Here is a 57671-nt window from a genome sequence, read left to right as displayed (position 1 = left end):
GGTTTCCGGGTTTTAAATCTAAGGCTTTTAGCAGGTTTTTTTCGGCTTGTAAATAATCTTTTAAGGCATCTTGATTTTTGCCCAATTCAAAATAAACTATCGCTTCTTCCGGTTTTAATTTTTTTGCTTTTTGTAATGCTAGAATAGCTTTTTCGTGATTTTCTATCGCTTTTTGTGCCAAGGCTTCAAAAAAAACTTCTTGAAAAGCATCTTCGTTATCGCCCAGACCATCTTCGTGTACAGGTTTTTTAAATGCGATAGAATCTTTTTGAGCATAAGAATGCCGCGGAAAAGCTAAAATTCCTATGCTCAAAAGTATATAACCTGCAATTTTTATCATCAGATTTATTCTAAAACAGAATAGTCGCCAATACTTATTTGGGTAAACTTGCCATCAAATTTAGCATGGTTTCCTATCATAGCATTGTCTAAACTGGCGTTTTTTATACTGGCGTTGGTTTGCACCAACGAGTTTTTTATAGTAGAATCTTTTACCACACATTGGTCACCAAGCGAAACATTGGGACCAATTGTTGCGTTTTCTAACACCACATTTTCACCGATATAACAAGGTTGTATAATTTTCGAGTCGGTTTGTTTTACGGTATCCGAAACCAAATTCTTCCCTTCGTCTTTTAAAAAGTTAAGCACTCTGCCGTTGGTTTCTACGGTTACGTTTTTGTTGCCGCAATCCATCCATTCTTCTACCTTTCCCGGGGTAAAAATAAAACCTTTTTGCTTCATTTTTTCTATACCATCGTTAATCTGGTATTCGCCTCCGCGGATTAGATTCTCGTCTAAAACTTCTTGTAATTGCTCTTTTAAAATGGCTACATCTTTAAAATAATAAATGCCAATAACCGCCAAATCAGAAACCTTATCTTTTGGCTTTTCTACTAAGTCTGTAATTTGGTTTTTATCGTTTATTTTAACCACGCCATAAGCTTCCGGGTTTTCTACTTGTTTTACCCAAATAACCCCGTCAGATTTGGTGTCTAAACTAAAATCTGCTTTAAACAAAGTATCTGCATAAGCAATAACAGCCGGCCCAGATAAAGATTCTTGCGCGCACATAATGGCGTGGCCGGTTCCTAAAGGTTTATCTTGTATATAAATACTGGCTTTTGCTCCCAAATTATCGGCAATAGCATTGAGGTCTTTTTCTACTTCTTCGCCAAAATCTTTCCCTATAATAAAAGCTACTTCGTCTATTTTTTCGTTTACCACGCCGGCAATATCTTCTACCAAACGTTGCACAATGGGTTTGCCCGCAATGGGTATTAAAGGTTTAGGAACAGTTAAAGTATGTGGTCGTAAACGGGAGCCTCTTCCCGCCATAGGAACAATTATTTTCATATCATTATCCGCGAAAGCGGTATTTTTTTATTAAACTTTTCTTTTATACTAGCTTTTATTTGTAAAACCTCAAATATCGCTATTTTCCAATTCTTGCCACAAAGAGGAGGCGTAAAAGATATTTTCTTAACGTTTTCTTTACGGAAAAGCTTGTTGCTGCATAACTTTTATACGCCCGTACTACCAAAACCGCCGGCTCCCCTATCGCTTTCTTCCAAGCTATCTACTTCTTGCCATTCTACGCGATCGTGCTTGGCCACGACCATTTGCGCAATGCGCTCACCGTCGTTTATAGTAAAAGCTTCTTTGGATAAATTGACTAAAATAACGCCAATTTCTCCTCGATAATCGGCATCTATAGTGCCGGGCGCATTGGCAACGGTAATTCCCTTTTTGGCTGCCAAACCGCTTCTGGGACGTATTTGTGCTTCGTAACCCACCGGAAGTTCTATAAATAAACCGGTTTTTACAATAACCCGCTCTAACGGACTTAAAATTATTTTGTCTTCTAGGTTAGCCCGAAGGTCCATTCCGGCCGAAGCTATAGTTGCATACGAAGGTAAATCGTGTTTGGATTTATTAATGATTTTTACTTCCATAAAGTGTTAAATTAAGATTGCAATATTTTTTTGATTTCGTTCTTTTCGGAAAAATAAATAATGACAAGAAATATAAGTAAAAACAAGACACCAATGCCATAATTTTCTCGGAAAACATAAAAAGATAAAGCCGAAAACCCAATTGCAAGTCCTAAATAACTCAGTATACTTTTTGTACTGTACGGAATAGGATAATATTTTTTTCCTAAGACATACGATAGCAACATCATTAAAAAATAGGCCGATAAAGTAGCAATGGCAGAAGCTATATAACCAATAAGCGGAATAAAAGCAACATTTAAAATAATAGTTAATGCCGCGCCAGCTATAGAAATATAACCGCCTATTTTGGTTTTGTCTGTAATTTTATACCATACAGAAAGGTTGTGATAAATCCCTAAAAAGAGATTGGCCAAAATGATTAAGGGCACAATATGCATAGCCTCCCAATAGGTTTCGTCTTGAATAAGCACAACTTTAAACAAGTCTATAAACACCACAATTACCAGCAAAATAACCGAGCCGAAAATGGTAAAGTATTTAGTTATACTGGCGTAGTTTTTTTTAGCGTTCTTAGCCGTGGCGTGACTAAAGAAAAAAGGTTCTATTCCTAACCTAAAGGCCGTAGCGAATAATGTCATAAAAACAGCCAGTTTATAACAAGCAGAATATGCTCCTATTTTTTCTTTTGCAATAGCTTCGGGAAGAAAATAATTTAGAAAAATACGGTCTGCTACTTCGTTTACCGAAAAGGCAATGCCGGCAATTAGAATTGGATAGGCATAAGACAACATTTGTTTCCAAAGTTTAGTGTTAAAACGTAGTTCTAACCTAAAATAGAAAGGCAGCATCAATAACAAAGTAAGTCCGCTGGCAATCAAGTTGGAAATAAATACATAGCTTATTTTAAAATCCGGTTTATAAATACTGTTAAAGAAAGTGTTGTTTTGACTAAGATCTTCCAAATAGAGCAGGAAAAAAACATTAAGACCCAGGTTTACAGCTACATTAAAAATCTTGATTATTGCATAGCGCATAGGTCTTTCTCGCGCCCGTAACCACGCAAAGGGAATGATTACCAAAGCGTCTAGAAACAGAATCCAAATGGCGAGTTTGATGTACTTTAGCGGAATGTCTATTAAAATACTCACCTGATTTTGCAGCAATAAAGCCAGCACCAAAAAAACACCGGAAGAAAAGAATAAAGACCAGCCGGAAGTATTTAAAACCGTTTGCTGGTTTTCTTTCTTATTGAAAAACCGAAAAAAGGCGGTTTCCATTCCGTAGGCCAAAATAACATTGAAAAGCACAAAATATGCAAAGATAACCGAGATCTCTCCGTACTCTCCGGTAGGCAGTACCGCGGTATAGAGCGGCATTAGCAAAAAGCTTAACATACGGGGTAAAACCGTTGCTAAACCATAGATAAAGGTTTGTTTGAAAAGTTTTTTGAATACGCTCAAGAAAATTCTTTTTAAGAAAGTTTAAAAGTATTGAATTCCGTTGGGCTATTCAATAATTTGCTTAAAAAGAGTTGAAAATGTAGTGAAAAATTATCGTAAAAATAAAAAACCTCGCAGGTTTTGAAAACCTACGAGGTTGGTATTTTTTATAAAATTTGCTCTTCAATCGCTAATTGACGCTTCCGCATTTTGAACATTTGCTCCTTTCGCTCGCTAATTGTTCAACGCTTCCGCTCCGCCAACAATTTCTAAGATTTCATTGGTGATGGATGCTTGACGTGCTTTGTTGTACGATAGTTTTAAATCGTCTCGTAACTCTGTTGCGTTGTCTGTTGCTTTATGCATCGCTGTCATACGTGCGCCGTGCTCTGAAGCAAAAGAGTCACGCAAGGCTTTAAAAAGCTGAATTTTTAAAGATTTTGGAATTAAATCTTTTATGATTTCCTCTTTTTTCGGCTCAAAAACATAATCTAAATTTATGTTTTCTTTTTCTTCCTCTTCTGTTTCTTGCGGAACGATTGGTAAGAATTGTTCGGTTTTTACAATTTGGGTTGCTGCGTTTTTAAAGCTGTTGTAAACCAATAAAACTTTGTCAAAATTGCCTTCTACAAACTCTTTCATGAGTTGTTCGGCAATTTCCGCGACAGCGTCAAATTCTAAATTATCAAAAATGGCATTGTTATTTTGATAAATCTCAAAATCTTTCTTTAAAATATCATCGGCTTTTTTACCTATGGTAAACAACTCCAATCCTTTATTGGTGTATGCCTTTTGCTTAGATAAACTTTTAACTCCTTTTATAATATTGGTGTTAAAAGCACCGGCCAAACCACGATTGGAAGAGATAGTTACCACCAAAACCTTTTCTACCGGGCGTTGGTCTGCATATTTACTTTCTGCGCCTTCTTCCATACTGGCACTAAGGCTTTGTAGCAACTCGGTAAGTTTTTCGGCATACGGCCGCATGGCAGTAATAGCATCCTGGGCTTTGCTCAATTTGGCAGCAGATACCATTTTCATGGCGCTGGTAATCTGCATGGTCGAGGAAACCGAGGTAATTCTACTACGTAATTCTTTTAAATTTGCCATATTAATAGTTATGAGTTAAGAGCGCGGACTTAAAATCATTTGTTTAAGCCCGTCACCCTTTATTCAGCATTTAAAATTTTACTTATTTCTTATACTTTGCCGAGATATCTTTGGCTGCATTTGTTAAAACATCCAAAGCATCATCAGTTAATTTTCCGGCTTTCAAGGTATCTAAAGTATCTCTGTGTTTTGCATCTAAAAATTCTAGATACTCTGTTTCAAACTCTTTTACTTCATTTACCGGTACATCGCGTAACAAGTTTTTAGATCCTGCATAAACAATTGCAATTTGATATTCTACCGGGTACGGATCGTTTTGCGCTTGCTTAAGTATTTCTACGTTACGTTTACCTTTTTCAATAGTGCTCAAAGTTGCAGCATCTAAATCTGAACCAAACTTAGCAAAAGCTTCTAATTCGCGGAATTGTGCCTGGTCTAATTTTAAAGTACCGGCAACTTTCTTCATCGATTTAATTTGGGCAGAACCACCAACACGCGATACCGAAATACCAACATTAATAGCGGGACGTACACCAGAGTTAAATAAATCTGAAGTTAAGAAAATCTGTCCGTCTGTAATAGAAATCACGTTGGTAGGAATATACGCCGAAACGTCTCCCGCCTGTGTTTCGATAATTGGTAGCGCGGTTAACGAGCCACCACCTTTTACTTTTTCTTTTAACGCCTCTGGTAAGTCGTTCATTTCTTTTGCAATACTATCGTCGTTAATTACTTTAGCAGAACGCTCTAGCAAACGCGAGTGCAAATAGAAAACGTCTCCGGGATATGCTTCACGCCCCGGTGGACGACGTAATAATAAAGAAACTTCACGGTAAGCTACCGCTTGTTTGGATAAATCGTCATAAATAATTAAAGCTGGTCTTCCTGTATCTCTAAAATACTCGCCAATTGCAGCACCTGCAAAAGGAGCATAAACCTGCATTGGAGCAGGATCTGAAGCGTTGGCAGCCACAATAGTGGTATAATCTAAAGCACCTTTATCTTCTAATGTTTTTGCAATTCCGGCAACGGTAGAAGCTTTTTGACCAATGGCTACATAAATACAGTAAACAGGCTCGCCTCTATCGTAAAATTCTTTTTGGTTAAGGATGGTGTCAATACAAACGGTTGTTTTACCGGTTTGACGGTCACCAATTACCAACTCACGTTGTCCTCTTCCTACAGGTACCAAAGCATCTATAGATTTAATTCCTGTTTGCAAAGGTTCTGCAACCGGTTCTCTGTAGATTACTCCAGGAGCTTTACGCTCTAATGGCATAGAAATGGTTTCGCCAGAAATTGGTCCTTTACCATCTATGGGTTTTCCTAAGGTGTCTACAACACGGCCAACAATACCTTCGCCTACATTAATTGCGGCAATTTTTTGTGTACGTTTTACGGTATCTCCTTCTTTAATTTCTTTTGATGGGCCTAAAAGTACTACCCCAACATTGTCTTCTTCGAGGTTAAGCACCATGCCTTGCAAACCAGAATCAAACTCTACCAGTTCGCCATACTCTGCATTAGAAAGACCGTATACACTTGCAATACCATCTCCTACGCTTAATACCGTACCAACTTCGTTTAGACTGGCATCTGCTTCAAAGCCCGATAATTGTTGTTTTAAAATTGCTGAAACTTCAGCAGGATTTACTTCTGCCATAATTATTTATTATAGTGGGCAGTTTGCTTGCCCGTTGTTTTTAAAGTTTAATTTCTGCATTTTCCGTAAATTGTTTACGGAGTTTATAGAGTTTTCCAGCCACACTGGCATCGTATTGGGTATCGTCTATACGCAATACAAATCCGCCCAAAATCTCTGGGTCTACCCTTTTTTCCATCGTAACTTTACTTCCGGTAAGGTCTTTTACTTTGCTTAAAAGCTTTTCTTCCATCTCTGGCGTCAAGGCTTCTGCGGTAGTAACTTTGGCAACTTTAATATTGTTTACCCGGTTGTATTGTTGCATAAAACTTTGTGCAACTTTATCTAGAATAGCTATACGCCCGTTGTCTATAAGAATATCAAATAGACTGCTTACACTTTTATCTACGTCTTTAAAAATAGCTTTTAAAGATTTACGTTTTACCGAAGGTTTTACCACCGGACTTCTTAAAATACTGCGAAGTTCCCGGCTGGCTTTTAATGTAGCCGCAACTTTTTTTACATCTGTTGCTATCGCGTGAGAATTTTTATTTTCTTGCGATAAATCCAGCAATGCTTTTGCATAACGTTGGGCTGCTCTTAAATTTGCCATGCTACTGTTTTATACTAGTTTAACTTAACGTCGTTAAGCATATTATCTACCAACTCCATTTGTTTTTGCTTGTTGTCCAATTCTTTTTTCACAACTTTCTCTGCAATTTCTATAGAAAGGTTGGCAACCTGCGCTTTAATTTCGGCCAAAGCAGCTTTCTTTTCTGTACGAATGCTTTCTTGGGCTTTTTCTATAATAGCGTTAGCTTTCTTATCTGCTTCATCCGATGCATCGCCAATCATTTTTTCTTTAATTTGACGCGCTTCTTTTAAGATAGCGTCACGCTCTTCTCTGGCTTCTTGTAACAACTTTTCGTTATCTGCCTGAAGATTTTCCATCTCCAAACGTGCCTTTTTAGCAGAGTCTAAAGCTTCGTTTATAGACTCTTCCCGCTTACGGATTGAGCCTAAAATTGGCCGCCAAGCAAATTTTGCCAACACGAACAACAATATTAGCAACACTACGGTTTGCCAAACAAATAATCCTATTTCCGGTTTTATTAAATCCATAATCCTTAACGGTTTATTCCTTAATTTTTAAAAGAACCCTCTTTGCAACCAACCGTTACAAAGTAGGGTTCATTTTCTAATTTCTAACGTAACACACCTAATAAAGCTGCTACTACACCAAAAAGTGCCACACCCTCAACAAGTGCTGCTGCAATAATCATTGCTGTTTGGATTTTACCTGATGCTTCTGGTTGACGTGCGATAGCTTCCATCGCAGACCCGCCAATTTTACCAACACCAATTGCCGCTCCAACAACTGCTAAACCAGCTCCTAAAGCTGCCAATCCTACATATAATAATTCCATAGTAAAAAAAATTAAAAATTAAAAATTAATGATGTTCATGTTCTTGCACTGCCATACCTATGAACAGCGCTGATAGCATAGTAAAAATAAATGCTTGAAGAAACGCTACCAGTAACTCCAATATCATTATAAAGAAAGCAAAAGGAACTGAAATTCCCGCTACTCCTACGTGTTCTAAAATAAATATTAAGCCCAACAAACTCAAGATAATAATATGACCCGCAGTTATGTTGGCAAACAAACGAATCATTAAAGCTACCGGCTTTATAATTAAGCCCAAAACTTCTACAACTGCCAAAATGGGTTTTACAAAAGTGGGAATGCCCGGCATCCAAAAGATATGCTTCCAGTAATCTCGGTTTCCGTTTACTACAATTAATATAAGCGTAAACATTCCTAAAGAAACGGTTACAGATATATTACCGGTTACGTTTGCCGCTCCGGGAAGCAAGCCTAATAAATTTGTAATCCAAATAAAGAAAAACACCGTTAGTAAAAATGGCATAAATTTCATGTACTTCTTTTCCCCAATTTGCGGTATAGCAATATCGTCTCGTACGAAAAGCACTAAGCTTTCTAAGGCATTGTTAAGCCCTCGTGGCGCTTTCTCGTTCTTTTTGTGGTGTTTTGCCAAGCTAAAAAAGAAAACCAACATTACTATTACCGTTAAAAACATAGCGGCTACGTTTTTGGTAATAGATAAATCTAAGGGACGTTCTGCGTTGGCAGGATAATGTTCTGCGTTAAACTCTACGGTTTCTTCGCCTTCGTTTAACTGATAAATTTTTTCGTGATAATTTACAAAGCGCTTACCATCTTTTTCTACTACATGCTTTGCTTCTACATCGTGATGAAACTCACTAGACATAAAGTTTACGAGACCATCGTCTGTATATAAAATAACAGGAAGTGGCAGTACTGCTGCATCTTCACCGCTACCAAAGAAATGCCAACTATGCGCATCGCTAATGTGATGCATAATCATTTCGGTAGCATTAAATGCTTCTCCTGACTCCAAATCATCTTCTTGTGCAAAAGAAGTAAAAGGATGCACGAATAAACCCAGGGTTAAAACCACTAAAAGTTTAAACGATAGGTAGGTTGTCCTCATATTTGCTCGACTTAATTTACGCTCTTCAAAAATTCGGTGCAAAGATAGTCTTTTAATGCATATCTAAAAACCCTAAATAAAAAAAATATTTTTTGTTGTATACGAGAAATAGTTCAATGTATATCAACTATTTAGCGCGAAGTAGCTTTACTGCAAAAAAGGTTTCTAAAATGAGGTATAAAAAATAGGGAATAAAAAAGTTAGCAATATTAAGTAAAAGGTGCGGAACCCGCTCTTGGTCTAACAATAAAGGAAGTAAGAAAAGTACGGCCAAAAACATTTTAAACAAACCCATTGCCATAAACGCATAACCTGTTTTATCCGGAAAGTTTTTAGAAATCCAAAGTAGCAAGGCATACATACCTAAGCTTATTAAGCCCAAAAATAGATATATTAAGTATAAAGGATAAAATAAATTAGCCCCAACAAAATACATAGCCACCCAATGTAATACGTATAATAGAATACTAAAAGGTAACAGATAAATAAGAAATTTTTTTAACAAAAGTAAGGGTATTAAGGGTTTAGGAGAAATTCTTTAAATTACTATAAACTTGGTATAAGCCAACAAAAACGCCTAATAACGAAAATATTATAGTAAAAGCAGCATATTTATTAGGAAACTTTTCGTCTAACCAAATACCTAAAAAAACGCCACCGGCAATGGCTACTGCCATCTGTATCGCAATACTGGTAAATACTGTCCAATTTTTTACCGGTTTATTAAGCTTGTTTTTTTTGTTTTCCTTCTTTTGCTTGTTCATGCTTTAGATTCTTCACATTTCCTTTCATTACACAGGTTGCGTTAAAATCTGCGCCGGGTTCTATTGCTAATTTACCTACATTAACTTCACCTTCTATTTGTGCAGAGGCTTTTAAAGAAAGTAAAGCGTTAACTTGCAGGGTACCGTCAAATTTACCTTCAAAATCGGCATTTTCGCAGATTAGCTCTCCTTCAAGAAATCCTGTCTTTCCTACCACCACTTTACCGGAGGTTTTTAAGGTGCCTATTAATTTTCCTTCAATACGAAAGCCGCCTTTAGCTTCTATATCGCCTTTTATAATAGTGCCTTGTGATATTTTATTTTGTTCGTTTACTCCTTCCGTAAAGGTTTTTTTTGCTTTTTTTTCTGAAAACATATTATTCTTGTGATTTAAACGCTAAGTATTCTTCTAAATTTTTATGAACCTGCAGGGTTTGATAATTAACGACAGAAATACCAAAATTCTCTCGCGCAGTTTTTATTTTTTTATCTTCTAAAAGCCGCTCGCCAAAACCTTCTGCGCCCATCTGACTTTTGAGCCCGTGTATAACCAAAAAGTTTTTTTCTGGTGTATAATTATCTATAGATGTTTTTATACCGGTAAGTCCTAAATCTACTATTGCTTGATCGATCTGCGCTTGCAAGTCGACTAGTTCTTCCTTATTATCTTTGGCAAAAGGAAAAACCAATTTATAGGAATCTGTTTGACCAGGTTTCGACTTGGTAAAGGTTTTATTTTTTAAAGCCGGTAACGATTTTTGTATTATCTCTTCGGCACGTTTTCCTTCTTCGCTTTGCGGATAGGTTAAGGCTACATAGTTCAAACCTTTTTTATAGGCTTCAAAACCATACAACCTGCCTTTTGCCGTAGCTTTTAAAAGTTCGAATTTGGGAACAATATCTGTACCCGTAAAACGCTCTATTTGCTTTTCGCTTTCGCTGATTACATATTGGTATTTCTCCTTTTTATAGGCTTTGTAAAGATTTTTATAAATAGCCTCCGGACTGTTTTTGTCGTCTTTTAATGCACCCGGATTTCTTAACACCTTAGCATAACGCGAATCTGGATGATTGGTTAAAATATCTTGTTTCCAGATTGCTGCTTTTTGTGTGTTGCCGGTAACTTCGTAGATTTTATATAAATTATATTTGGAAGGTAAAACTAAACGTTCTTCGGGATTTTGCTGTAAAAGTTTTTCGAATTTATCGGTAGCCAACGGATATTCTTGAAATTTCTCTTTATAGATAACGCCCAATTGGTAATAGGCAAAATTACGATCTGTTTTAATGCTGTCTATAACTTCTTTTTTCTGCGGAATTTTATCTATATAGGTTTGCGCTTGGTATTGCGGTTCAAGGTCTAACTCTGCAATTTGCAATGCAGTTTCGTCTATTTCTTTTGGTTTGCCCCCGCCGCTTGTAGAAGCTTTGTAGCGCCAATTATCTGCCAAATCTATATCGCCCCAAGTTCTAAAAAATTGTAACTCCCCGCGCGCCGCCCTAGAGGTGTTATAAAAGTAAAACTGCCCGGCATTTTCACGACTTGTTTGCCCCGAAGCACTTAATTTACCAAAATCTGCCGGTTTGCCGGCCGTAGATGTTTTACCCGCTTTTTCTGCCTCTTTTATGCTTTCTATGGCTACTTTTTTTAAACTGTCTGCATAGGTTTTAAAATAAACTTTGCGATTTTGCGGACTCATTGCTACCAAGTTTAAAACACTATCGGTTTCTTGGGCAATTTCTTCATATTTGATAACGTCTACCAGGTTTTCGCGTTTCTTTTTTATATCGCGGTACTTTCTGGTGTTTTCGGCCAAGTTGGTTAAAGTGCTGTCGTAATAAGCGCCCGCATCTTTATATTCTGCTTTATCAAAATAGATATTTCCTAAACGCAGGTAATCTTTAGATTTTAAAACCCTGTCTGGTGTATTGGTTCGCAGAGATTGATTATAAAAACTTACAGCAGCATCAATAGAGTCTATGGTTTTATAAAATTCTGCCATTCTATGATAAACACGATCTAAAAACGGTCGGTTTTCGCGATCTTCTGCCAATTCGTGCAAATGGGTTTCTAAAGCAATTTTATCTTTTTTGCTTAGGTCGTAATTTTTTGCTTTTTCGAGGTAAGCATTAATCATATAAACGCGCGGACCTTTACGGTTTAATTCAATAACCTCATCAAAAGCTACATTGGCACTATCTATTTTTTCTAAACGCTCGTAAAGTTGTCCTTTTATAAATAGGTAACGCGCTCTTTTTTCGTCAGAATTCTCGCTTGCTATAGCCAAATTTAATGGTTTTATAGCATTTTGCTGCTCTTCTAAGTTTAGGTAAGCTTGCGCCAAAGTAGCGTAAGTTTCTGCCATTACCTCCTCTTCTACTTCTACACCAGATTTTAGTAATTCGTGTAGGTTTTCTAAAGCCAACTCGTTATTGCCCAAACGCATATTGGTTTTTTCGCGCCAGACGCTAGCCTCAACCAATTGGTCGCTTTGGCGATAATTATTCAACACATAATTAAAAGCATCTAAAGCCGGCACGAAACGCTGATCGTAATACCGTGCTTTTCCTAAAAGAATAAAAGCTTTATCCATTTGCGGATTATACTCTCGCCCTTGAATATTCATATTATGTTTCTGAATAGCTTTATTGGCTTTTTCTTCGGCGCGCTCAAAATTTGGATTTTTAGACTCCCCGGGTTTGGTAACTTCTTCTTCTACCTGCATTCTTTCTATTGGTAAAACTTCCCAATAATTATCGCGGTAATTTTGCGCCAATTCTTCTTTACCTTGCTCTAAAGCCATTTGGCCATTATAAATGGTATTGTAATAAGCGCCCATAGCGTGAAAATTGCGGTTTACCCACTTGTTTTTCTTTCTAGAACAAGCAGCAAGGCTAACCACGGCAAAAACAACGCAAAGTATTTTAAGGGGCAGATATGGGTTATAGTTTTTCCAATTCATGTATTTAGAATAACTGTATATTGTCTATTTTAGTATGATAGGGCGTAAAAATACGCTTCTTTTAAGAAATCGGCTAAAGATGCGTCTATTTTTTGAATATTCTATAGATTCTATTTGTAATTATCTACTTACCGAAGTTTAACTTGAGGTATTTCAAGAAAACTCAAAACGCTATAAAAGCCTGATTACTTTTTTTGTATCCCGCTCTTTCGGTGTTGGTAAATAACAGTAATAATCAAGGGACTGAAGTCCCTTGTAAAATAAAAACTTTTTATTTTGCGAAATAAGTTTCCAACTCCTGCAAAGTTACCTCGTTGGTCATCATATCTTTTACCACTTTGCCTTTATCTAACAAAACAATGCGTTCGCAAACTTCTGTTACGTGGCTTAAATCATGGCTGGAAACCAAGACGGTTACGCCTTTGGTTTTTGCCAAATCTCTGATAATTTGCTTTAAGCGAATTTGCGTAGTTGGATCTAAATTGGCAAAAGGTTCGTCTAGGATTACCACTTCCGGATTACCGATAAAAGCAGCTACAATTCCGGCTTTTTTCTGGTTTCCTTTAGAAAGGTCGCGTAAATATTTTTTTTGCTGAAGAATTTCGCCGTGGAAAAAATCCGTAAAGCTTTCTAACAGCGCATCTACATCTGCTTTGCTTTGGTTGCGCAATTCGCCAATAAAATAAAAATATTCTTCTGCGGTAAGATAGCCAATCAAAAAAGATTCGTCTATAAAGGCAGAAGTAAAAGGTTTCCAATCTTCGCTTTTGTCTATGCGGATATCTTTACTGATGATGTGGCCGGCGCTGGGTTGAATCAAGTCTAAAAGCAAACTAAAAAAGGTGGTTTTTCCGGCCCCGTTATTTCCTACCAAACCAAAACTTTGGCCTTTGGGAATTTCCAGTTCTTCTATGTGTAAAACTTCGGTTTGGTTGTATTTTTTACTTAGTTGTTCTACTTTAATCATATTATTTTTTTTCGTCAAATGCTGCAATAGTTTTGTACTTTCCTTTTTGATAAACACCTTCTATTTTAGAGAGGAAAAATGCTTTAAAAACAAGTCCCAACAGGCCGCTAAGCGCTAAAGCAAGCAGACCGGCTTCAAAATTTATAAATTTGTATGGAATGTAAAAAATAAGCATTGGCCCAAGCATTTTGGGCAAAGCTATAAGCATCTGCGTTGGATTAAAACCTTGGGTGTTGCCAAAAGCTTTCGATTTTACATTCAATTCTACCGGTACGCGGTTTAACGCGCCGCCAAAAAGGGTGATAAACGAATTTAAACCTATATTAAACAAAGCGCCGGCGGCAATCATTCCGTAAATTTTCCAACCAAAATAAAGATAAGGCGTGCTCAAAATAAACGAAACTACCACCGCAACTACCATTAGCAACCATTTAGATTCTAAATATTGCCTGTACGGAATGTTCTGACTCATTAATAATTTGTAATATTCGCTATCCCAAGAAGGCACCAATTGCCCAAAGGTTAGTAAAAAACCGCCGGTTACAAAAATGGAGGCAAAAGCTAAAAACACCGGCATATCTTTATAAGTATCTTGGGTATAAAATATGAGGCCGTAAAATAAAAACAGAAAAGACATAAGCAATACTTGTTTTGGACGCGCATTGCGGACAATAAGTTTAACATCATTTTTTAAAAACGGCGCCAATTTGCCAAAACGGTTTAGAAAACTTAATTCTGTGGCAGTTGCTTCTTTGGTTTCTTTACGGATTGCATCATCTAGATAAAAACTTTTTCGCATAAATCTAAAATTCCTTCTGTATAAAAGAACAAGCAACAACAGCGGAATGCTAAAGGCATACCAAATACTATAAAACTTATTAAAAAATAGGCCGGCATCTTGGGTTATATCGTAAATCTCAAAATATTTTAGACCGAAAAAAATTGCTATCACCCCAAGTAAGGCATAAAAAACCGCATTGTTTTTATTGATTAAAAAATTAAGGAAGTTTAGCGAAAGACTAAAAAACAACATGGCCAAAAACCAAGCTATCACATTTATGGGCGTATAGCCCTGCACTAGCAAAACAATGCTAAAAGGCACAAAGAAAAACAACGGTAAAAAGGTAAAAAACGAAATAGTAGTTTTGGCAAGTAGGTAATGAATTACGGTTTTACGCCTTATGGGAATAAGCATATAAGGTTTAATATTCATAACCGGGAGTTGGTGCATAAAAAACCGAATGGCCAAATCTATCAAAAACCAGAAAACAAGGTAATTATTTACTACCACCAACGGATCTTTTTCCGGCTGCATTTCTTCTAGCATAAAATAAGAGAAAACGCCCAGGGCCAAAAATGAAACTATAAAATATAAGGCTGCAAAAGCCAGTAATATTTTAATAGCAATACCTTTTTGAAAATGCGCCGAACGCGAAAATTGTTTCCACTCAAAGTTTAAAAAACGGCTAAACATATATTGATTTCAATTTTGCGATAAAAGTAATAAAAAACGTTTATTATTTTTTATTATTTACAGAATTGCAAATAAAAAAATACTATTCGTAAAATTTCCACTCGGGGTAAGTTTCTTTTAATAGCTTTTCCCGCTTCCGCGGAAGCAAAACCAGCGCAGCGTATAACAACAAACAAAATGCAGTAAATACTAAGCTATAGACCAAGCCAAACCAAAAATTACCCAATAAACTATCTGGTAAAAAAACGAAAATTTGCACCGGTAAGTTTGCAAAAATGGCAAGATGCCCGGCTTGGGCTATTAAATTTTCTAACAAATAAGGTTTACGGTTTTGTTGCTTGGCAAGCAGCTTTTGTCTTTTTCGGGATTTAAAAATTTTTATAAAACTAAGAACTATCAGCGATACCAAAGTGCAAACCAAGATATAGCTACCGTATTGCCATTTAGTTAACTGCCTAAAACTAAGTAAAAATAAACCAACTAATACTACTATTCTTGGTAGGTTTAAAAATGCTTTTATCTCGCGCAAAATAATTTTATAATAGCGTTTTTCTATAGTTTTTTGTCTAGCTTCTACCACTTCTAAAAATCCGTAAACACCAAATTTTTTAAATTCTTCTTGTAAGGCAGTTTCAAAATCTTTGTTAGGGTTTATTTCCCATTGGGCTTCAATGGCGTTTGCTAAATGATCTACCAACTCGTTTTGCACTTCTTGGTATTCTACAAAATGCGCATCGGTAAAATTATATAAACGCTCTATTTGTTGCTTATTTAATTTTTTCATGCCAAAGCAGCTTGCTTGTAATATGTTTTTATGGTTTTATAAGCCGTAAAGGCAATGCTTATATTAATCCAAAATATTGCTAGAAGTACATAAAAGTTAGTAGTTTCTCCGCCCAAAGAATCTATAAAAATAAAATAAGTAAAGTAATTAACAATTACAGAAAACAAGCCCAAACGCTGTGTAAAAGAGAATTTAAATTTACGATAAATTACAGCCGGAACGCCCAAATAAAACAAAGGCGAAAGCACCAAAACAGAATACAACCAAGAAATATTTTGTACCGTACTAAAATACTTGATTGCTCCCAAAGCAAATAACAACAATAAACTTTTAGCCAAAAACAGGTTTTTACCAATCAAAAGCAGCAACTTTTTATCGAGACTCCAACGGTATTTTCCGCTGGTTTTTAAAAGTTCGTTTTTATTCTTAAGCATATAACTTTTAAAGGCGTCATAGAAATCTAGGTTTTCTTTTTGCATTTTTTCCTCTACCGCGCTGGCCACGTGATCGAGCATTTCCATACGGATGTCTAAAAAATCTACACCAGATTTGGTTAGATAATTATCTATAAATTTTATTTTTTGTTTATCCAACACCATTTTTAAGAGAATTTAGGTTTGGGAAAAAGCATGCTTTGCATGGTATGCATAAATTTTTCGAGTTCGGCTAGTTTTAAACTTGCTTCTTTCTTGCCGGTTTGGGTGAGTTTATAATATTTGCGCAAGCGGTTATCTACTTTTTTAACCTCAACCTCCAGCAAGCCGTCGGCTTCTAATTTGTGCAAAGCCGGATATAAAGCACCTTCGGTAATTTGCAGTTCTCCTTGGGTAATTTTTTTTACTTTTTGCGTAATTTCGTAACCATACATTTTGCCGCCATCGTCTAATAGTTTTAAGATAATAGTCGTTAAACTGCCTTTGTATAGTTTTGAGTTACTCATAATTAGCCGTCAAATAATAAAACAAATATAATTATTTTTTTATACCTAAGAATATTAGGTATAAATTTTTCAAGTAAGATTTTACGTTAAGCTAAATCATCTTTGTATTTTTGTAGAAAAAGAAGACAACGTGAAAAACTTTCATTCGTTACGGGTTAAAGAGATTATCCGCGAAACCCCAAAAGCTGTAAGCCTCGTTTTTGAAGTGCCACAAGATTTAAAGTCTATTTTTCAATTTACCGCCGGCCAATATCTTACTTTTAAACATAAGTTTGATGGCAAAGAAATAAGACGGTCATATTCTATTTGCTCTACTCCAGATAGCAGCGAATTAAAAGTAAGCGTTAAAGAAGTTATTGGCGGAAAGTTTTCTTCGTTTGTAAATAACCAATTGCAAGTAGGAGACGTGCTGGAAGTTTTTCCGCCGGAAGGCAAATTTACGTTTGAAGCTACGCACGCACCAGAATCACAAGCCAATTATGCGGCTTTTGCTGCCGGTAGCGGAATTACGCCCGTAATGTCTATCATAAAAACCGCACTTTCGCAAGAAGAACACAGCAAATTTGTTTTGGTTTACGGAAATAAATCTCCCGAGGAAACCATTTACTTTAAAGAATTATTAGCGCTGCAAGCAAAATATCCCGACAGGTTTTTTGTAGAGTTTGTTTACAGCCAAGCAAAAGATAAAGATTCTTTTTTTGGAAGAATTGAACGCAGCACGATAAACTATGTGCTTAAAAATAAATTTAAAGGTCACCGCTTTGAAGCATTTTACCTTTGCGGTCCCGAGGCAATGATAGATTTGGTTTCTGAAGTTTTACAAGAAAAAGACATCCCTAAAGAAGCCATCCATTTTGAGTTGTTTACCTCTACCGAAGAAGGCGAAGTAGAAGCTAGTCTTGAGGGAAAGACCAAAATTAAAGTTTTGGTAGATGACGAAGAATTTGAATTTGAAATGGATCAAAAATCCAGTGTTTTAGATGCCGTTTTAGACCAAGATATAGACGCGCCTTATTCGTGCCAAGGCGGTATTTGCTCCAGTTGCATTGCGCGCATAAAAGAAGGCAGCGCAGAAATGGCCAAAAATCAAATTCTAACCGATGAGGAAATAGAAGAAGGTTTAACCTTAACCTGCCAAGCACATCCAACTTCTTCTAAATTGACGATAGATTATGATGATGTGTAGATAAAAAGGAATTGCTTTGCAATAAAAAACATTTAAAATCTTTACACCAAAACACGCCAAAACTTTACAATTACATACAAAACAAAAACCACACCTATTATATATAATCGTCTTTTTTGGTTGTTGTCTAAGTGCTGGTAACGGCTTATGTTAAAACCAATGTATACAATGCAAATGCCCAGAATGGCGTAGGTTAAAATTGGGTTTGAAAATTCCATAAAGGCTGTTTTATTCTATAATTTCTTTAATTCGTTCTATTACTTTTTCCGGCTCAATATCGCGCATTACATTTTCATAACCGGCCACTTCTTTATTACCATAAATGGAAGTTGGCAATAAAGGATATTTCTCCCTATCCGGTAAAAACTGGTTTTCTGTCGGTTGTCCAAAAGGCGCAAAACCTGCATACGGATGCGTGGCGCCCCATAAAGTAATTACCGGCACTTGAAACATTGCTGCCAAATGGCCGTTGCCACTATCCATAGAAAGCATTAATTCTAAATTAGAAACCAGTTGCAACTCTTCTTCAAAACTGCAATTTTTTCCAAAAAAATGTACATTACTATGCGTTTTTGCCAATCTTTCCAATTCTGGGGTTTCTTTTTTTCCGCCACCAAATAAAATAATTTCGTAGTTTGGGTTTTTAACTAATAAAGCTATTATTTTTTCAGATAAATCTAAAGGATACATTTTAGCTTTGTGCGCTGCAAAAGGCGCAAAACCAATCCATTTTTTTTCAGCGTCTAAATGTTTTTTTACAGCAGCTGGCACTTGTAAACGTTGCTTTTCAATTTTTGTGCTAAGGTCTACGGGGAAACCCAATTTTTCAAAAACTTCGGCGTAGCGTTGGTGGGTGGTTTTTAAAGCTTTAAAGTTTTTATTTTTAGAAGCGGTCAACGCTTTTTTCTCTGCACGACCCTTATTTATCTTTTCCAAATTTATTCCGTAAAGTTGCCAAACGGCTCCCAAAACTTTGGTACGCAACACGTTATGCAAATCTGCCACGGCGTCAAAAGCTACTTCTTTCCGTAAAGTAGTTGCCAGATTTACCAAGCCGCCCAAGCCTTTGTGTTCTGTTTTTACTTTGGCAAGCTTAACCGAAACCCCGGGAATTTGCTCTACAATAGGTTTAAAAAAAGCTTTGGTTAATACAGTAATTTTTATTGCCGGATATTGTTGCCGAAAAGCCTGCAAAACAGGCACGCACATTGCCACATCGCCCATTGCAGATAAACGAAGTACCAAAATATGCTTGGGTTGTTGCTTCATAAAAACCCGGTTATTTTTTCTGTCGTAAAATAGGGTTTAATTCGTCGTCGTTATACATTTTCATCTGGCGGTAAACCTTCATATACTTTCTGCCGGCAGCAATATCTTCTAACAATTGGTTGATAGCCATAGATAAATCTACGCGTTGCTCTAACAAAACATCCAACTTTGCTTGGCATTTCATTTGGTGTTCTTGGCTGGCATCTTCTCTATTGGCTTCCTCGTTCATATGGTAAATTTTTAAAGCCAAAATAGAAAGTCTGTCCACGCCCCAAGCCGGACTTTCGGTATTTATTGTCGCGTCTTCTTTGGGTTCTACATTTTTAAAAAGGTCCAGAAAATAACTGTCTATATATTCTACCGTATCTGTGCGGTCTTGGTTAGATGCGTCTATTTTACGTTTTATTTCTAGCGCTGTTACCGGATCTATTTCAGGATCGCGAATAATATCTTCGTAATGCCATTGTACGGTGTCTATCCAGCATTTACGATAAAGTAAATGCTCTATAAGTTCGTTTTTATCGTTATACGGATTTTCGAAGGGCTGATTTACGGTATTTATTTCGTGGTATTTTTCTATAACTTCTTTAAAAACGCGATTGGCTTTATCTGAAAATTTTGTCTTTTCTGCTTTCATAAACTATTTTCTAAAAGCACCTTTTTAGGCACTATTGGGTTACTGAATGTTTTCTTTTTTCGGATTTTATCAAAAATAAGCATATATTTTTCATTTAAAACGAAAATTGCTTTTTCTATGCGATAATTTAAGGAAAGAATCAATAAACGAATATTACCGGAAAAATAAAAGATAATTTTACTTATCTTTGACGTTAGTAACGCGAGAAGTTATGATATTATCTTTTGGTTCGAAAGAAAGTGAACAGATATGGAATGGTTTCCGAGTAAAAAAAATGCCACTTAGCGCACAAAAAATTGGGCGGCGGAAATTGAGAATGCTTAATAATTCACAAAATATTGCTGATTTAAAAATACCTCCATCCAATAGACTTGAAAAATTGTCCGGAAATTTAAAAGGATTTTACAGTATTAGAATTAACAAGCAATGGCGAATAATTTTTATTTGGGACGAGGCGAACGCAAGAGAAGTTGAAATTATTGATTATCATTGAAAGAACGAAAAAAATGAAAAAATTACCTAACGTACATCCCGGCGAAATTTTATTTTATGAATTTCTTGATCCATTGGAAATTACAGCATACCGACTTTCCAAAAATTTGAAAATTCCACAAACTAGAATTTCGGAGATAATAAAAGGAAAACGCCGAATTACAGCAGATACTGCCTTAAGATTAAGTAAATATTTTGGGAATTCAGCTACATTTTGGCTTGGGCTACAAAATGATTATGATATTGCGGAAGAAAAAGAAAAAAAAGAAAGTGTTTTAAAGCAAATAAGCAAGTACACGAAATCAAATTCGTCTAAAAACCTTAGTAGTTAACTATTGAAAAATTTAGTATTCTTCTTGTAATCTTTAAAAGGAGAAAGATATTTTCTACCTACTTTTTCAAAATATGTAAATACTCTGTTGTTCTGGTTGCTTTATGTTGCCTGTTTTCTGTTTTATCTGCCTTAAAACGTTGGTAAGTGGTGGTTTCTAAACTATAACTTCCAAAGTTTTCCATAATTTGTTTTATGTTTTCGGAAGATAAAAGTCCTTCGTTATTATAACTTAAAAAGATATACTTAAAGTCGGCATTTTTTAATAATTCTTCTAACTGCTTGCCAACTTCCGCCTTTTTGCAATAAAGCGATTTATAATAATCTGGTAAACCGGTTTTACCTTTAGGTTCAAAATTATTATAACGCGCAATGGTGTTGAGTAAATGGTAATTTGCCCCGTATTGCCTTGCGTTATAAGGCGGATCTAAATATAAAATATCTCCCGAAATCTTTTTTATCAAACTATTGGCATCTTCCTGAAAAACCTGATGCGAACCCGTAGTTTTTTCAAATTCGGCCGCTTTTAAAATAAGCGGTTTTGCCGCCGAAGTTTTAATCTTTTTTAAAAAAGCACCGTACACAGATGCAGTATTGGCCACTTTGTCTGCACTTTCTAGTAGACTGCATAAGAAGAAATAATATTCTTGTTGCGTAATTTCTTCTGCGTTTTTCCAAGCTTCTATTTGCAACCGTATAGCATCTATTTTTTCGGCATTTGCTTGGGAAAAAAACATGCGGTCACTTTTGCCGTTTTGGCCATATTCATTTGCAATAAAAGCTTTTTTTGGCGGTAATTGGTTTAAAAAATCGATACGCTTAGCTGTGTTGTCTAAGGCTTGATGGTTGCCAATATAATTTTGTAATAAAATATAGCTGTAAAACTCAACATCGTTAGCTATAACTTGTTTTATGAGCGGTTTAAACTTCCTGCCAACAATTCCGGTGCCGGCGAATAAATCGCAAAAAACCATTGTTTCTAAGCTTTGCGGAATTGTTTTTTGTACGCTGTCTATAATCCAGGCAGAGAGCTTATTTTTAGAACCGATGTAATTCAAACAGAAGCGATTTTTAGTTATAGTCGCCAAAAATAGTAACTAATAGGTTGTAAATAAAATTAGGTAGACTTTAATTCTTAAACCAACACCAACCTGCAGGGTTTCTAAAACCCTGTAGGTTTCTTTACCAGACCGAAAAGAAAAACCAAAAAATAGCTTCTCAATTCTTTAAATAACAGGACTCTTGAATATACCTATACAAGGTTGGAAAAACCTTGCAGGATAATCGGTTAGTTTAAAACTGCCTCTTCAAAAATATCCCCGCGTTAGGTATTGGAGCATTTGTTTGAGCTCTCCCAAGGCGGTAGCATTGGGAAGCGAGTGCGGAAAGCCCGACCTGCTCTTTTTCTGAGCAAGGAACGCCCAAAAAAGTATTCTTATTCTTTTACAGCCCAAATAATATCTGCCAAAGCTGTCCGGTCTTCTTCTAAGGGTAATTGTTTGAGTTGGGACGGACTAAAATGTTTGACGTAATTTTCTACCTTGGTTTTTAGCCAGGTGATTTCTGCTTTTAATTTCCAATGCTCGCCATCTGCGGCGTGAACGATTAAGAATAAGCGATTTTCCAGATGTTTACGCTGTTGCTGACTTTGGTTTTTATACAGCCATTGTAGTAATTCTTCTTCGTGTTTTTGGGCATAGAAAAGCGTTTGTCGAAAGCCTTTGGGGTAAACACTTGTTTTATGGTCAAGGTCAATTCCGTTAAGGCTAAAATCTACCAAACGGTTCTTGTGGTTGTGTGACGGGGTTACATTTTCTAATTCGCTAAAAATTTGCTCTATCGCCATCGCGCTCCAAAAGTTAAACCAGCGGTTGGCGGCATAATTAAAAAAGTCGCGCTTGTTTAGCGGATGTACCTCTAAAGTGGCGCGCATAGCTTCTACAACGGCTTGCCAATTGGGAATATTGTAAATAAAATTGGTGTATTGGTCCCACTCGTCGTTTTGTTTTTGCCCCCAATTGTAGGCGTAGGACAAACGTTGTTGCAGTTGTTTTTCTATATGGAAGATATCGTACTTCAAAAGTTTATAAATAGAAAGATAAAACACAGGATGGTTAAAGATAGTAAAAGTGACTCTTTAAACCATTTTTCTGATTTTTTCTGAAAATAATTGGCTCCAATTATGCTTACCGGCAAAATAAGCCACAAAATTTCTGCTCCGTTTTTTTCTGGTGTTAGCAATATGCAAAAAATCCCAGTTAACACGCTGGCTAAAATAAGATAATAGGTAGGTTTTTGCTTTCTACCCAAAGCTTGCAATTTTTTAAAGTAATGAAAAATAACCCAAATTGTAAAAGCTAAAAATACACTTAAGGGTAATAAGATATTGAGGTCGTTATATACTTCGAAACCAAGATTTTCTAACGCAGAAGATTGCCAAGGAATATAAAACTGATCGAAGAAAAATAAATCCCAACTGGTTTTTAAAATAAAAATAGTAATTACCGAAAGCAGGGGTAAAAACCAATTGCGTCCGTTGGTGGGACAAAAAAGGGCTATGCCAAAATATACTAAACCAAGAAATAAAAACGTAGGAGGTGTGATAATAGCTGCAAGGGAAATCCATAAAGCGGCATCAAAAATTTTGCTTTTTATGGCTTTACCAGAGCGCAAGCTTACAATGCGTCTTAGAGCGAGCATTACCAAAAAAGCAGACAGCAGCAATTTACCATTTTCTAAAAGCGGCGTAAACATAGCGGTAAATACCGCAAACAGCGCAATGGTAAAGGTGTTTTTTTGCGTTACTTGATTCCGTTTTACAATAAAGTTCAACAAAAACATTAGCATAAAAAACAGGAGTAAAACCACTATTTTTTGTACGGCAAAACTCCAGCTAAAATTCTTTACGTTACCAAGAAAATTGGTGTATACGTAAAAAAAGCTCATAAAAACCGCTACCAATAAAAAATTGATGGGTTTAGATTTTTTAAAAAAACTTGTTAACATAGGTTAATTTCGTACTTTTGTAGAAATTTATAACAAAGTTTGCTATCATGAGAGATTTCTGGGAATTTATCGCTTCTATTTTTGAAGATTTTTTATTTATACCATTAGATGCTTTGCGCTCATTAGAGTTAGACAGCTGGTGGGCTGCCAATCTTCTTAATTTTGTTTTTATGCTTATTGCTGCTGCCGCTTTTGTGTATTGGACGATGCAGCTTAAAAAAGAACAAGATAACCATAACGATCGTTCTGCAAAAAGAGTGCGTTCGTAACAAGAATATTTTAGACTAGGTCTTTTCCTAAGTCTTTTCTATAATATAGCTTATCAAAATGTATTTTTTCTACGTTTTGATAGGCTTTTTTTAATGCTTCTTGGTAATCTTTTCCAAAAGCGGTAACTGCCAATACGCGTCCGCCATTTGTTAGAATTTTCCCGTTCTCTTGTTTTGTACCGGCGTGAAAAACGATTGCATCTTCTATTTTGTCTAAACCGGTAATTTCTTTATTTTTATCATAAGCCTCGGGGTATCCTGCTGATACTGTCATTACAGTAGCTGCCGCTTCTTTTATTATTTCTAAATTTATTTGCTTTAAACTTCCCGTAGCGGTCTTTTCTAAAATTTCTACCAAATCTGTTTTAATTCTTGGCAAAACTACTTCGGTTTCTGGATCGCCCATTCGTACATTGTATTCTATTACGTAGGGTTCTTGGTTTACCATAATAAGACCAATAAATATAAAACCTTTATAATCTATTTCTTCCTTTTGTAAGCCTTTTACAGTTGGTTGCACAATGCGTTTTTTTACTTTTTCCATAAAAACAGCATCGGCAAATGGTACCGGAGATATTGCGCCCATTCCGCCAGTATTTAAACCGGTATCGCCTTCGCCAATGCGTTTATAGTCTTTGGCCGTTGGTAATATTTTATAATTTTCACCATCGGTTAGCACAAAAACGCTTAGTTCTATGCCGTCTAAAAATTCTTCTATTACTACGGTTTTACTTGCGGCTCCAAATTTTCCGCTAAGCATATTTTCCAATTCTTGTTGGGCTTCGGCCAGATCTTTTAAAATCAGCACGCCTTTTCCTCCCGCCAAGCCATCTGCTTTTAACACGTATGGCGATTTTAATGTCTCTAAAAACTTTTTGCCCGCTTCCAGACTTTTTTCCGTAAAGCTTTCGTAAGCCGCAGTAGGAATTTTGTGCATTGCCATAAACTCTTTGGCGCGTTCTTTACTGCCTTCTAAAAGCGCCCCGCGTTTGCCGGGCCCAATAACTTTTATATGCGATAATTTCTCGTCTTCCTTAAAAAAATCTGTGATACCATCTACCAATGGCTGCTCCGGGCCAACCACCAACATTTCTATATCCTTTTCTAACACCAATTGTTTTACAGCATCAAAATTGGTAGGATCTAAACTAATATTTTCTGCTATTTGCGCGGTTCCTGCATTTCCGGGAGCGACATACAGGTTTTTGCATTGCTTGCTTTTTGCCAGTTGGTGCGCAAAAGTATGTTCGCGGCCGCCAGAACCTAAAATAAGGATATTCATTTTTTGTTGTGTTTTGGTTATGGCTTCAAAAATAATTGTTTGTAAATTGCCAGACTAATTAAATTATGGGAAAAATTGTCTAATCTGTTTGAAAAAGTATTGCAAGTAAAAGGTTTTCCGTTAACGGAAGCAAAACAGCAATTGCAGCAAATAAGACAGGAATTAGAGAGTAATTCTGAAGATTATAGCGAACGGAAAAAGTGGGAAATCGCAAAATTTCACTTTGATAAAAATCCACATTTTAGAGCTTTATTAAATGGCAAGTTCCCTGAAAATTGGTCGGAAATTCCTATAATGACCAAGCAAGATTTACAAAAACCTTTAGACGAACGACTAAGTGAAAATTACAATAAAAAAGACATTTTTGTAAACAAAACTTCTGGTTCTAGCGGTAATCCGTTTGTTTTTGCAAAAGACAAATATGCACACGCATTAACTTGGGCGCATATTATTTGGCTTTACTCGCAGTACAATATAAAAATGGGTTCTTCTTTAGAAGCGCGTTTTTACGGAATTCCGAAAGATTTTAAAGGGTATTATAAAGAGCGATTGAAAGACTTTATGGCCAATCGCTTTCGGTTGGATATTTTTGATTTATCGGATAAAAAACTGGAAGGTTTTTTACAACGCTTTCAGAAAAAACCTTTCGAGCTTCTTAACGGTTACACCAGTTCTATCGTGCTTTTTGCTAAATTTTTACAAAAGAAAAACATCGTCTTAAAAGTAGTTTGTCCTAGCTTAAAAGTTTGCATTACCACTAGCGAAATGCTTTTTGAAAAAGATAAAATTTTATTGCAAAAACAATTAGGCATTCCTATTGTAAACGAATATGGCGCAAGCGAATTAGACATTATAGCTTTTGAAAACCCAAAAGGAGATTGGCTTGTAAACAATAAAACTTTATTTGTAGAAATTGTAGACGATATAGGTAATGTTTTGCCTTACGGCGAAGAAGGGGCTGTGGTAATTACTTCGCTTTATAATCAAGCGCATCCGTTTATTCGTTATAAAATTGGCGATATTGGGGTTTTAGACAAAAAAAGTACGCCACAGAAACCTATTTTAAAAAAATTGATAGGCAGAACCAATCAGTTTGCGCTTTTACCAAGCGGAAAAAAAGTGCCTGCGCTTAGTTTTTATTACGTAACCAAATCTGTTATAGAAGATGCCGGCTTGGTAAAAGAAATAAAAATAATACAAGAAACAACAGCCGAATTTCATATAGAATACTGCGCGGAAGAAGATTTATCAGACGCCAAGAAAGATAAAATAACAAAAGCTATTGCCACTTATTTAGAACCAGGATTAAAATTAAAATTTAAAAGATTTAAGCAATTAGAGCGTTCTAAAAGTGGTAAACTCAAACAGTTTATATCAAAAGTAAATCAAGATGCTTAAAATAACCATCATTGCCGGTGCGCGACCCAACTTTATGAAAATTGCGCCTATTATTGCAGCTATTAACCACGCAAAAAACCAGGGTAAAAATATAGGTTACCGTTTGGTACATACCGGGCAACATTACGATAAAAGGTTAAGTGCTACTTTTTTTGAAGAACTTAACATTCCGCATCCAGATATCAATTTGGAAGTAAAAAGTGGCTCGCAAGCCGAACAAACCGCGCAAATTATGACTAAGTTTGAAACGGAACTTCTCGAGAATCCGGCAGATTTGGTTTTGGTGGTTGGCGATGTTACCTCTACGATGGCTTGTGCTATTGTAGCCAAAAAGTTAAACACAGATGTTGCCCACGTAGAAGGCGGAATACGCTCTGGCGATATGAAAATGCCCGAAGAAATAAACCGCATTGTAACCGATAGTATTACCGATTATTTTTTTACAACTACCAAGCTGGCGAACCAAAACTTGTTGGCTTCCGGTAAAACCGAAAAGCAATTATTCTTGGTAGGAAACGTAATGATAGACACGCTTTTTAAAAATCTGGATCGCATAGAAAAACCAGCTTTTTATGACAAGCTAAACTTGCAAGAAAAATCGTATTATGTTATGACCTTGCACAGACCATCTAACGTGGACGAAGAAACCCAGTTAAAATCGTTAATTTCTACTATTGTAGAAAAATCGCAAGGAAAGCCTATTATTTTTCCGGTACATCCGCGTACCAAAAAGTTGCTGCAAAATTTAAACCTCAACTACGACAATTTGCATTATGTAGAACCCCAGGGGTATCTTAATTTTATTTATTTGATAAAAAATGCCTTTGCGGTTTTAACCGATTCTGGTGGCATTACGGAAGAAACCACAATGCTGAACATTCCTTGCATAACTTTTAGAGACTCGACCGAGCGTCCGGAAACTTGCGAAATTGGCTCAAATGAATTGGTAGGCTCTGATTTGGAAAAAATTAAACAAGCTTTTAAAACCTTAAATTCCGGTAAGTGGAAAAAAGCTTCTGCCCCAGATTTGTGGGATGGTAAAACTTCGGAAAGGATTGTGAAGCATTTGATCGAATTATATACTATTCAAGCAGTTTAACGGCTAATTCTCGAATAATAGATTTAAAGAATTAAGCTTTTACTTTTTTGTAAAAGTTGCAGTTGTAAAAAACAGAAAACCTTAATTTTTATATTTTTTATAACCTAAATACATCCAGTTCATCAAATAATAAGCAGATTGAATTGGATTGAGTTTTTCTACCTTTCTATAAAATTCCCATTGGTATTTTATTAGCTTCTTTTTATCGCGAGATAAAGAATCATCTCGCATCCTGTAAATGGCGTGGCATTCTTTTATACCAATTGCGTGAGGAACTTCTTTTAAATAGCTTAACCAAAGTCCCATATCTTGACGTTTTCTAACCAACGGCATATATTTTTTACCCAATTTTTCTATATCTAAAAAAGCAGTCAGGCAAGAGATAGAATTCGATTTTAAGATATCTGTATAGGTGGCTTTTTCCGGTACTATAAAATCAGAGTGTACAAATTCTAAAGCTTCGTTAGAACGCTTGTAAGAAGCAAAAACAAAACCTACGCCCGTTTCTTGAATGGTTTTAATGCTATTTTTTAAATGAAAATCAAACCAAATATCATCTGCGTCTAAAAAAGCCATATATTTTCCCGTTGCATTTTTAATAGAATTATTTCTGGCAACTGCCGGACCGGAGTTTTCCGCTAAGGTAAAAAGCTTGATTCTTGGGTCTTTTTCTGCTTCGGTTTTGATTATTTCTGCTGTATTATCTGTAGAGCAATCATCTGTAAGCAGCATTTCCCAATTATGATGCGTTTGGTTTTGCACCGATTTAATGGTTTGAAGAATAAATTTTGCAGAATTATAGGTTGGCGTTATTATCGAGACTTTATCGTTCATCTAATACGCTTTTTCTTCCCCTTTAAGGGCATTAAAAATTGTTTGGAATATAATCTTTAAATCGAGTAAAAGCGACCAGTTTTCTATATAAAAAATATCGTATTTTACACGGTTTATAATATCGTAATCGCTTTCTACTTCACCGCGAAAACCACTGGTTTGTGCCAAACCGGTAATGCCGGGTTTTACAAAATGCCGCACCATAAATTTATCTATACGCTCTGCATACATATGTGTGTGGCTTACCATATGCGGTCGCGGACCAACTACCGACATATCTCCCAATAAAACATTTATAAACTGCGGCATCTCGTCTATGCTGGTTTTACGCATAAATTTACCAATGCCGGTAATGCGTTTATCGTTGCGTGATACTTGATGCAAATTCGCTTGCGGATTTAACTTCATAGAGCGAAATTTATAACAGTAAAACTCTTTGTAATCTAAGCCGTTTCTGCGTTGACGGAAAAAAACCGGTCCTCTGGATCCCAATTTGATGAATATTGCCAAAATAGGCGTTAGCCAAGAGAGAATAAAAACAATTACAAAAAGCGAAACTAAAATATCAAAACTGCGTTTTATAAATTGATTTATGGGATCTTCTATAGGAATATTCCGTAAAGATAAAATAGGTAAATAGCCATAATATTCCATTTTGGTTTGCATGGAATAAATATCTTTATTGTCTGGTAAGAATTTAAGTACTTTTAGATTGTTGTCTGCAAAGTCTATTATTTTATGTGTTTGTACGTTGGTAAGCTCTGAGATAGAGCAGTAAATTTCGTCAATATTGTTTTCTATAATATAAGCAAAGCAGTCTTCTATAAGAAAATTTTCATTTTGATCTAGGGCAAATACTTTGTCGCATTTATAACCATAAACCGGATTCTTATCGAAGAAATCTTTAAGACGTCTAGTTTTGCTGTTTTTACCAATAATTACTGTCTTTCTAAAATTACCACCCAAAAGTTTTCTATAGGGTTTTAGCAGGTAAAAAACTGTAAGTTTAAAAGCTACAATAAGCAAGAAAACCTTGCCTATGTAATTAAAAATTCGCCAGGCGGGTCTACTTAATTCTTCAAAAAGTCCGAAAAAAGAGAAAACTACAAGGCCAAAAAGAACAAATTGTAAAAAACTAAGCGATAATATTTTGGTAAGACCGGTAAAACGGTAAACTTCGTAAAAGTTAGATTTTAGCGAAAGTACCAGCCAGCCAATAGATACAAAAATGGCGTAATTGAAGTAATCTACCAATCCAAAATTAAACTGTAAAGCAAATACAAGAATGATGGCTAGATCTATAATATAAGCCAACGGTCGTAAATATCCCGAATATCTTCCTTGCTTTACCAGCATTTTTTTGGCTACTTTATAATGTGCTTAGAGAAATCTTTGTGTTCTTTTTTCTGCAATTCTTCTGCAGATAAGGTTTTAAAATAAGCGTAGGTTTTTTGCATACCTTCTTCCCTATCTACTTTTGGCTCCCAACCAAGCACCTCTTTGGCTTTACTAATATCTGGTTGGCGTTGCATTGGGTCGTCTTTTGGTAAAGGCTTATAGGTTATTTTTTGTTCTGTTCCGGTAAGTTTTATAATCTCTTCGGCAAAATCTTTTATGGTAATTTCGTATGGATTGCCAATGTTTACCGGATTGCTATAATCGCTAAGCAAGAGTTTATAAATACCATCTATTTGATCGTCTACATAGCAAAAAGAACGGGTTTGCGAGCCGTCTCCAAAAACGGTTAAATCTTCTCCGCGCAAAGCTTGCCCAATAAAGGCAGGAATTACGCGCCCGTCGTTTAGGCGCATTCTTGGTCCGTAGGTATTAAATATTCTTACTATGCGCGTCTCTAATCCGTGAAAACGGTGATAAGCCATAGTTATAGATTCTTGAAAACGCTTGGCTTCGTCATAAACTCCGCGCGGACCAATGGCGTTTACATTTCCGTAATATTCTTCTGTTTGCGGATGCACCTGCGGATCACCATAAACTTCTGAGGTGCTGGCAATTAATATTCTTGCGTTTTTTTCTTTGGCCAAGCCTAATAAATTATGCGTACCTAAACTGCCTACTTTTAAGGTTTGGATAGGAATTTTTAAATAATCTATAGGACTTGCCGGCGACGCAAAATGCAAGATATAATCTAGTTTGCCGGGCACGTGTACAAATTTGGTAACATCGTGGTGGGCAAACTCAAAGTTTTCGTCGCCAAAAAGATGCTCTATATTTTTTAGATCGCCGGTTATAAGGTTATCCATTCCGATTACGCGATAACCTTCTTTTATAAATTTATCGCATAAATGCGAACCCAAAAATCCGGCGGCACCGGTAATCAAAATGCGTTTGCTCATCATTATACTGTTTTTCTCCCTATAGAATAATATTGAAATCCTGCTTCTTTTATTTCTTCTATTTCGTAGAGGTTACGTCCGTCAAAAATCACCGGATTTACCAAGCTTTCTTTTATTCGTTTAAAATCGGGAGTTCTAAAAATACTCCATTCTGTAGCGATAACCAAAGCATCTGCATCTTTTAAGGCTGCATACATATCTGAAGTGTAAGAGATTTTGTCTCCAATTTTATCTTTTACATTCTGCATAGCTTCAGGATCAAAAGCAACTACTTTCGCTCCGTTGGCAAGCAATTCCTCTATCATATATAAAGATGGCGCTTCGCGAATATCGTCTGTTTCCGGTTTAAAAGATAAGCCCCATAAAGCAATGGTTTTTCCGTTTAAATCTTGGTTAAAATATTCTTTTATTTTAGGAAGTAAACTAGTCTTTTGCTTGGTATTTACATCTACCACAGATTCTAAAATCTTAAAATCGTAGTTGGCTTCTTTACCAGAATTTTTTAAAGCTTTTACATCTTTAGGGAAACAAGAGCCGCCGTAACCAATACCGGGAAACAAAAAGCGTTTACCAATACGAGAGTCGGTGCCCATACCAATTCTTACTTTGTCTACATCTGCGCCAACTTTTTCGCAATAGTTGGCAATCTCGTTCATAAAGGTGATTTTGGTTGCCAAAAAGGAATTGGCCGCGTATTTTGTAAGCTCTGCAGATTTTTCATCCATAATTAAAATAGGATTGCCAGAGCGTACAAAAGGTTTGTATAAACGCTCCATCAAATCTATTGCGCGCGGACTTTCGGAACCTACAACAATGCGTTCTGGCTTAAGAAAATCGTCTACGGCAAAACCTTCGCGTAGAAATTCCGGGTTGGAAACCACATCAAATTCTGTTTCCGTAAACTTAGCAATTGTCTCGCGTACTTTGTCTGCGGTACCAACGGGAACTGTACTTTTATCTACCACTACTTTGTAAGAGGTAATGTATTTACCAATATCTTCTGCTACATTAAGTACAAAAGACAAATCTGCCGAGCCATCGCCACCGTCTGGTGTTGGTAAAGCTAAGAAAATAATTTCGCCGTGGTCTAAGCCTTCGTGTAGATTGGTTGTAAAACTAAGTCGGTTAGCTTCTATATTACGTTCAAACAAGCTTTCTAAAAGCGGTTCGTAAATGGGTACTTGCCCATTGCGCATTTTTTCTACTTTTGCTTTGTCTATATCTACGCAAACTACTTCGTTGCCGGTTTCTGCTAGGCAAGTTCCTGTTACCAGACCTACATAGCCTGTTCCTACTACGGTTATTTTCATGCTTTAATTTTTTCTTTTAGTACTAAGGTTATAAATTTTGTGTTTCCCACCAAATATCTTTTCCACATTCGTTTGGGTTCTTGTTGAAATCGGTAAAACCATTCTAAGCCGGCTTTTTGCATCCAAAGTGGCGCTCTTTTGGTTTTTCCGGACAAGACATCAAAACTGCCTCCAACGCCCATTATAAAATTAACAGACTTTAGGGTTTTTCTATGCTGGTGCAAAAATATCTCTTTTTTAGGAGAACTCATGGCTACAAATAACATATTTGCATTGCTAGCCACAATATCTTCTACTATTTTCTTTTCTTCTTCTGCCGAAAAATAACCATTTCTAAAACCGGCAATTACATCTTTGCCGTATTTTTTCTGGATTATTTTTACCAGTTTGCTTACCACTTCTTCTTTCGCGCCAAGCAAATAAATGCTGTGCTTTTTCTTTTGCGCCAAACCGATTAAATTTTCAAATAAATCTATACCGGCAACACGCTCTTTTAACGGTTTGTTTAAAATTTTTGATGCCCAGATTACCGCTTGCCCATCGGCATTAATGAGATCTGCTTCGTTTACGCTTTTTCGTAAGTTTTCATCTTTTTGCATCGCAACAATTTTGCCGGCATTTACAACAGTATGATGCAAAGATTCCTCAGCTTGAATTTTAGCATCTATCAAGGCCAGGGTTTCTTGCATGCTGAGGTTATCTATGTAGGTGTTTAATATTTTTATGCGTTCTGCCGCCATATATTTAAAAAATTCAAAAGTACGGTTTTAGAAGATTTTAAAGGGATTTTTGGCTTAAAATCCTTGGTTTGGAATTTGTCTTATTTATTATAGCAAGTTTTAGAACGATTAAATAAATAGGAACGGAAGCATTGTAGAAAAAATTGCCTGTGATAATTGGGATTAAGAGCAAGATTAAAAGTACTAACTTTTGGTAGTTGCTAAGAAATAAATCAAAATAAAACTGGGCAAATATATATAGGAATAATGCGCTGCCCAAGACTCCGAAATACAGAAATAAATCGATTAATTCCATTTGTGGCCGAATAAACGGATTGGATAGACCACCGATAAGATAATGTATTGTATGCCAGTTTTCGTGCACGTAAGGAATGGTTTCTTGGGTAAACTTGGTATCACGATAGGATAAAATAGCCGACAGCCAACCATCCTCGCGAACAATTCTTGTAAACAATTTGGAAGTAAACAGGATATACATACTAATAAAACCAAGCAAAACAACACCTGCTAGCAAAACAGATTTTGTTTTTTTGCGAAGGTTTAAATGGAATAAGCCTATTAAACCAAGCAGTAATATTCCTAAATAAACAGATTTTGTACCCGTGCATATACTGGCGATAAGCGTAAACCAAAACAAGCTTTTTTTAAAATAATCTTTTTTATACCGAATTAAAAAATAAATTAAAGCAGCAATATAAAAATAAGTACTGTTGGCCGAAGCCATTAATAAACCATTATATCCCCAACGCTCTCCGCCATACGAACGAAAAATCTCCAGACCGAAAAGTAGACCAATAAGAATTATAGTGTTGTTTAGCCACAATAGTTTTTCCCACCAACCAAACACTTTCTCCTGTTCTTGTTTACCACTTTGTATAAGTGGATGAAAAAAAAGCATCATACTTAAAAAGAAAAAATACCTGCCAAAACCAACAATACTAAAATAACTAAAAGAATTATTTAAAAAGTATTGTCCTAATAAAAACACAAAGCTTATCGCTGCCAGCCATATAAGTTTTTTGGGTTCTCTAAACAGCATATAAACAAGCATAAAAGCCAAACAAACGGATTTTATAATTTTTTGAATTAGAAATTCAGATCCCCAAATGTGTAGTTGGATTTTGTTTAGAAATTCGATACCGAAAAACAGCAACAGGAAAAAGAATAAAACCTCTGTTTTAGAAACTTTAGTTAGCCACCTCATCTTCTTTGTTTTTGGTTTCTTTCGCTAAAAATTCAGCATAAAAAAGCGTTCCGAAAAGCGCTACGAAATTTATTCCCATATTACGATCTAAAATATTCTCTACCATAAACGCCCAAAATAGAATGGTTAGAAAACACAAAAAAAGCAGGTTTTGATATTTAAATGCTGTAATGCCGTTTCTAACAAAATAGAGCAATAGAAGTAATGTACCCACAACCCCAAAACGTATAAAAAAGCCTAGAAACTGGTTGTGTGCGTTGTAATGCATCTCGGCCGAGTTTTTCATTTGGTATTGTTGGTATTTCTCCAACAAAATTTCGTTTTCTGCACCTCCGCCATAGCCCAAAATTGGCTTTTCTTTTATGGTTTCTACCGCCACTTGCCAACGCGACCAGCGAGAATCTACTTTTTGACTTTTGCTTGTATTAATCGTACCCGCATTTTCTTGCAGCTCCCAAATAGTGTTGTTCACGGTTTTTTGATATAAATAGGTTTTTTGCACAAAATTAAAACCCAAAACCACCAAAATAAGTACGCCGGTTATTAGAACCGCAAAGGATTTAAAAGATAAGTTATGTAATAGATAAAGCAAAACCAACAAGATAAAAATGGCATAAATTATACGCGACGCAAAAAATACAATTGCCAGCGTTAACACTACAAACGAAAGAACCTGTACTATTTTGGACAGTTTTAACTTGGCAAATAACAAAATGGCCAAGGCCATACTAAAATACATTCCCATATAAATGGGGTGCATATCTTTTAACGGACTTAAAAAATTAAAACTGGTAAAAGTATAATTAAGCAACCAATGCAGCGGATAATTAGTTTGGCTGTAGTTATAGAAATTAAGTACTAATAAAAATAAACCACTTAATACCGTTCCGCTTAAAATGCCGTAGCACGCATATTTTCTAAAAGTACTTGCGGCAATGTCTTTACGGAATAAAAACAACGGGGTTATTCCTAAAAAGATGTATTTACTTATTTCGTACCAGGCGTCTGCTTTTACGGGAGAATAAAGCCACCCCCACAACAATGGCAGAAAAAACACCATTGGCGAGAATAAAATAAAATAACTTAATTTTCCTTTCTTTTGAAAACCATTTAAACCAAAAGATAAAAAGGTAGTTACTACCAACCCAATAAGCCCAATATTGCTAATAGAGGTTTTTATAGGCAGGAAAAAACTTGCTACCACAATGCAAACAAAGGTGATTTTTGGGAGTATATGATTCAAGCTTTTCATCTCTATCTTTTCTTAATAAATTTAGCCGGCACGCCACCAACAATTGTAAAAGCCGCCACATCTTTATTTACAATAGCCCCGGCAGCCACAATTGCTCCTTCTCCTATGCTTACCCCGGGCAAAACCACTACATTTCTTCCCAACCACGCGCCTTTTTTTATGCTTGGCGGATTGGGTTGGGTATCGCCTTGGTTTACAATACTTATATCTGTACGATCGTGCTTATGCGACACGCTTAAAATAGCCACATTGGGAGCAATTAGGACCTCATCTTCTATAATGGCTTGTTGTATAAAAACATTTTCGTTTATACGACAATTGCGACCAATTCTTGTGTGTTTGGCATTAGAAAGATAAACCTTATGCTCTATTTTGGTTTTTTTATCGAATGTTGTAATGCCTAAAATTTTTGCCACGTACCAAACCCGAACGGTATTAGAAAAGCCTACCAACCTAGAATGCGGCAAATGCTGCACAAAAGCGTAATACAAAAAGAGTTTTAGCTTGTGGAACATAGTTTTTTAAAATTGGTATATAAATTAGCGGCTACTTGTTGGGTATCATAAGCTTTGGCTGTTGCTAAAGCTTTGTTTTGCATGGCTTGTTTGGATTCCTGTGGTAAAGCTAAGTAATTTTTAATTTGTTGCACAGCCTCTTCTACGGTTTTAAATAAAAAGCCATTTTTAGCGTTTTGAACATATCCGGTTGGGCCGCCAATATTGCGCGCAAAAATTACATTTTTACAGGCCATAGCCTCCAAGCCAACCAAACCTAAACTTTCCAGTAATTGGGTAGGAAAGATAAACAGCTCTGAAGTTTGATAAATTTCGGCTAATTCTTGTTTGGATTGAAAACCTTTATATTGAATTAGTTCTTTATAAGGATGTTTTTTCAAGCTAGCCAACAAAATTTCTTTCTCGGCGCCGTCTCCTGCCATAATTGCCCTTGCTTGTATGCCATTTTCTTGCAAGGCGGTAAAGATAGATAGAAAATCACGCCATCCTTTTCCTTTGTCTATTCTGGAAACAAAAGCAATGTTTAGTTCTTTTCGTTTACTGATTTCGGGTTTAAATACAGCCGTGTCAATTCCCCCGGAAGGGTAAATATAAAAAGAAAGGTCTATATTGGGGTAACGCTTTTGCACCACTGTTTTAAAATACAGCGATGGCACGACCACAGCATTTGCTTTTTGTAAAGCCTTTTCCTGTAGTTTATCTAAGCTTGTATTTGGTTGTACGGTACTAATATCTGAGCCGTGCAAATTGATTATAATAGGTTTATTTTGAAACAAACTGTACCAATAAATTAATGGTAAATTATGGGTGAGAAAATGCACATAAAGCATCTCATGCCGATTGTAAAAAACCCCGAATACAGCTTTTATATAATATTGGATATAGGTAATTAACTTTTGGAGTGAAGAAGAACGCTTCCCTTTTATTACAATTTTTTGGGTAAAAACTGCTCCGTTTTCCTCTAAAGCCAAGACAGTTTTCTTTACAAAAATCCCAAAAAGTGGGTCTTGTTTAGAAGGATACATATTGGAAAGCAGTTTAATTTTCATTTTTGGCAGCTATAAACAAAGAGACAAATGCGAGAAAGGTGGTAATACCTAATTGGCGTTCTAAAACAGATTCTGTAACAAAGAATAAGATGAATATAAAACTAATATATTGTAAGTATATTAAATCATGTTTAAAACTAAAGTAAAGAACAGATGCTAATATAGAAAAGATGATTAACAAACCTATTACACCATTTTCCATTAAATTTTGTAAATATTGATTATGTGCATTGTATTTATTTTCATAACCAAAAAAACCACTTTCTTTATAACATTGGTTCAATCTGGATTGACTTTTTTCTAAGCCGCCCCCTAATAAATTGGATGGTCCTTTTTTATACGCACAAATAACATTTTGCCAAAGCACCAACCTATTTTCGGAGTCTGATTTTCCTGCTTCGTTTTTAAAAACGGTATTGCTAATTCTTTTTGCAGCATAACCGCCGGTAAAAAAAATAGCACTTATTCCCAGAAACACTAACCCAAACAAAATCAAGGTTTTTTTACCAATATTTTTTCTCTGCTTAAAGAAGCTAAATACACTTATAATTAGAATTGTTATAAGACCAATTCTGGCAGAAAGTAAAAAAGCAATAGCTAATAAATATATGGTGGCAGAAAAATAAAGTATTTTTTTATTCTTTCGCGTATAGCTTAAAAACCTATTAATATAATAAGTAAAAGCTATAACTACTAAAAGCGAATAATAGGTAGAATGAATTTTTAAAGCTTGCGCATAGGATTCGTAAAATATTTTATTGACCAATTGCAGCTGGTGCAAATAAATTATTTTTAATAAACCCAAAAAACTGAATACCAAGACACTTATTGCAAATAGTTTTAAGGTGTCTTTTTTAACCTTTTTATTGATGCTATCTGCGTGGAGCAAAAAACCTATAGGAAGTAATAAAAAATAAAAGTTTTTAGTAAATTGGTTAATCCATAAAACCTCATCATACAAGATATGACTTAGCAAACTACTTAAAAAGTAAATAGAACTAAGACCGATAAAAACCTTAGAATAGAAGCTCCATTTTTGCGTTTTAATATTTTTTAAACCCAAAAGCAAAAAAAGAATTATGGCAATAGTGGTAATGGGCGGCGAAGGAAATGCTAAGCTGATGAAAATTAAGTTCAGCAAGAAAATGGATAACTGGTTGAATAAGGCTGAATTAAATTGCATCTTCCAAACATTTTACGATAAATTTATAAGCTTTTTCCGATAAAGCGTAATCGTATTTAAAATACTCTGATTTCCAGTTTTTCTTTTCTTTTATTTTTTCATAAACGTTTATGCTTGTTATGCCATCAAAGTCCTTATTTTCAAGTGCTTCTACGTTCCTGCCAATATTTTTGTCTATTTTTTTTACAGGACTTGGCGCGGGATACATTAAAATAATCTTAGCATGCGGATTTTGGATTTTTAAATTTGTGACGATATTTTTAATATTTGCTACAAGATCTTTAGTGTCAATTTCATTTCTACCCGTCCAAATTACGTAAACATCTGCCGGGGCTACCTCTTGCGAAAGGCGCGCAATTCCGCTAGATTTTATATTTTTGGCGCCGTAATATTTATAATTATAAACGTCTTTCTTATTCCCTATAAAGTTTACTTCATCATTTTTTTTGTTCCACAAATAGCGCAACTTCTTACCAAATATTAGACAGCAGCCCATTTGTTCTGTAAGCATAGCCACTTTAAGTTTGCCTTCTTTTTTTTCTTTAAGCGAAACTTGGGTTATATTAACTTTTTTGTTTTCTGTATTTAAAGGCATATTAAAGTACCAAACCAAACCGTTAAGTACAACAGCGTCTTCGTTTACTTTCTTATCGGAAAACGCAAAATAATATACTTCTTCATCGGCTTCAAAATTTAAGGCGTAAGTAGTATTTGGTTCTAATGTGTTTTTTTCGCTTTTTAAGCTTAAAGAATTGTATTCAAAATTAATGAGTTGAAATTTTTCTGTTTGAAAGAACTCGGTTTTATCTAAATCGAACTTCAACCTAAAAAAATTATCTTTTTTTAAACCTATAAAAAAGTCTATTCCGCTCGCCAGAATAAGTATCGCAAATACAAGAATGTATATGTATTTTTTATCTTGAAACATCACCAAACTTTTTTTCGTAATAAATTATAGCATATGCCAAAGCAAAAAGTAACGGCCAAGTACCCGCCGAAAACCCCATCGTAAACGGAATTTGTATAAAATAAAAACTCAATAGCATATATGCGTAGGTTTTAAGCTTTTTAGCCTTTGCTAAAGGATATACCACCAATAATAAATAAATTAGTGCAACCAAACCTTGCTCTGCCAATAAATGCGAAAGAGACGAGTCTGACAAAACCACCACTCTATCCGGCCATAAATTGGGCGACATTTTAAAAGCATTTGGATTGTAATTTGCAGAAGCATCGCCAAAAGTACCTAAACCTAAACCAAACGGATGTTTTAAAAATATCTTTATAGCTTGTGCCCAAAACATAGCACGCATTTCTACTACGCCAAGGTTTATTAAGAACGGATGCTCTATGCTTTTAAAAAAATAGGTGTACTGCTCTATTTTAGAAATAATAGCATCATAAGTATAATATATTGCAATAGCTATAAAGCTAGCAATTGCAATAGCTATTTTTATAAAATGCTTTAAAAGATAACGACGGTAGAGTATTAATATCCAAACAATAAAAATGATGTAACTGGTTTTGGAGCTAGAAAAAAGTATTGACAATATCCCTAAAACCAATAAAATATAATAAGCCTTATTTTTTTTTCCCGGCATTTCGTTTAATAAAAGCATAATCAAGGCCGTGGCTCCCAAAGTACCCACATCAAATAAGCCGGTAAACCGCCCAATTTTTGTCCAACCACTTACGCGCAATTCGCTATAACCAATGGCTGCTAAAATTTGATTATCGGTATAAATCTGAAGGATTATAAAAATAAAATTAAACCCAAGAACAAAAATAAAATATCGACGCAAGGACAGTAATAGTGAAGAAATGCTTTCTATTCTAAAATTATTTAAAAATGGTATAAAACACATAAACACCATTAACTTGTAATATTCGTAGAAGAAGCTTATAAAATTTTCGTAATAGAAGAGTAAGTAGATAAAACTAAGAACACTAAAAATAATAATAAATTCCGGTTGATAAATTTTTAGTTTGTGTTTGAGCAATAAAACCAAAAAACCCATTCCGTAAACCAATAATATTGCTAACTCATCGGTTACTCCCAACTGAAACATCCCGTTCAAAATTTCGCCGAAAAAGTTGAGCGATAAGGCGATGATGCTTACTAGTAATAGAAAGAAATAAGAACTTTTATATTTTAATTTTAGTAATTTCACCTTAACTTTCAAAATGAAGTTTTATAGCTAAAACTACGGTTAATACCGCAAATCTATTTCGGTATTCAAAAATATCTTCACTATATATTTTTTCTAAATCTTGTTTTAATTCAGCGTTGTTAATTAATGGTAGATTTTCTTTGAATAATTTATCAAATTCCTGTAAAATGTATTTATCATTTTGAAGCCAGTTAGCAATAGGGTTCATGCTATCATACTTTAAACCAAAGTATTTTTTGCCTCCATTTACGTATTTTTTTATATAGCGCCCATAATTAATTTTAAAATTAGTGTTGGGTTTCAATCCAATTTTTTCCCATTTATAATTTAAAATTTCCGGGTGTTTATCTTTTAACCAATCGAAGTAAATTTGTTGATTAATTTTAAATTTATTGGGTACTGAGAGCATAAAATTAATTAAAGCTGTATCAAAAAAAGGAGAGCTATGATCTATAAAATTATTAATTTGTTTATCTCCAGTTAGAGCTCCATTTACAACCCTTTCTTGATAGGCAAACAATTCATAATCTGATAGTTCAAATTCTTCCAAAATATCATCTATTGCTTTGATTTTCTTTATCATATCAAGATGTTTTATAAATCCTGTTAAACCTATCTTATCTTTATTTTGTTTAAAGCTAAAATTAGGTTTAAGCAAAGAACCAAACAAAGCATCTCCTATTTGTCCTGAATGAATCTGACCGTAACCGCTAAAATTTATGTTTTTATAAACATTATATATGATAGAACTTGGTGTAAAGTGAACCAAACCATCATTAGATTTAATATAATTTTCTAAAATATTTTGGGTAAAAAACTTTCCATTATACAAATGAGTCTGTAAATGAATTTGAAAATGATTTTTGGAAATATCTGAAGCAATTTTCACATCACTAGAATTTGGATTCCCAAAGGTGTAACCTGTTATAGATTGGTAGTTAAGCTTGTCTGCCAATAAAGCATTTACGCGAGAATCCATACCACCACTAATTAAGGCTATCTTATTTGTGTAAGCATATTCTTCATCTTTATCCCACTCTCGCTTTACAGCACTCAGCATTAAATCATCAATTTGATTGATTATCTCTTTCTTAGATAAAGAAACTTGCTTTTTCTTAAACTTATAATATTGATGTTTTTCTAAAATCTTATCATCTATAAAATAATTTAATACGCTGCCATAAGACAATCGTTTTATTTCTCTCACCAAAGTATATTCCTTAAACATCTGCCCATATAATGCTAAGGAGTAAATTCCATCGTAATCATAGGTTATAGGGATTTTATGTTCCCTAAGTAATTTTGAAAGCACATGCATTTCGGAAGCAAAAGCAAAACCGTGTTTTTTATCATAAAAATAATAAATACTCTTTGATGCCAAGGGATCTGTATAAACTTTTAAGCTCTGCTGTCGTTTGTCGTAAAGAAAACATGAGAAATTACCTTTGACTTTTTCTATAAAAAAATCTCCCCTTTCTTCATAAGCTGCTATTATTTCTTTGGGAGTTTTTGTTGAAGAATAATTAATCCCTTCAAAGCAAATAAGATAATTTTCATTTTCATAAAAGAACCTATCTTGTTGAAATTTATTTAAAACAGACCTGCCAAAACGGAAATCTTTATAAGTAATTTCTTCTTGAACCGTATTTTTAAATTTACTGTTATAGAAGTTATTACAAATATCTTTTTGGTGATTATTTTTTAATAGCACTCCATAAATGCCAGCCATCTTAAATAATTTAGAATGTATTAAACAAAGTTAAATTTTTCTTCTATGTAACGGCTTCAAAATACAATTATTCACGTATATGTGCCAAAATAGCGTCTATTTCTTTGGCTTCTTTTGCACTTAATGTCTTTCGCCATTTACCAATACTATTAGCATTTATAGGTTTACTTATATTTTTGTGATGAGTATGCACTTTCGTATCTCCCAAATTATCTGCGTTCTTCCAAAAATTTAACATTGTGGATTTATAATTAATGTCTAAAAACTTGGATACATTTTGTAAAACCTCTTCTGTATTAGACACTAAAGACTCATATTCTACTTCAAGAAATTGATCTTCTGGTAATTTCTTTTTAAGCCAAGCAGTCTTACGATAATAAATTAAAAAAATTTTTGCTGCTGTTTGGATATCTGGAAAAATCTGATTTTTTACTGCAGAAGCTATAGCATCTTTTGGGTCACGCTTCATATAAATATATTTCGCTTTAGGATAAATTTCATAAACCTTATCTATGAAGCGTGTATTTACTGGAGTTTTATCGCCCCAATACATAATTTTTCCATATTTCTGCAAACTATATGTTGCGTATATTTCGTTAATTAAATTAGACAGCGTTTGTTTTTCTTTAGGCAGTGTTCTAATTTCTTTCTTTAAAGAAGATAAGTCAGTTTCCCAGGTGTAAAATTCTTTATAGGCTTCAAATTCACCAATTAATAAAGATGATAATTCATTCCACGGTAAAAAATCATAGGTTTTGTATAGTTTAATTAGACGCGGTAGGACATAAGATTCTGGTGGAATAACCACCTCATCACCTGCCACCAACATAGAACGCAATAAAGTATTTCCAGAACGACCAAAACCAATTATAAAAAATGGTTCTTTAAAATCATGAATGGTATTTATTTTCCTTCTTTTGGTTAAAAACCGCCAACTTAGATTTGATTTAACCAAAAAAGAAATCGCTCCCGCCGGAATACTATTTTTTATTTTTTCTAACCAATCCATTTAAAAACGATTTTACCTTCCCAAAAAAGGATTATAAAAAGAGGTAATGTTCAATTTTATTTTTAGGTAAAGTGCACAACCCACATTCCAAAAAACCATACTGCATACTGTTGCGATTGCGGCACCAATACCGCCATATAATGGCGTAAGCACAAAAGTAAGCAAAAGGTTGATAAACAGCGCGGCAAGTACAAAGTTTTGATAAACCTTTTGTTTGCCAATCATTTGCATAATAACGCCAACAGAGCCGGAGAGCGAGTTGACCAACTGGCCGGCGCAAAATATAAACAGAATTATATAACCGGCTTTAAATTCTTCGCCAAAAATACCCAGTAGAAAATCGTGAAAAACCAAAATAACCGCCAAAACTGCAACCGTAATCAGGAAATTGAGTTTGGTAGAAAACTGTATTAGTTTTTTATACACGTCTTCTTCGTTTGCGGCATAACTTTTTGCAATTTTTGGCGCCAAAATAGAGTTGATGGCCTGTAGCGTAAAGGTGGTAAGCGTCGCCACTTTTAAACTTATATTGTAAATACCTACATCGTTACTTTCTTCATAAATACCCATTACAAAGGTGTCCATCCAGCCCAATAAAACCAGAATAGACGACGAAAGCATCATGGGAAGCGAGTCTTTTAAAAAATACCAGGAATTGTTTTTAGTCTTAAAACTAAGGGTATTAATCTTGGCAATTACCATCCCCAAACTTAGTAAACTGGTTATTAAAATGGCATAAAAATGCGCTTGCACGATAATAATTGGATTTTTACTGAAGGTGTAAAAAATAACCAATAACAGTAAACCAAACAAAAACCGACTAGGATTATCGAAAAAAGCAAAAATGTGGTTTTGTTTTTTTGCCCTAAAATAGCTGGAGCTTACCAAAGTTAGCGACCAAAAGGGGATTGCAGCTAAAATCCACGGTAAATAAGGTAATAATTCCGGTTTTGGCTCCCGAAACACCTGCATAACAATTGGCTCTCTAAAAAGATAAAGCAGACCGGCCAAAATAGTGCTTACAAAAAAAGATTTTAAAACCGATTTGTAAAAAATACCGGTTTCGGAGTCGTTACGCTCATCTGAAAAAAACCGCACCAGATTAATATCCAGACCAAGCCTTCCTATTACACTTAGAATTAAAAACATAGAAAAACCCAGCGCGATAATTCCATAAATGTCTGCGCCAAATTTTTTTGTGATAAAAAGTGTAAAGAGATAACCTATTAACGTACCGCCCAGTCTAAAGCCCAAAAAAGAAAATCCTTTGGTAAGGATTTCTTTTTGGTCATTATCTTGTAAAAGTTTTTGAAGCCGTTTTTTCATTTCATCGTTTCACCAAAAAATTTGGATTGAGTAAATTCTCTTTGTTGTAACGCAAAGGTTTCTCGTCTTCCATATTGATAACTTCCAGATTTAAACCTTTTAAAATAGCGTGTGCTGCCGCCGTATCCCACTCCATTGTTGGAGCAAAACGCGGATAGATATCTGCTTCGCTATCTGCAATAAGCATAAATTTTAAACTACTACCCATAGAAACGGTTTCGGCGTTGTCAAATTGCTCTATGTATTTTTTGGTTTCATCGTTTAAATGCGAACGCGAAGCTACAATACGTATATTACCGGTTTCGTTTTTAATGAGTTCTAATTTGTGCTGCGGATCCATATTTTCGTCCATAAATGCGCCTATTTCTTTTCCGCCAAAGTAAAGTTTATCTAAAACCGGAGCGTAAACCACGCCCAAAATTGGTGCGTTTTTATGTATTAAAGCAATATTTACGGTAAACTCACCGTTTTGTTTTACAAATTCTTTGGTGCCGTCTAACGGATCTACCATCCAGAAATATTCCCAATCTTTACGCTCGCTGTACGGAATTTTTGCTCCTTCCTCCGAAAGGATAGGAAAATCTGTTTGCTTCAACTTTTCGACAATTGCATCGTTTGCTTTTTTGTCTGCAATAGTAAGCGGACTGTCATCTTTCTTGATTTCTACCCCAAAATCGTCAGAATTGTAGACTTCTAAAATTTTAATGCCGGCATCTCTAGCCGCGTCTATGATTAAGGGAATATATTCTTTTACATTCATAACAAGTTTTTTTAAGCCAAAAAGATAATGCATTTTTTTAGCCGACTGGTAGCTTTAGCATTTATTTTAGATAATCATTCCCGCAGCAACGGTTTCGTTGGTATTGTCATCTATTAAAACAAAACTTCCGGTATCGCGATTGTCTCTATATTCGTCTGCCATCAAGGGCTGGGTGGTTCTTATTTTTACCCGGCCAATATCATTCATTTTAAAATCTTTATCGTCTGTAATCCTATCGTAGGTATTAATGTCTATTTTATACAATACCTCTTTTATTAAAGCTTTTTGCTCGTTAGACGTATGCATAATTGTATATTTTGTTCTCGGTTTGGCATCGTCTGTATTTAACCAACAAATCATAGCATCTATATCTTGCGAGGTTTGCGGTTGGTTGTTGGTTTTAACTATCATATCTCCCCGGCTAATATCTATATCGTCTTCTAAGGATACGGCTACAGACATTGGCGCAAAAGCTTCTTCTATCTCTTTTTCGTACAGGTTAATACTTTTTATTTTGGAAGTAAAACCAGATGGCAAAACAGTAATTGCATCTCCCGGTCTAAAAATACCGCTAGAAACCCTACCGGCATAACCTCTGTAATCTATAAAGCCTTCGCGCTGTGGGCGTAATACTGTTTGCACGGAGAGACGCGCGTCTATTTTATTAATATCGCTACCAATATGTATGGTTTCTAACTCGTGCAATAAAGGCGAACCCTGATACCAGTCCATATTTTGTGAGCGGTTTACCACATTGTCACCATACAAAGCGCTAATAGGTATATACCGAATGTCTTTTATGATTAGCTTAGAAGAAAACTCTTCAAACTGACTAACAATTTTGTTATAGGTTTCTTCGGAATGTTCTACCAAATCCATTTTATTGATACACACAATTATATGCGGAATTTGCAATAACGAAGCGATAAAAGCGTGTCTTTTGGTTTGCTCGATAACTCCGTGGCGGGCATCTATCAAAATAATGGCTGCATTTGCCGTAGATGCGCCGGTAACCATATTTCTGGTATATTGAATGTGCCCCGGTGTATCTGCAATAATAAATTTACGTTTTGGCGTGGTAAAATAACGGTAAGCAACATCTATGGTAATACCTTGCTCACGCTCATCGCGTAAACCATCTGTAAACATGGCCAGATCTACACCTTCGTGTCCTTTTTTCTTACTAGAATTTTCTACGGCTTTCATCTGGTCTTCAAAAATAGACTTCGAGTCAAAAAGCAAACGCCCAATCAAGGTACTTTTGCCATCATCTACACTTCCTGCCGTGGTAAAACGTAATAATTGATTTTTATCTATATGCATGATATTTTTTTTAGCTATAAGCTTTATGCCGTAGGCTTTAAGCTTAATTTTTTTTCGAATTTTTAGTTATGCTATAAGTTTTTTACTCAAATTATATAACTTTCCTTTTATATGGTTCACTTTTTCTGTGAGCAAGTTGTAAATTTTATCATCAAAAAGTTTTAAATCTCTACTTAAAAGAATAAAATATTCTAATTCGTGAGCAGACCCTAAACTTATTTGAACAAACCGATTAAAATCTTTATCGGAATTTCTTCCGCAACCTTCACAAAAATTAGCAGGAATAGAATATGCTGCTCTGCGCATTTGCGATACCATTTGATATTTTTCGCTATCGGGAAAATTTGCCGTTAACTCATATATCTTTATTGTTAGTTGATGAGACAATTTCCAAACTTCATACTTATTAAAATCTCTCATTTTCTATAGTCCAGCTCTAGGCTTTAAGCTTTATTTTTTAATTATGCATTAGGTTCTTTGCTTACAGCCTGCTGCTTAAGGCTTAAAGCAGCGCAAAACGCTACCTAAAAATACCCCTCTTTCTTTCTATCTTCCATAGCGGTTTCAGAGCGTTTGTCGTCTGAGCGGTTGCCGCGTTCTGTTTCGCGCATTGCGGCTACCTCTTTTGCTATCTTTTCTACCGTGTCTGCTTCGCTTTCTATTCCGCCGGTAATGGTAATATCTCCCAAAGTTCTAAAACGTATTTTTTTGGTTACGATTTCTTCATTTTCGTCCAATTTTAAATATTCTGAATTTGGTATCCAAGAACCTTGACGTTTTACTACTTCACGCTCGTGGGCGAAATAAAGCGACGGAATTTGAATGTTCTCGCGCTGAATGTAATTCCACACGTCCATTTCTGTCCAGTTGCTTATTGGGAAAGCTCTAAAATGCTCGCCTTCAAAATATTTTCCGTTAAGGATATTCCATAATTCCGGTCGCTGATTTTTTGGGTCCCATTGTCCAAAATCATCCCGGTGCGAAAAGAAACGTTCTTTTGCCCGAGCTTTTTCTTCATCACGCCGACCGCCACCAATAGCGCAGTCTACTTTGTTGTCTTCAATAGCATCTAAAAGCGTTGTGATTTGTAATTTGTTACGCGTAGCATTTTTTCCTTTTTCTTCGGCCACGCGACCTTTATCTATAGATTCTTGAACCGAACCTACGATTAAACGCGCATCTAAATCTTTTATCAATTTATCACGAAAAGCAATGGTTTCCGGAAAGTTGTGCCCGGTATCTACGTGCATTAATGCAAAAGGTATTTTGCTGGGATAAAATGCTTTTTTGGCCAAATGGGTTACCAAAATAGAATCTTTTCCTCCGGAAAAAAGTATTACCGGATTTTGAAATTGCGCATATACTTCGCGAAGAATATATATAGCTTCCGACTCTAATTCATCTAAATAATTTAAATAATATTTACTCATGATTGGGTAATTCTAATTCCGGGTTAATGACTTTAATAATTCTTTTTATCGAATCTTCTATACTTTCAAAATCCGAATTTATTTGTATTGTTGGGTTTTCGGGTTTTTCGTACGGCGCGCTAATACCGGTAAAATTTGGTATTTTTCCGGCGCGGGCTTTTTTGTACAAACCTTTTACATCGCGCTTTTCGCAAGCTTCTACACTGGCGTTTACAAACACTTCTATAAAATTCTCTTTGCCAACTATTTCTCTAATTTTGTCCCTGTCTTTTTGCATCGGACTTATAAAAGCTGCTAAGGTAATAACTCCGGCATCGATAAACAACTTTGCGGTTTCTGCAATGCGTCTTAAATTTTCTTCTCTGCCTTCTGGCGTAAAATCTAAATCTTTGTTTAGACCACCTCTAATGTTATCGCCATCTAAAACATAGGTTTTTTTGCCTTGCTTGTGCAAATAAACTTCTACCTGATTTGCCAAAGTAGATTTGCCGGAACCGGACAAACCCGTAAACCAAATTAATTTGGAATTATGCTTGTTTTGCTCCCGCCTTTGTTTAACGTTAACGTTATAATCTTGCTTTACAATATTAGTGCTCATGTTGCTTTTCTGCTTCTTCTTCTTCCGAAGAACGTTCGTATTTTAATCCGTAATCTATTTTATACCAAGCTCTTTCGTGCAGGTAATATAACAGCATTTTAGAAATTACTTCTATAAAACCAACTTTTAATCCTGTGTACGGATTGCCCGAAATTACCCATGCCAAAATTATAGTATCTGTGGTACCAATTATACGCCAGGTAATGGTTTTGGTAATGTGCCGGACTTTGCTTTCTTGCGAGCCAAGTAGTTTTTTAAGGTTTACCCGAACCCAAAGCCGTTCGTGCAAATAATATAAAATAATTTTTGAAATAGTTTCGGAAGAACCTACTCCCAAACCTATCATAATATCTCCCGAAACCAACCAAGTTATCAAAATGGTATCTATAGTACCAACCACACGCCAGGTGATGGTTTTTGCAATATGCCGTTTTTGGGATATTTTTCTATTCATTTGGCGGTTTTAGGGGAGTTTTTAAAACTAGTTTTGTTGTAAACTTTTTAAACTTTCCTGCCAGTCTATTATAGCAATATTTAGATTTTTTTTGATTTTTTCTTTAGAAAGCACACTATTTACCGGTCTTTTTGCTTTGGTTTTATACGCATTTGATGCAATTAAATTTACCTTATCTAATTTTTTTGCATTGCTAAAAATTTCTTTTGCAAAACTATACCAAGTAGCTTCGCCTGCGTTGCTAAAATGGTATAAACCATATTTTTTTGAACCGGAATCTATGGTTTCTAAAATTGCCGAAGCCAAATCGTTTGCATTGGTGGGCGTGCCTTTTTGCGCTGTGGTAATTTTTAAAACAACGTCTTTTTCTTCTGCTTTTTTGAGCATGGTATTAAAGAAATTATGCCCGAATTCTGAGTATAACCAAGCTGTCCTAAAAATAAAATAGCGCTCTAATTTTTCCTGTACCACTTTTTCTCCCGCAAGTTTAGAAGCGCCATAAATATTTATTGGGTTAGGAAGATCTGTTTCTTTATACGGCTTGTCGCTGTCGCCATTAAACACATAATCTGTAGAAATATGTATTAAAACACTTTTTTGCTGTATACACGCGTTGGCTATATTTTCTACTGCTTTTTCGTTTATTTTAAAGGCCTTTTCTTTTGCATTTTCGGCTTCTTCTACATTGGTGTAAGCAGCGCAATTAATGCAATAATCGGGTTGATAGTGGGCAAAAGTTTCTTCTACCGCGCTTTTGGAAGTAATGTCTAAATCTGCTTCGGTTTTAAAAATGAGCTTTAACTGTTTATGGTTTTTAGCTATTTTTTGCAAACACATACCTAGTTGGCCGCCTGCGCCGGTTATTAAAACGCTTTTCATTGTAAAAATTGTTTTAAAGTGGGTAATTCAGCATCTTTTTCCGAAAGGATAATATCTTTTTCAGGAATTTTCCAGTCTATATCTAAATCTTGATCGTTATAAATTATACCTCTTTCAGAAGCTTTATTATAGTAATTATCACATTTATACGAGAAAATAACCTCTTTAGAAAGGCTAACAAAACCATGGGCGAAACCGCGCGGCACAAATAGTTGTTTATGGTTTTCTTCTGAAAGTATTGCTCCGTGAACTTTTTTAAAACTCGGCGAATTCTTCCGTAAATCTACCGCCACATCATACACTTTTCCTTTTACTACCCTAACTAGTTTTGCTTGTGCATAATCTCCCACCTGCAAATGCAATCCGCGTAAGCTGCCATATTGCGAAGAAGATTGGTTATCTTGTACAAAATCTTTAGTAATACCGGTGGCTTCCTTAAATTTTTGATGGTTATAAACTTCAAAAAAACTACCTCTGTTATCGGTAAAAACACGAGGGGTAATTAACAGGCAATCTTGTAAGGGCGTTTTTTCTATCTGCATAAATTAGCGGATGTTTTTGGCATAACCACTTTTGGTTAATGGTTTTAACAAGGCATTTAATTCTTGGGCGTTTATATAACCCATTTCAAAAGCTACTTCTTCTATGGCGCCAACTTTTAAGCCTTGGCGTTCTTCTATTACCTGCACAAAATTAGAAGCCTGCATAAGCGATTTAAACGTACCGGTGTCTAACCAAGCGGTGCCTTTATCTAAAATACTTACGTTTAATTTTCCTTTTTTAAGATAGGCATTGTTGATATCTGTAATTTCTAACTCGCCGCGGTCACTGGGTTTGATATTTTTTGCAATTTCTACTACATCGTTATCGTAAAAATAAATTCCGGGCACGGCATAATTAGATTTTGGCTCTTTTGGCTTTTCTTCTATAGAAATAGCAGTTCCGTCTTTATCAAATTCTACCACGCCATAACGTTTTGGGTCTTGTACGTGATAAGCATAAATAATACCACCGTCCGGATTTATATTGCTTTGTAACAGTTTATTTAAACCAGTACCGTAAAAAATATTATCGCCTAAAATAAGCGCTACTTTTTCGTCTCCTATAAAATCTTCGCCAATTATAAAAGCTTCGGCCAAGCCATTAGGATCTTCTTGTACCGCATATTGAAAATCACAGCCCAGGTTTTTACCATCGCCTAGCAATTCTTTAAATAGCGGTAAGTCTTTTGGGGTAGAAATGATAAGAATTTCTCTAATTCCGGCAGACATTAAAGTAGATAAAGGATAATAAATCATGGGTTTGTCGTAAACCGGCATTAACTGTTTGCTAACCGATAGGGTTAACGGGTGTAAACGGGTTCCTGAACCTCCTGCTAAAATAATTCCTTTCATATTATTTATATTTATTTAAATACCAAGCCACGGTTTTTCGTATGCCGGTTTCAAACGTTTCATCTGCTTTCCAACCTAACTCCTTTTCTAACTTAGAAGCGTCTATGGCATATCTAAAATCGTGTCCCGGACGGTCTTTTACAAAACTAATCAAGTCTTTGTGGGATTGCTTGTTTTTTCGCGGATTTATCTCGTCTAAAATTTCACAAATTGTAGTGGCAATGTAAAGATTTTCTCTTTCGTTCTTGCCGCCAATATTATAGGTTTCACCAAGTTTTCCTTTTTCCAAAACTCTATAAATACCTTTACAATGATCTGTTACGTAAAGCCAATCTCTAATGTTTTTACCATCGCCATAAATGGGAATTTCTTCTTCATTTAAAGCTTTTCTAATTATAACCGGTATCAACTTTTCGTCATGTTGGTGCGGGCCGTAATTATTAGAACAATTGGTAGTAACAACCGGCAAACCATAGGTATGAAAATAACTGCGCACCAACATATCTGAAGCTGCTTTAGAAGCACTGTACGGACTGTTGGGAGCGTAAGGTGTTTTTTCTGTAAACAAACCATTTTTTCCTAGCGTACCGTAAACCTCATCTGTAGAAACGTGTAAAAAACGTGCATTTTCAAAACTTTTGGTAAACCGAAAAGGTTCTTCCATCCATAATTTATAAGCGGTTTGCAATAAATTAAAAGTTCCGTCTATATTGGTTTTTATAAAAGCAGAGGGATCTAAGATAGAATTATCTACGTGCGACTCTGCCGCAAAATGTACCACTTCCTGAAATTGGTATTTATCAAAAAGCTCTTTTAACAGTTCTATATCGCAAATATCTCCTTCTACAAAGGTATAATTGGGATGCTTAGGATTCTCTATATTGTTTTTATCGCCGGCATAGGTAAGTTTGTCTAAATTTACAATTTGCACCGGTTTATTGGTTTGCAAAAGATAATTTATATAATTAGAACCTATAAATCCGGCCCCACCGGTAACTAAAATTGTTTTCATAAAATTAATTTTTTAATGCTCGTGCTTTACGGAAAACTATTTGTAATAAGATAAAAACAAAGAACAACAGTATTAATACAAATGGAATAATTACAATGTAGTTACTAGAAATACCTTTGTTCTCTAACTCTTTAGGAGAGCCTATTTTTATGATATTCAAAAAGTTTGAATACATAGAGCGGTCTTGTATCAAATTTCTGTTTTCTCGCTGTAGGGTTAATCTATTGGCCAAAACCTCTCCAAGATCTAAAGAATTGTCAGCGTTATAATATTGAAGTTGTTGGTATGCTCCGGGTGTCTCTTTTAAGCTTTTGGTATAGCCACCAACCAAACTGTCTATTCTACGAATCATTAATTTATTCTCTGTAATACGGCTTTCAATATTGGCTAAATAATCTTTATGGAAAGCTTGATAGTACTCGTTATCCCGTAAATATTCTATAATATGTTTTAATATTTTTTGAGAAGCCGCATCTGTAGGATGGTATAAAATTAGATTATGCTTTTCAAAACTGGTAGCAATTACCTTTCTTTGGCTTTCTTGGTCCAGCAGTTCACTTTCCCTAATAAGGTCGTAAAAATTTTGCTGCTCATTGGTTGTGTTATCCAGAGAAACAACTGGTTTTACTTCTAAAGAAAATCCGTCAAAATTTTCTACTTGTAGCTTATCTAAAAAAGCTTGATTTTGCTTTTTAAATTTAAAATTAACTTCGTTTACCGCGCCGTATAAATATTCTGCACTACCAAAACCTGTAGCCACTACTGCTTCGGTTTTATAGATTTCTTTTGTATTTTTTTCTAGAAAATAACCAATAACTGCTCCTATAACAATTAGAATAATTAGCAGTAGTGCATTTTTCAGTAAAAAATTAATAAAATGCAACAAGGTATTTCCAAGATTGTTGAAACCGTTTCTTAAATACCGAAACAAATCTCCAAGATCTATTTCTTCTTCCTGTTTTTGAGTGGACTTATTATTTTCCATTTCTTTCTAAAAAAATTTGTTCTAATATTTTCTCGGTTATCAAATAAGTAGGTTTTACACCTGCCGTACCCAAACCTCCCGAGGCCAAAGTACTACCGGTTTCTAAAGGATTATCACTAGCATAATATGCGTAACGTACTTTTACGTCTTTTTTAATATTGCCACGCAATTTAGAAGCTGCCTGAATGGCTTTTTGATAATGCGCTCCTTCCATTTCCAAACCTATAACATTCCACGTAGATTCATGAAAGAACCGTAAAATATCTTTGTTTTGCAAAGAAGTTCCTAAAACGGTAATCATAGCACCGCTGCAGATATCTATTCCTTGGCCGTCTAAATCTTCTTTCTTTAATTCGTTTTCAAACGGATAATTATCTGCCGTACCTTCAAATAAATGTGCGTTAGGAATCATAATGTCGCCTTTTTTTCCTTCTAAAATACCAGCTTTTCCCATTATAGAAATTGAGCCAACATCAAGATGAATTTTCTTATTTCCTGTCTCAAAAGGTTTTAAAAGCTCATCAATCGTTTCGTAAGCTTGCTCGCCAAAAGCGTAATCCATCACCACAATTACCGGCGCATTTTCTACTTTGGTTTGAAAACGGTTTTCCGGATAATTTGTTTTGGCTGTATCAAAAATTTGTACGTTTATATTGGTGCCACTTTTATCTTCTAAATAAATCATGCCGTTATCTAAAGCAGCTTTTGTAAGCTTGTTGCGCAAATTACCGTTGGCGGAATTGCTCAAGGCTTCGTAAATACTGTTTAACGGTTTTTCTTTTAATTCTTCTTTTAAGGCTAAAGGTGCAAAAAGCGTGTTCATAACGCTGTGCATATTGGCACTAATAATATGTATTTCTCTATTAAGAAGACCGTTTTCTGCCAGTTTTTCTTTTATGTGGTTGGCCCAAATTTCGCCGTGAAGGTGATGCCCTAAACGCTCGCGCAATACCGGACTAAAAGTAACAATGCGTTTGTTGTTATTTACCACTTCATCTATAGCTAACCTACCCAAATTATAAATAATTTCTAAAAACCTATCGTTATTACCGGGTACACTAAATAAGGGATAGATACCGGTTACTTGATCAAAAGTACGCCCCAAAATATTCGCGGTATGTGTTAATGCAACTTCTCGTTCTGCTTGACTTAATTCTTTTTGATTTACGGCCGCTTCTAACTTTTTCCAATCTCTGGTAACGTTGCCTTTTTCATTAATCATTACCCGACGCATAATTTTATGCGATTCTATAAACAAAAACGTAAAATGGGTAAGTATATCGTAAATTTCAGATCTTCCGCGGGTTACCTCAATATTCATCTGCTCTTGGTCTATACGGTAACAATTGCGTCTTCTCTTTGAAGGAATAATTGGTTTAAAATGCGAGTTGCCGTAACCTTCATCACTGGTAAGGTTGATAAACCTGCATTCTTCTATACCAATTGGTAAACGGTCTATTACGTACAACAAACCGCTTAATTCCATTTTATCTTCGCCTACAGAACCATATATTTCTGGTCTTAAGGTTAATAAAGCTTCGCGCAGGGTTTCTCCCGAAACGCCCATAGGTTTGTAAAAACCGCGGTTAAATAAGTGCCGCATAGTTATGTACAGCCTTTCTATTGCATTAGAGCTTTCTTGCGCTCTGTTTCTGCCTTGTTGTTTTATATTACTCATAAAAACTATAAAATTGTTATACTTTCCAATTTTTTAATTGGTTGGCTATTTTTCTGTCGTTAGATAAGCGGGGTAATTTATTTTGACCGCCCAGTTTTCCTACAGATTTCATATATTTTTGAAAACCATTGGCTTCTATTTTTGTTATTACCAAAGGTTTTAAAATCTTACCGGAAATCAAATCTGCGTAATATGAATTCTGTTCGCATAAAACTTTATCTAACTTCCGGGCAAATATATCTATATTATTGGGTTCTGTATCAAATTCTATAAACCATTCGTGGTAGGGCAAACCCTTTTCCGGATTGGTTTGTGGTGCCACGCTAAACTCGTTGATTTTTACTTTTAATTCCGCGGAAGCTTCTTGCATGGCAAATTCTACTTCTTTAGCAATAACGTGCTCTCCAAAAGCAGAGGTAAAATGTTTAATACGCCCAGAAACTATTACCCGGTAAGGTTTTGTGCTGGTAAATTGCACGGTATCGCCAAGGTTGTAAGCCCAAAGGCCGGCATTGGTAGAAATTATCATTACATAATTTACATTGGTTTCTACCTCGCCAATTGTATAGCGTTTGGGATTTTTGTCATAAAATTCATCGGCTTTTATAAACTCATAAAAAATCCCGGCATTTAAACGCAACAACATGCCTTTTTGATCTTGTTTGTCCTGAAATGCAAAAAAGCCTTCGGAAGCCGGAAAAAGTTCTATACTTGGAATTTTTTTGCCTATTATGCTTTCAAACTTTTCGCGGTAAGGTTCAAAATTTACACCGCCGTAGATAAATAGATTAAAGTTAGGAAAAACCTCTTTTATCTTCTTTCCGGTCTTTTTCTTTATTTCTTCAAAATACATTTGCACCCAAGAAGGTATACCGCTAATAACCGTCATATCTTGCGGTAAGGTTTCTTTTATAATGGCTTGTACTTTTTCTTCCCAGTCTTCTATACAATTGGTCTCCCAACTTGGCAAACGGTTTTTTTGTAAATATGGTGGTACAAAATGCGCTACAATACCGGACAGCCTTCCTGTTTTTATACCGTTTTTTTCTTGCAATTGCGGATTGCCTTGTAAAAAAATCATTTTCCCTTTTACAAAATCTGTTTTTCCGGTTTCTGCAATATAATTTAAAATAGCATTTCTGGCTCCGCTTATGTGCGTTGGCATAGAAGCTTTGGTTAACGGAATAAATTTAGAGCCGCTGGTTGTACCAGCAGTTTTGGCAAAATATAAAGGCTTGCCCGGCCATAAAACATTTTCTTCTGCCGCTACAACTCTGTTTATATAAGGTTTTAAAGCTTCGTAATCGCGTACGGGCACATTGTTTACAAAATCTTGGTGCTCGTGTATTTTATCAAATTTATGGTCTTTGCCAAAAGCAGTTCTACGCGCGGTTTTTACCAATTGTTTAAAAACTTTTTCTTGGGTAATTACCGGATTAGAAGCCCACTTTTTTTGTTGGGCTTTAATTATTTTTGCAAATATTTTGGCGGCAAGTGTTTTTACAGACATACTTATTTTTCAAATTCTAAAAAATCTGTTGGATTTACCGGATACCCGTCGCTCCACAACTCAAAATGTAAATGCGGACCGGTGGTAAACTCTCCGGTAGAACCAACCATTGCTATTACTTCTCCTGCTTTTACCAACTCTCCTTGTTCTTTTGTTAAAGAAGCGTTGTGTTTATACACCGAAATCAAACCATAACTGTGTTCTAAAATAATTACATAACCGGTTTCGGTGGTCCACTCAGAAAAAATTACCGTGCCATCTGCTGTAGCTTTTACGGGCGTATTGATTTTGGTGGTTATATCTACGGCATAATGTTTTTCTGCAGCGTTGTATTCTTGCGATATTTTTCCTTTTACCGGGGCAAACAATTTAAACTCTGTTTTTGCTACGGCTTCTTCAAAAACGTTGTATTTGTCTTCTTGCTCCACTTGATGCCGCAAAATAGAATCTGCCGCAGAAGCGCTTAAATCTATATGCTTGGGCAAACTTTGGTTCCTTAATTCTTCTATAGAATCTTCAGAAGGTATTTCTCCCGGACTTACTTCTCCCGTTAATACTTTTCTAATAGAGTTATAGTATTGGTTTTGCTTATGAATAACTTGTTGTAAAGAATCTGTTTTGTAAACCAAATTGGTAGCTTTTACACGTAATGCCGCAGAAGAATAGCCGGGAATATATTCACGCAACGGGGTAAAAGCAATTAGCAAAATAGTAAGCGCAATTAAAATTATTACCGAAAGCCCAACACTAACAAACACATTTAAACGGGTTAACTTAAAAGCAAACCGCTCTTCAAAAGTGTCTTCATTTAAAATTACCAAACGGTATTTATGCAGTAATTTCTTGGTTAACTTCTTTTTGGGCTTTTTTTTCTGCATTGCTAAATTTTACTCTACAAATATAGGATATTCTATAATTGTGAACGATTTATGCTTGGTATTACCTACAAATTAAATTTTAATTAGTAATTTTGTAGCTATAATAAACTTAGAAATTATGACTTTAGGAATATTTTTAGTCGTTGGGGTGTGGCAATACGTAATTATTGGTGTTGTTATTTTACTTTTGTTTGGAGGTAAAAAAATACCCGAATTAATGAAAGGTCTTGGTAGCGGGATTAAAGAATTTAAAGACGCTTCTAAAGACGATGATAACAACGGAGAACAAAAAGTGAAAGAGAATAAAAATTAGTTTTTTTATATAATAAAATGTAATTCTTAATAATTTGTTAGTTAAGGAATAAAAAAAGCTGAATAGTGATTAAATCATTATTCAGCTTTTTTTAGTTATTTTTTTTGGCTTTACGGAAAGATTAAAAGATGTAAAAAAGTATATAGACATTTCTTCTATCCGAGTTTCTTCCGTAAAGGAAAAGCGAATAGTTATTTTATTCTAATCGTGCAGATTTTAAAATAGATTCCAGT

At 35.2% G+C, this 57671-nt stretch carries 63 protein-coding genes (2 of these 63 cut by a window edge); 7 read left to right on the top strand and 56 right to left on the bottom strand.

The genetic code is table 11. The annotated features are described in order from the left end of the window. From FKR84_RS02110 to FKR84_RS02020, 19 genes are all read right to left on the bottom strand, one after another. On the bottom strand, positions 1–340 hold the start of the coding sequence (locus FKR84_RS02110; RefSeq protein ID WP_141420528.1) for a tetratricopeptide repeat protein. Its footprint begins 1025 nt before the window's first position; only the first 340 of its 1365 coding nucleotides appear in the window; it begins with the start codon at positions 338–340; the stop codon falls past the left edge of the window. A 5-nt stretch (positions 341–345) separates the two neighbouring features. Continuing rightward, positions 346–1356, bottom strand: a complete 1011-nt coding sequence (locus FKR84_RS02105) for a sugar phosphate nucleotidyltransferase (RefSeq protein ID WP_141420527.1) — start codon at positions 1354–1356, stop codon at positions 346–348. A gap of 167 nt (positions 1357–1523) precedes the next feature. Beyond that, positions 1524–1955, bottom strand: coding sequence for a dUTP diphosphatase (gene dut, locus FKR84_RS02100; RefSeq protein ID WP_141420526.1), 432 nt, complete (start codon positions 1953–1955; stop codon positions 1524–1526). 11 nt (positions 1956–1966) lie between these two features. Continuing rightward, complete coding sequence (locus tag FKR84_RS02095) at positions 1967–3418, bottom strand: oligosaccharide flippase family protein (RefSeq protein WP_141420525.1); 1452 nt, start codon at positions 3416–3418, stop codon at positions 1967–1969. A 213-nt stretch (positions 3419–3631) separates the two neighbouring features. After that, the gene (atpG, locus tag FKR84_RS02090; protein ID WP_141420524.1) at positions 3632–4507 is read right to left on the bottom strand and encodes an ATP synthase F1 subunit gamma; all 876 of its coding nucleotides are present in this window, start codon (positions 4505–4507) and stop codon (positions 3632–3634) included. Between the two features lie 82 nt (positions 4508–4589). Next, entirely contained in the window at positions 4590–6170 is a 1581-nt protein-coding gene (gene atpA, locus FKR84_RS02085; protein ID WP_141420523.1) for a F0F1 ATP synthase subunit alpha, read from the bottom strand. Between the two features lie 40 nt (positions 6171–6210). After that, positions 6211–6762 (bottom strand): ATP synthase F1 subunit delta, encoded by a 552-nt coding sequence (atpH, locus tag FKR84_RS02080; protein ID WP_141420522.1) that lies wholly within the window; start codon positions 6760–6762, stop codon positions 6211–6213. A 14-nt stretch (positions 6763–6776) separates the two neighbouring features. Continuing rightward, on the bottom strand, positions 6777–7271 hold the full coding sequence (locus FKR84_RS02075; protein WP_141420521.1) for a F0F1 ATP synthase subunit B: 495 nt from the start codon (positions 7269–7271) through the stop codon (positions 6777–6779). An 83-nt stretch (positions 7272–7354) separates the two neighbouring features. After that, positions 7355–7576, bottom strand: coding sequence for an ATP synthase F0 subunit C (gene atpE, locus FKR84_RS02070; protein ID WP_111539905.1), 222 nt, complete (start codon positions 7574–7576; stop codon positions 7355–7357). Between the two features lie 25 nt (positions 7577–7601). Next, on the bottom strand, positions 7602–8687 hold the full coding sequence (gene atpB / locus FKR84_RS02065; RefSeq protein WP_141420520.1) for a F0F1 ATP synthase subunit A: 1086 nt from the start codon (positions 8685–8687) through the stop codon (positions 7602–7604). 127 nt (positions 8688–8814) lie between these two features. Continuing rightward, positions 8815–9069, bottom strand: a complete 255-nt coding sequence (locus FKR84_RS02060; protein WP_233357636.1) for a hypothetical protein — start codon at positions 9067–9069, stop codon at positions 8815–8817. Between the two features lie 142 nt (positions 9070–9211). Beyond that, positions 9212–9451 carry an AtpZ/AtpI family protein gene (locus tag FKR84_RS02055; RefSeq protein WP_141420518.1) on the bottom strand — a complete coding sequence of 80 codons (240 nt, stop codon included), beginning with the start codon at positions 9449–9451 and terminating at the stop codon, positions 9212–9214. Then, positions 9411–9827, bottom strand: a complete 417-nt coding sequence (locus FKR84_RS02050; protein ID WP_141420517.1) for a bactofilin family protein — start codon at positions 9825–9827, stop codon at positions 9411–9413. The genes FKR84_RS02055 and FKR84_RS02050 overlap by 41 nt, the downstream gene beginning before the upstream one ends. Position 9828: 1 nt before the next feature. Then, positions 9829–12414 carry a type IX secretion system periplasmic lipoprotein PorW/SprE gene (gene porW / locus FKR84_RS02045; protein WP_233357635.1) on the bottom strand — a complete coding sequence of 862 codons (2586 nt, stop codon included), beginning with the start codon at positions 12412–12414 and terminating at the stop codon, positions 9829–9831. A gap of 271 nt (positions 12415–12685) precedes the next feature. Continuing rightward, entirely contained in the window at positions 12686–13381 is a 696-nt protein-coding gene (locus FKR84_RS02040) for an ABC transporter ATP-binding protein (protein ID WP_141420516.1), read from the bottom strand. 1 nt (position 13382) lies between these two features. After that, positions 13383–14855: a DUF5687 family protein gene (locus FKR84_RS02035; protein WP_141420515.1), complete on the bottom strand. Its 1473-nt coding sequence runs from the start codon at positions 14853–14855 to the stop codon at positions 13383–13385. Between the two features lie 82 nt (positions 14856–14937). Further along, the gene (locus FKR84_RS02030; RefSeq protein ID WP_141420514.1) at positions 14938–15639 is read right to left on the bottom strand and encodes a hypothetical protein; all 702 of its coding nucleotides are present in this window, start codon (positions 15637–15639) and stop codon (positions 14938–14940) included. Then, positions 15636–16238, bottom strand: coding sequence for a hypothetical protein (locus FKR84_RS02025; RefSeq protein WP_233357634.1), 603 nt, complete (start codon positions 16236–16238; stop codon positions 15636–15638). The genes FKR84_RS02030 and FKR84_RS02025 overlap by 4 nt, the downstream gene beginning before the upstream one ends. A gap of 2 nt (positions 16239–16240) precedes the next feature. After that, complete coding sequence (locus FKR84_RS02020; protein ID WP_141420512.1) at positions 16241–16579, bottom strand: PadR family transcriptional regulator; 339 nt, start codon at positions 16577–16579, stop codon at positions 16241–16243. Positions 16580–16709: 130 nt separating this feature from the next. Between FKR84_RS02020 and FKR84_RS02015 the strand changes: the two genes are divergently transcribed. Beyond that, the gene (locus tag FKR84_RS02015) at positions 16710–17765 is read left to right on the top strand and encodes a ferredoxin--NADP reductase (RefSeq protein ID WP_141420511.1); all 1056 of its coding nucleotides are present in this window, start codon (positions 16710–16712) and stop codon (positions 17763–17765) included. A 41-nt stretch (positions 17766–17806) separates the two neighbouring features. On the opposite strand, the gene FKR84_RS13275 is transcribed toward FKR84_RS02015, so the two are convergent. Genes FKR84_RS13275 through FKR84_RS02005 form a run of 3 tightly spaced genes read right to left on the bottom strand, consistent with a single transcriptional unit; the run spans position 17807 to position 19671 of the window. Continuing rightward, positions 17807–17983: a hypothetical protein gene (locus tag FKR84_RS13275; protein ID WP_233357633.1), complete on the bottom strand. Its 177-nt coding sequence runs from the start codon at positions 17981–17983 to the stop codon at positions 17807–17809. Between the two features lie 10 nt (positions 17984–17993). Beyond that, positions 17994–19034 carry a glycosyltransferase family 9 protein gene (locus FKR84_RS02010; RefSeq protein WP_141420510.1) on the bottom strand — a complete coding sequence of 347 codons (1041 nt, stop codon included), beginning with the start codon at positions 19032–19034 and terminating at the stop codon, positions 17994–17996. 10 nt (positions 19035–19044) lie between these two features. Continuing rightward, positions 19045–19671 (bottom strand): DUF4254 domain-containing protein, encoded by a 627-nt coding sequence (locus FKR84_RS02005; RefSeq protein ID WP_141420509.1) that lies wholly within the window; start codon positions 19669–19671, stop codon positions 19045–19047. A 211-nt stretch (positions 19672–19882) separates the two neighbouring features. Between FKR84_RS02005 and FKR84_RS02000 the strand changes: the two genes are divergently transcribed. Together FKR84_RS02000 and FKR84_RS01995 are read left to right on the top strand one after the other, a co-directional pair. After that, positions 19883–20164 carry a type II toxin-antitoxin system RelE/ParE family toxin gene (locus FKR84_RS02000; RefSeq protein ID WP_141420508.1) on the top strand — a complete coding sequence of 94 codons (282 nt, stop codon included), beginning with the start codon at positions 19883–19885 and terminating at the stop codon, positions 20162–20164. 13 nt (positions 20165–20177) lie between these two features. Next, on the top strand, positions 20178–20495 hold the full coding sequence (locus FKR84_RS01995) for a HigA family addiction module antitoxin (RefSeq protein ID WP_141420507.1): 318 nt from the start codon (positions 20178–20180) through the stop codon (positions 20493–20495). A gap of 58 nt (positions 20496–20553) precedes the next feature. Here the strand turns inward: FKR84_RS01995 and FKR84_RS01990 are convergent, their stop codons facing one another. The 3 genes from FKR84_RS01990 to FKR84_RS01980 all read right to left on the bottom strand — a co-directional run bounded on the left by FKR84_RS01990 (position 20554) and on the right by FKR84_RS01980 (position 23500). Further along, positions 20554–21552 carry a DNA adenine methylase gene (locus tag FKR84_RS01990; RefSeq protein ID WP_141420506.1) on the bottom strand — a complete coding sequence of 333 codons (999 nt, stop codon included), beginning with the start codon at positions 21550–21552 and terminating at the stop codon, positions 20554–20556. Positions 21553–21929: 377 nt separating this feature from the next. Beyond that, entirely contained in the window at positions 21930–22574 is a 645-nt protein-coding gene (locus FKR84_RS01985) for a hypothetical protein (RefSeq protein ID WP_233357632.1), read from the bottom strand. Then, a complete protein-coding gene (locus FKR84_RS01980) occupies positions 22571–23500 on the bottom strand; it encodes a DUF6427 family protein (RefSeq protein ID WP_141420505.1) in 930 nt (309 codons plus the stop codon). Before FKR84_RS01980 ends, FKR84_RS01985 begins: the two co-directional genes overlap by 4 nt. Before the next feature lie 47 nt (positions 23501–23547). On the opposite strand from FKR84_RS01980, the gene FKR84_RS01975 reads away from it, so the two are divergent. Then, entirely contained in the window at positions 23548–23769 is a 222-nt protein-coding gene (locus FKR84_RS01975; protein WP_141420504.1) for a DUF6341 family protein, read from the top strand. 10 nt (positions 23770–23779) lie between these two features. Here the strand turns inward: FKR84_RS01975 and purD are convergent, their stop codons facing one another. Continuing rightward, the gene (gene purD, locus FKR84_RS01970; protein WP_141420503.1) at positions 23780–25051 is read right to left on the bottom strand and encodes a phosphoribosylamine--glycine ligase; all 1272 of its coding nucleotides are present in this window, start codon (positions 25049–25051) and stop codon (positions 23780–23782) included. Between the two features lie 75 nt (positions 25052–25126). Here purD and FKR84_RS01965 point away from each other — a divergent pair, with 75 nt between their 5' ends. Together FKR84_RS01965 and wecB are read left to right on the top strand one after the other, a co-directional pair. Continuing rightward, on the top strand, positions 25127–26449 hold the full coding sequence (locus tag FKR84_RS01965) for a phenylacetate--CoA ligase family protein (protein ID WP_141420502.1): 1323 nt from the start codon (positions 25127–25129) through the stop codon (positions 26447–26449). Beyond that, the gene (gene wecB, locus FKR84_RS01960) at positions 26442–27548 is read left to right on the top strand and encodes a non-hydrolyzing UDP-N-acetylglucosamine 2-epimerase (protein WP_141420501.1); all 1107 of its coding nucleotides are present in this window, start codon (positions 26442–26444) and stop codon (positions 27546–27548) included. Before FKR84_RS01965 ends, wecB begins: the two co-directional genes overlap by 8 nt. Before the next feature lie 81 nt (positions 27549–27629). Here wecB and FKR84_RS01955 read toward each other — a convergent pair whose 3' ends face one another. The 29 genes from FKR84_RS01955 to FKR84_RS01815 all read right to left on the bottom strand — a co-directional run bounded on the left by FKR84_RS01955 (position 27630) and on the right by FKR84_RS01815 (position 57125). Further along, positions 27630–28382 carry a glycosyltransferase family 2 protein gene (locus FKR84_RS01955; protein ID WP_141420500.1) on the bottom strand — a complete coding sequence of 251 codons (753 nt, stop codon included), beginning with the start codon at positions 28380–28382 and terminating at the stop codon, positions 27630–27632. After that, positions 28383–29738: an exopolysaccharide biosynthesis polyprenyl glycosylphosphotransferase gene (locus FKR84_RS01950; RefSeq protein WP_141420499.1), complete on the bottom strand. Its 1356-nt coding sequence runs from the start codon at positions 29736–29738 to the stop codon at positions 28383–28385. It abuts the gene before it with no gap. Positions 29739–29746: 8 nt separating this feature from the next. After that, positions 29747–30736 (bottom strand): UDP-glucuronic acid decarboxylase family protein, encoded by a 990-nt coding sequence (locus tag FKR84_RS01945; RefSeq protein WP_141420498.1) that lies wholly within the window; start codon positions 30734–30736, stop codon positions 29747–29749. Between the two features lie 2 nt (positions 30737–30738). Next, positions 30739–32046, bottom strand: a complete 1308-nt coding sequence (locus tag FKR84_RS01940) for a UDP-glucose dehydrogenase family protein (protein WP_141420497.1) — start codon at positions 32044–32046, stop codon at positions 30739–30741. Continuing rightward, positions 32043–32786, bottom strand: a complete 744-nt coding sequence (locus FKR84_RS01935; protein ID WP_141420496.1) for a WecB/TagA/CpsF family glycosyltransferase — start codon at positions 32784–32786, stop codon at positions 32043–32045. The genes FKR84_RS01940 and FKR84_RS01935 overlap by 4 nt, the downstream gene beginning before the upstream one ends. Positions 32787–32823: 37 nt before the next feature. Next, positions 32824–33846, bottom strand: a complete 1023-nt coding sequence (locus tag FKR84_RS01930; RefSeq protein WP_141420495.1) for a hypothetical protein — start codon at positions 33844–33846, stop codon at positions 32824–32826. A gap of 127 nt (positions 33847–33973) precedes the next feature. Then, positions 33974–35233, bottom strand: coding sequence for an O-antigen ligase family protein (locus tag FKR84_RS01925; protein WP_233357631.1), 1260 nt, complete (start codon positions 35231–35233; stop codon positions 33974–33976). A gap of 11 nt (positions 35234–35244) precedes the next feature. Beyond that, positions 35245–35757, bottom strand: a complete 513-nt coding sequence (locus FKR84_RS01920; RefSeq protein ID WP_141420493.1) for an acyltransferase — start codon at positions 35755–35757, stop codon at positions 35245–35247. Continuing rightward, positions 35742–36806 carry a glycosyltransferase family 4 protein gene (locus FKR84_RS01915; protein ID WP_141420492.1) on the bottom strand — a complete coding sequence of 355 codons (1065 nt, stop codon included), beginning with the start codon at positions 36804–36806 and terminating at the stop codon, positions 35742–35744. Before FKR84_RS01915 ends, FKR84_RS01920 begins: the two co-directional genes overlap by 16 nt. Beyond that, positions 36796–37989: an O-antigen ligase family protein gene (locus FKR84_RS01910; protein ID WP_141420491.1), complete on the bottom strand. Its 1194-nt coding sequence runs from the start codon at positions 37987–37989 to the stop codon at positions 36796–36798. The genes FKR84_RS01915 and FKR84_RS01910 overlap by 11 nt, the downstream gene beginning before the upstream one ends. Further along, on the bottom strand, positions 37979–38917 hold the full coding sequence (locus FKR84_RS01905) for an SGNH/GDSL hydrolase family protein (protein ID WP_141420490.1): 939 nt from the start codon (positions 38915–38917) through the stop codon (positions 37979–37981). Before FKR84_RS01905 ends, FKR84_RS01910 begins: the two co-directional genes overlap by 11 nt. Further along, entirely contained in the window at positions 38904–40172 is a 1269-nt protein-coding gene (locus tag FKR84_RS01900) for an O-antigen ligase family protein (RefSeq protein ID WP_141420489.1), read from the bottom strand. Before FKR84_RS01900 ends, FKR84_RS01905 begins: the two co-directional genes overlap by 14 nt. Next, entirely contained in the window at positions 40162–41889 is a 1728-nt protein-coding gene (locus FKR84_RS01895; protein WP_141420488.1) for an asparagine synthase-related protein, read from the bottom strand. The genes FKR84_RS01900 and FKR84_RS01895 overlap by 11 nt, the downstream gene beginning before the upstream one ends. Before the next feature lie 67 nt (positions 41890–41956). After that, on the bottom strand, positions 41957–42898 hold the full coding sequence (locus tag FKR84_RS01890) for a sulfotransferase family protein (RefSeq protein ID WP_141420487.1): 942 nt from the start codon (positions 42896–42898) through the stop codon (positions 41957–41959). A 12-nt stretch (positions 42899–42910) separates the two neighbouring features. Next, complete coding sequence (locus FKR84_RS01885; protein WP_141420486.1) at positions 42911–44224, bottom strand: flippase; 1314 nt, start codon at positions 44222–44224, stop codon at positions 42911–42913. Between the two features lies 1 nt (position 44225). Next, on the bottom strand, positions 44226–44984 hold the full coding sequence (gene cysQ, locus FKR84_RS01880; RefSeq protein WP_141420485.1) for a 3'(2'),5'-bisphosphate nucleotidase CysQ: 759 nt from the start codon (positions 44982–44984) through the stop codon (positions 44226–44228). A 66-nt stretch (positions 44985–45050) separates the two neighbouring features. After that, the gene (locus FKR84_RS01875; RefSeq protein WP_141420484.1) at positions 45051–46307 is read right to left on the bottom strand and encodes a sulfate adenylyltransferase subunit 1; all 1257 of its coding nucleotides are present in this window, start codon (positions 46305–46307) and stop codon (positions 45051–45053) included. A gap of 66 nt (positions 46308–46373) precedes the next feature. Further along, positions 46374–46727, bottom strand: a complete 354-nt coding sequence (locus tag FKR84_RS01870; protein WP_141420483.1) for a four helix bundle protein — start codon at positions 46725–46727, stop codon at positions 46374–46376. A 104-nt stretch (positions 46728–46831) separates the two neighbouring features. Next, a complete protein-coding gene (cysD, locus tag FKR84_RS01865; protein ID WP_141420482.1) occupies positions 46832–47737 on the bottom strand; it encodes a sulfate adenylyltransferase subunit CysD in 906 nt (301 codons plus the stop codon). Then, entirely contained in the window at positions 47730–48335 is a 606-nt protein-coding gene (gene cysC, locus FKR84_RS01860; RefSeq protein WP_141420481.1) for an adenylyl-sulfate kinase, read from the bottom strand. Before cysC ends, cysD begins: the two co-directional genes overlap by 8 nt. Continuing rightward, positions 48325–48789 (bottom strand): DUF2061 domain-containing protein, encoded by a 465-nt coding sequence (locus FKR84_RS01855; protein ID WP_141420480.1) that lies wholly within the window; start codon positions 48787–48789, stop codon positions 48325–48327. The genes cysC and FKR84_RS01855 overlap by 11 nt, the downstream gene beginning before the upstream one ends. Before the next feature lie 27 nt (positions 48790–48816). Beyond that, complete coding sequence (gene rfbD, locus FKR84_RS01850; RefSeq protein ID WP_141420479.1) at positions 48817–49668, bottom strand: dTDP-4-dehydrorhamnose reductase; 852 nt, start codon at positions 49666–49668, stop codon at positions 48817–48819. Next, the gene (gene rfbC, locus FKR84_RS01845) at positions 49665–50210 is read right to left on the bottom strand and encodes a dTDP-4-dehydrorhamnose 3,5-epimerase (RefSeq protein ID WP_141420478.1); all 546 of its coding nucleotides are present in this window, start codon (positions 50208–50210) and stop codon (positions 49665–49667) included. The genes rfbD and rfbC overlap by 4 nt, the downstream gene beginning before the upstream one ends. A 3-nt stretch (positions 50211–50213) precedes the next feature. Beyond that, positions 50214–51062: a glucose-1-phosphate thymidylyltransferase RfbA gene (gene rfbA, locus FKR84_RS01840; protein ID WP_141420477.1), complete on the bottom strand. Its 849-nt coding sequence runs from the start codon at positions 51060–51062 to the stop codon at positions 50214–50216. A 1-nt stretch (position 51063) separates the two neighbouring features. Continuing rightward, positions 51064–52074, bottom strand: a complete 1011-nt coding sequence (gene rfbB, locus FKR84_RS01835; protein ID WP_141420476.1) for a dTDP-glucose 4,6-dehydratase — start codon at positions 52072–52074, stop codon at positions 51064–51066. Between the two features lie 4 nt (positions 52075–52078). Continuing rightward, a complete protein-coding gene (locus tag FKR84_RS01830; protein ID WP_141420475.1) occupies positions 52079–53059 on the bottom strand; it encodes a hypothetical protein in 981 nt (326 codons plus the stop codon). Then, a complete protein-coding gene (locus FKR84_RS01825; protein ID WP_141420474.1) occupies positions 53049–54737 on the bottom strand; it encodes a DUF6909 family protein in 1689 nt (562 codons plus the stop codon). Before FKR84_RS01825 ends, FKR84_RS01830 begins: the two co-directional genes overlap by 11 nt. 16 nt (positions 54738–54753) lie before the next feature. Beyond that, positions 54754–56247, bottom strand: a complete 1494-nt coding sequence (locus FKR84_RS01820; protein WP_141420473.1) for a GH3 family domain-containing protein — start codon at positions 56245–56247, stop codon at positions 54754–54756. 2 nt (positions 56248–56249) lie between these two features. Then, positions 56250–57125 (bottom strand): M23 family metallopeptidase, encoded by an 876-nt coding sequence (locus tag FKR84_RS01815; RefSeq protein WP_141420472.1) that lies wholly within the window; start codon positions 57123–57125, stop codon positions 56250–56252. A 118-nt stretch (positions 57126–57243) separates the two neighbouring features. Here FKR84_RS01815 and FKR84_RS01810 point away from each other — a divergent pair, with 118 nt between their 5' ends. Next, complete coding sequence (locus FKR84_RS01810) at positions 57244–57438, top strand: twin-arginine translocase TatA/TatE family subunit (RefSeq protein WP_233357630.1); 195 nt, start codon at positions 57244–57246, stop codon at positions 57436–57438. Between the two features lie 196 nt (positions 57439–57634). Here the strand turns inward: FKR84_RS01810 and FKR84_RS01805 are convergent, their stop codons facing one another. Then, on the bottom strand, positions 57635–57671 hold the 3' portion of the coding sequence (locus FKR84_RS01805; protein ID WP_141420470.1) for a DUF4837 family protein. The gene runs 938 nt beyond the window's last position; the window shows 37 of its 975 coding nt (coding positions 939–975); its start codon lies off the right edge, out of view; the stop codon is at positions 57635–57637.

The sequence above is a fragment of the Haloflavibacter putidus genome (assembly GCF_006546625.1).
GTDB classification, from domain to species: domain Bacteria; phylum Bacteroidota; class Bacteroidia; order Flavobacteriales; family Flavobacteriaceae; genus Mesonia; species Mesonia putida.
This window is presented reverse-complemented; position numbering and strand designations above follow the sequence as displayed.

Coding starts and splice junctions, on each gene's coding strand:
- atpE (WP_111539905.1), bottom strand. CDS start 7,576: ATGGAATTATTATATGTAGGATTGGCAGCTTTAGGAGCTGGTTTAGCA.
- purD (WP_141420503.1), bottom strand. CDS start 25,051: ATGAATATCCTTATTTTAGGTTCTGGCGGCCGCGAACATACTTTTGCG.
- rfbB (WP_141420476.1), bottom strand. CDS start 52,074: ATGAAAACAATTTTAGTTACCGGTGGGGCCGGATTTATAGGTTCTAAT.
- FKR84_RS01895 (WP_141420488.1), bottom strand. CDS start 41,889: ATGGCTGGCATTTATGGAGTGCTATTAAAAAATAATCACCAAAAAGAT.
- FKR84_RS01870 (WP_141420483.1), bottom strand. CDS start 46,727: ATGAGAGATTTTAATAAGTATGAAGTTTGGAAATTGTCTCATCAACTA.
- FKR84_RS02005 (WP_141420509.1), bottom strand. CDS start 19,671: ATGAAAGCAGAAAAGACAAAATTTTCAGATAAAGCCAATCGCGTTTTT.
- FKR84_RS01890 (WP_141420487.1), bottom strand. CDS start 42,898: ATGGATTGGTTAGAAAAAATAAAAAATAGTATTCCGGCGGGAGCGATT.
- FKR84_RS02050 (WP_141420517.1), bottom strand. CDS start 9,827: ATGTTTTCAGAAAAAAAAGCAAAAAAAACCTTTACGGAAGGAGTAAAC.
- FKR84_RS01810 (WP_233357630.1), top strand. CDS start 57,244: ATGACTTTAGGAATATTTTTAGTCGTTGGGGTGTGGCAATACGTAATT.
- FKR84_RS02010 (WP_141420510.1), bottom strand. CDS start 19,034: ATGAAGCAACAACCCAAGCATATTTTGGTACTTCGTTTATCTGCAATG.
- atpG (WP_141420524.1), bottom strand. CDS start 4,507: ATGGCAAATTTAAAAGAATTACGTAGTAGAATTACCTCGGTTTCCTCG.
- FKR84_RS02040 (WP_141420516.1), bottom strand. CDS start 13,381: ATGATTAAAGTAGAACAACTAAGTAAAAAATACAACCAAACCGAAGTT.
- FKR84_RS01910 (WP_141420491.1), bottom strand. CDS start 37,989: ATGCAATTTAATTCAGCCTTATTCAACCAGTTATCCATTTTCTTGCTG.
- rfbC (WP_141420478.1), bottom strand. CDS start 50,210: ATGCAGATAGAAAAAACGCCCTTACAAGATTGCCTGTTAATTACCCCT.
- FKR84_RS01815 (WP_141420472.1), bottom strand. CDS start 57,125: ATGCAGAAAAAAAAGCCCAAAAAGAAGTTAACCAAGAAATTACTGCAT.
- cysD (WP_141420482.1), bottom strand. CDS start 47,737: ATGAGTAAATATTATTTAAATTATTTAGATGAATTAGAGTCGGAAGCT.
- FKR84_RS01825 (WP_141420474.1), bottom strand. CDS start 54,737: ATGAGTAATATAAAACAACAAGGCAGAAACAGAGCGCAAGAAAGCTCT.
- FKR84_RS02075 (WP_141420521.1), bottom strand. CDS start 7,271: ATGGATTTAATAAAACCGGAAATAGGATTATTTGTTTGGCAAACCGTA.
- FKR84_RS02020 (WP_141420512.1), bottom strand. CDS start 16,579: ATGAGTAACTCAAAACTATACAAAGGCAGTTTAACGACTATTATCTTA.
- cysC (WP_141420481.1), bottom strand. CDS start 48,335: ATGAGCACTAATATTGTAAAGCAAGATTATAACGTTAACGTTAAACAA.
- FKR84_RS02105 (WP_141420527.1), bottom strand. CDS start 1,356: ATGAAAATAATTGTTCCTATGGCGGGAAGAGGCTCCCGTTTACGACCA.
- FKR84_RS13275 (WP_233357633.1), bottom strand. CDS start 17,983: ATGGAATTTTCAAACCCAATTTTAACCTACGCCATTCTGGGCATTTGC.
- FKR84_RS02025 (WP_233357634.1), bottom strand. CDS start 16,238: ATGGTGTTGGATAAACAAAAAATAAAATTTATAGATAATTATCTAACC.
- FKR84_RS01995 (WP_141420507.1), top strand. CDS start 20,178: ATGAAAAAATTACCTAACGTACATCCCGGCGAAATTTTATTTTATGAA.
- wecB (WP_141420501.1), top strand. CDS start 26,442: ATGCTTAAAATAACCATCATTGCCGGTGCGCGACCCAACTTTATGAAA.
- FKR84_RS01950 (WP_141420499.1), bottom strand. CDS start 29,738: ATGCTGGTAAAGCAAGGAAGATATTCGGGATATTTACGACCGTTGGCT.
- FKR84_RS02035 (WP_141420515.1), bottom strand. CDS start 14,855: ATGTTTAGCCGTTTTTTAAACTTTGAGTGGAAACAATTTTCGCGTTCG.
- FKR84_RS01980 (WP_141420505.1), bottom strand. CDS start 23,500: ATGTTAACAAGTTTTTTTAAAAAATCTAAACCCATCAATTTTTTATTG.
- FKR84_RS01940 (WP_141420497.1), bottom strand. CDS start 32,046: ATGAAAATAACCGTAGTAGGAACAGGCTATGTAGGTCTGGTAACAGGA.
- FKR84_RS02000 (WP_141420508.1), top strand. CDS start 19,883: ATGATATTATCTTTTGGTTCGAAAGAAAGTGAACAGATATGGAATGGT.
- FKR84_RS01885 (WP_141420486.1), bottom strand. CDS start 44,224: ATGAAAAAACGGCTTCAAAAACTTTTACAAGATAATGACCAAAAAGAA.
- FKR84_RS01875 (WP_141420484.1), bottom strand. CDS start 46,307: ATGCATATAGATAAAAATCAATTATTACGTTTTACCACGGCAGGAAGT.
- FKR84_RS01915 (WP_141420492.1), bottom strand. CDS start 36,806: ATGAAAATTAAACTGCTTTCCAATATGTATCCTTCTAAACAAGACCCA.
- FKR84_RS01945 (WP_141420498.1), bottom strand. CDS start 30,736: ATGAGCAAACGCATTTTGATTACCGGTGCCGCCGGATTTTTGGGTTCG.
- porW (WP_233357635.1), bottom strand. CDS start 12,414: ATGAATTGGAAAAACTATAACCCATATCTGCCCCTTAAAATACTTTGC.
- dut (WP_141420526.1), bottom strand. CDS start 1,955: ATGGAAGTAAAAATCATTAATAAATCCAAACACGATTTACCTTCGTAT.
- FKR84_RS02030 (WP_141420514.1), bottom strand. CDS start 15,639: ATGAAAAAATTAAATAAGCAACAAATAGAGCGTTTATATAATTTTACC.
- FKR84_RS01920 (WP_141420493.1), bottom strand. CDS start 35,757: ATGTTCCACAAGCTAAAACTCTTTTTGTATTACGCTTTTGTGCAGCAT.
- FKR84_RS01830 (WP_141420475.1), bottom strand. CDS start 53,059: ATGGAAAATAATAAGTCCACTCAAAAACAGGAAGAAGAAATAGATCTT.
- rfbD (WP_141420479.1), bottom strand. CDS start 49,668: ATGAAAAGCGTTTTAATAACCGGCGCAGGCGGCCAACTAGGTATGTGT.
- FKR84_RS01855 (WP_141420480.1), bottom strand. CDS start 48,789: ATGAATAGAAAAATATCCCAAAAACGGCATATTGCAAAAACCATCACC.
- FKR84_RS01975 (WP_141420504.1), top strand. CDS start 23,548: ATGAGAGATTTCTGGGAATTTATCGCTTCTATTTTTGAAGATTTTTTA.
- FKR84_RS01955 (WP_141420500.1), bottom strand. CDS start 28,382: ATGAACGATAAAGTCTCGATAATAACGCCAACCTATAATTCTGCAAAA.
- FKR84_RS02055 (WP_141420518.1), bottom strand. CDS start 9,451: ATGAACAAGCAAAAGAAGGAAAACAAAAAAAACAAGCTTAATAAACCG.
- atpH (WP_141420522.1), bottom strand. CDS start 6,762: ATGGCAAATTTAAGAGCAGCCCAACGTTATGCAAAAGCATTGCTGGAT.
- rfbA (WP_141420477.1), bottom strand. CDS start 51,062: ATGAAAGGAATTATTTTAGCAGGAGGTTCAGGAACCCGTTTACACCCG.
- atpA (WP_141420523.1), bottom strand. CDS start 6,170: ATGGCAGAAGTAAATCCTGCTGAAGTTTCAGCAATTTTAAAACAACAA.
- FKR84_RS01905 (WP_141420490.1), bottom strand. CDS start 38,917: ATGTTTCAAGATAAAAAATACATATACATTCTTGTATTTGCGATACTT.
- atpB (WP_141420520.1), bottom strand. CDS start 8,687: ATGAGGACAACCTACCTATCGTTTAAACTTTTAGTGGTTTTAACCCTG.
- FKR84_RS01820 (WP_141420473.1), bottom strand. CDS start 56,247: ATGTCTGTAAAAACACTTGCCGCCAAAATATTTGCAAAAATAATTAAA.
- FKR84_RS01935 (WP_141420496.1), bottom strand. CDS start 32,786: ATGGCGGCAGAACGCATAAAAATATTAAACACCTACATAGATAACCTC.
- cysQ (WP_141420485.1), bottom strand. CDS start 44,984: ATGAATGTAAAAGAATATATTCCCTTAATCATAGACGCGGCTAGAGAT.